This window comes from Marinifilum breve, assembly GCF_003202155.1.
GTDB classification, from domain to species: Bacteria; Bacteroidota; Bacteroidia; order Bacteroidales; family Marinifilaceae; genus Marinifilum; species Marinifilum breve.
In genome coordinates, this window is record NZ_QFLI01000009.1 from 173014 (window position 1) to 230684 (window position 57671).

The 57671-nt window shown below is 34.7% G+C and carries 46 protein-coding genes and 2 tRNA genes (1 of these 48 running past the window's edge); 23 read left to right on the top strand and 25 right to left on the bottom strand.

The annotated features are described in order from the left end of the window. The 4 genes from DF185_RS17940 to DF185_RS17955 form a co-directional block, all read left to right on the top strand. Positions 1 to 958: the 3' portion of a polyamine aminopropyltransferase gene (locus DF185_RS17940; protein WP_110362195.1), read on the top strand. The gene continues 581 nt to the left of window position 1, outside the view; only the last 958 of its 1539 coding nucleotides appear in the window; its start codon lies beyond the left edge, outside the window; the stop codon is at positions 956 to 958. A 51-nt stretch (positions 959 to 1009) separates the two neighbouring features. After that, the gene (locus DF185_RS17945; protein WP_110362197.1) at positions 1010 to 1360 is read left to right on the top strand and encodes an S-adenosylmethionine decarboxylase; all 351 of its coding nucleotides are present in this window, start codon (positions 1010 to 1012) and stop codon (positions 1358 to 1360) included. A 93-nt stretch (positions 1361 to 1453) separates the two neighbouring features. Next, positions 1454 to 2215 carry a S1 family peptidase gene (locus DF185_RS17950; RefSeq protein WP_110362199.1) on the top strand — a complete coding sequence of 254 codons (762 nt, stop codon included), beginning with the start codon at positions 1454 to 1456 and terminating at the stop codon, positions 2213 to 2215. 29 nt (positions 2216 to 2244) lie between these two features. Continuing rightward, positions 2245 to 3270 (top strand): potassium channel family protein, encoded by a 1026-nt coding sequence (locus DF185_RS17955; RefSeq protein WP_110362201.1) that lies wholly within the window; start codon positions 2245 to 2247, stop codon positions 3268 to 3270. A 471-nt stretch (positions 3271 to 3741) separates the two neighbouring features. Here the strand turns inward: DF185_RS17955 and rnhA are convergent, their stop codons facing one another. The 7 genes from rnhA to DF185_RS17990 all read right to left on the bottom strand — a co-directional run bounded on the left by rnhA (position 3742) and on the right by DF185_RS17990 (position 11238). Beyond that, on the bottom strand, positions 3742 to 4200 hold the full coding sequence (rnhA, locus tag DF185_RS17960) for a ribonuclease HI (protein ID WP_110362203.1): 459 nt from the start codon (positions 4198 to 4200) through the stop codon (positions 3742 to 3744). A gap of 319 nt (positions 4201 to 4519) precedes the next feature. Beyond that, entirely contained in the window at positions 4520 to 4996 is a 477-nt protein-coding gene (gene tnpA / locus DF185_RS17965) for an IS200/IS605 family transposase (protein ID WP_110362205.1), read from the bottom strand. A 190-nt stretch (positions 4997 to 5186) separates the two neighbouring features. Further along, positions 5187 to 7364 (bottom strand): S46 family peptidase, encoded by a 2178-nt coding sequence (locus DF185_RS17970; protein WP_110362207.1) that lies wholly within the window; start codon positions 7362 to 7364, stop codon positions 5187 to 5189. Between the two features lie 267 nt (positions 7365 to 7631). Then, positions 7632 to 8231, bottom strand: a complete 600-nt coding sequence (gene rnhB, locus DF185_RS17975; RefSeq protein ID WP_110362209.1) for a ribonuclease HII — start codon at positions 8229 to 8231, stop codon at positions 7632 to 7634. Positions 8232 to 8283: 52 nt separating this feature from the next. Then, positions 8284 to 9366, bottom strand: a complete 1083-nt coding sequence (locus DF185_RS17980) for a hypothetical protein (RefSeq protein WP_110362211.1) — start codon at positions 9364 to 9366, stop codon at positions 8284 to 8286. Between the two features lie 33 nt (positions 9367 to 9399). Next, entirely contained in the window at positions 9400 to 10080 is a 681-nt protein-coding gene (locus tag DF185_RS17985; protein ID WP_110362213.1) for a DUF4956 domain-containing protein, read from the bottom strand. A gap of 12 nt (positions 10081 to 10092) precedes the next feature. Continuing rightward, positions 10093 to 11238, bottom strand: a complete 1146-nt coding sequence (locus DF185_RS17990) for a metallophosphoesterase (RefSeq protein WP_110362215.1) — start codon at positions 11236 to 11238, stop codon at positions 10093 to 10095. Between the two features lie 132 nt (positions 11239 to 11370). Between DF185_RS17990 and DF185_RS17995 the strand changes: the two genes are divergently transcribed. The 15 genes from DF185_RS17995 (at position 11371) to gcvH (ending at position 30827) form a co-directional block, all read left to right on the top strand. Then, positions 11371 to 11820: a DUF4268 domain-containing protein gene (locus tag DF185_RS17995; RefSeq protein ID WP_110362217.1), complete on the top strand. Its 450-nt coding sequence runs from the start codon at positions 11371 to 11373 to the stop codon at positions 11818 to 11820. A gap of 160 nt (positions 11821 to 11980) precedes the next feature. Next, positions 11981 to 12053: transfer RNA gene (locus DF185_RS18000), tRNA-Met, on the top strand. An 84-nt stretch (positions 12054 to 12137) separates the two neighbouring features. After that, positions 12138 to 12210: transfer RNA gene (locus DF185_RS18005), tRNA-Met, on the top strand. 116 nt (positions 12211 to 12326) lie between these two features. Then, positions 12327 to 13199, top strand: a complete 873-nt coding sequence (locus DF185_RS18010; RefSeq protein WP_110362219.1) for a M23 family metallopeptidase — start codon at positions 12327 to 12329, stop codon at positions 13197 to 13199. Positions 13200 to 13219: 20 nt separating this feature from the next. Beyond that, positions 13220 to 14368 carry a 1-deoxy-D-xylulose-5-phosphate reductoisomerase gene (locus DF185_RS18015; protein ID WP_110362221.1) on the top strand — a complete coding sequence of 383 codons (1149 nt, stop codon included), beginning with the start codon at positions 13220 to 13222 and terminating at the stop codon, positions 14366 to 14368. Positions 14369 to 14498: 130 nt separating this feature from the next. After that, positions 14499 to 15851 (top strand): RIP metalloprotease RseP, encoded by a 1353-nt coding sequence (rseP, locus tag DF185_RS18020; RefSeq protein ID WP_110362223.1) that lies wholly within the window; start codon positions 14499 to 14501, stop codon positions 15849 to 15851. Positions 15852 to 15904: 53 nt separating this feature from the next. Further along, positions 15905 to 16102, top strand: a complete 198-nt coding sequence (locus tag DF185_RS18025) for a Sec-independent protein translocase subunit TatA/TatB (RefSeq protein ID WP_110362225.1) — start codon at positions 15905 to 15907, stop codon at positions 16100 to 16102. A gap of 164 nt (positions 16103 to 16266) precedes the next feature. Next, positions 16267 to 17715, top strand: a complete 1449-nt coding sequence (locus DF185_RS18030) for a lytic transglycosylase domain-containing protein (protein ID WP_110362227.1) — start codon at positions 16267 to 16269, stop codon at positions 17713 to 17715. A 28-nt stretch (positions 17716 to 17743) separates the two neighbouring features. Continuing rightward, positions 17744 to 18739, top strand: coding sequence for a DUF4837 family protein (locus DF185_RS18035; RefSeq protein WP_110362229.1), 996 nt, complete (start codon positions 17744 to 17746; stop codon positions 18737 to 18739). 3 nt (positions 18740 to 18742) lie between these two features. After that, complete coding sequence (locus tag DF185_RS18040; protein WP_110362231.1) at positions 18743 to 19123, top strand: hypothetical protein; 381 nt, start codon at positions 18743 to 18745, stop codon at positions 19121 to 19123. Positions 19124 to 19255: 132 nt separating this feature from the next. After that, positions 19256 to 20695 (top strand): leucyl aminopeptidase family protein, encoded by a 1440-nt coding sequence (locus DF185_RS18045; protein WP_110362233.1) that lies wholly within the window; start codon positions 19256 to 19258, stop codon positions 20693 to 20695. A 180-nt stretch (positions 20696 to 20875) separates the two neighbouring features. Next, positions 20876 to 21934, top strand: a complete 1059-nt coding sequence (gene pdxA, locus DF185_RS18050; RefSeq protein WP_110362235.1) for a 4-hydroxythreonine-4-phosphate dehydrogenase PdxA — start codon at positions 20876 to 20878, stop codon at positions 21932 to 21934. 145 nt (positions 21935 to 22079) lie between these two features. After that, positions 22080 to 22661 (top strand): Holliday junction branch migration protein RuvA, encoded by a 582-nt coding sequence (gene ruvA, locus DF185_RS18055; protein WP_110362237.1) that lies wholly within the window; start codon positions 22080 to 22082, stop codon positions 22659 to 22661. A 45-nt stretch (positions 22662 to 22706) separates the two neighbouring features. After that, positions 22707 to 30248: a T9SS outer membrane translocon Sov/SprA gene (sov, locus tag DF185_RS18060; RefSeq protein WP_110362239.1), complete on the top strand. Its 7542-nt coding sequence runs from the start codon at positions 22707 to 22709 to the stop codon at positions 30246 to 30248. Between the two features lie 204 nt (positions 30249 to 30452). Then, the gene (gene gcvH / locus DF185_RS18065; protein WP_110362241.1) at positions 30453 to 30827 is read left to right on the top strand and encodes a glycine cleavage system protein GcvH; all 375 of its coding nucleotides are present in this window, start codon (positions 30453 to 30455) and stop codon (positions 30825 to 30827) included. A 58-nt stretch (positions 30828 to 30885) separates the two neighbouring features. Here gcvH and DF185_RS18070 read toward each other — a convergent pair whose 3' ends face one another. The 6 genes from DF185_RS18070 to rimP form a co-directional block, all read right to left on the bottom strand. Continuing rightward, entirely contained in the window at positions 30886 to 32091 is a 1206-nt protein-coding gene (locus DF185_RS18070; protein WP_110362243.1) for a hypothetical protein, read from the bottom strand. Positions 32092 to 32095: 4 nt separating this feature from the next. Further along, positions 32096 to 32698 (bottom strand): hypothetical protein, encoded by a 603-nt coding sequence (locus tag DF185_RS18075; protein ID WP_110362245.1) that lies wholly within the window; start codon positions 32696 to 32698, stop codon positions 32096 to 32098. Continuing rightward, positions 32676 to 33215, bottom strand: a complete 540-nt coding sequence (locus DF185_RS18080) for an RNA polymerase sigma factor (protein WP_110362247.1) — start codon at positions 33213 to 33215, stop codon at positions 32676 to 32678. The genes DF185_RS18075 and DF185_RS18080 overlap by 23 nt, the downstream gene beginning before the upstream one ends. Positions 33216 to 33660: 445 nt before the next feature. Continuing rightward, complete coding sequence (infB, locus tag DF185_RS18085) at positions 33661 to 36660, bottom strand: translation initiation factor IF-2 (RefSeq protein ID WP_110362249.1); 3000 nt, start codon at positions 36658 to 36660, stop codon at positions 33661 to 33663. A 68-nt stretch (positions 36661 to 36728) separates the two neighbouring features. After that, positions 36729 to 37961 (bottom strand): transcription termination factor NusA, encoded by a 1233-nt coding sequence (nusA, locus tag DF185_RS18090; protein ID WP_207784690.1) that lies wholly within the window; start codon positions 37959 to 37961, stop codon positions 36729 to 36731. A gap of 20 nt (positions 37962 to 37981) precedes the next feature. Beyond that, a complete protein-coding gene (gene rimP / locus DF185_RS18095; protein ID WP_110362253.1) occupies positions 37982 to 38446 on the bottom strand; it encodes a ribosome assembly cofactor RimP in 465 nt (154 codons plus the stop codon). Positions 38447 to 38791: 345 nt separating this feature from the next. On the opposite strand from rimP, the gene DF185_RS18100 reads away from it, so the two are divergent. From DF185_RS18100 to lpxA, 4 genes are all read left to right on the top strand, one after another. After that, positions 38792 to 40051, top strand: a complete 1260-nt coding sequence (locus tag DF185_RS18100) for an HD domain-containing protein (RefSeq protein WP_110362255.1) — start codon at positions 38792 to 38794, stop codon at positions 40049 to 40051. Positions 40052 to 40267: 216 nt separating this feature from the next. Continuing rightward, positions 40268 to 41308, top strand: coding sequence for a UDP-3-O-(3-hydroxymyristoyl)glucosamine N-acyltransferase (gene lpxD / locus DF185_RS18105; RefSeq protein WP_110362257.1), 1041 nt, complete (start codon positions 40268 to 40270; stop codon positions 41306 to 41308). 41 nt (positions 41309 to 41349) lie between these two features. Continuing rightward, positions 41350 to 42741 carry a bifunctional UDP-3-O-[3-hydroxymyristoyl] N-acetylglucosamine deacetylase/3-hydroxyacyl-ACP dehydratase gene (locus DF185_RS18110; protein WP_110362259.1) on the top strand — a complete coding sequence of 464 codons (1392 nt, stop codon included), beginning with the start codon at positions 41350 to 41352 and terminating at the stop codon, positions 42739 to 42741. Between the two features lie 67 nt (positions 42742 to 42808). Then, a complete protein-coding gene (gene lpxA, locus DF185_RS18115; RefSeq protein WP_110362261.1) occupies positions 42809 to 43591 on the top strand; it encodes an acyl-ACP--UDP-N-acetylglucosamine O-acyltransferase in 783 nt (260 codons plus the stop codon). A gap of 185 nt (positions 43592 to 43776) precedes the next feature. Here the strand turns inward: lpxA and thiL are convergent, their stop codons facing one another. The 12 genes from thiL to DF185_RS18175 all read right to left on the bottom strand — a co-directional run bounded on the left by thiL (position 43777) and on the right by DF185_RS18175 (position 57222). Then, positions 43777 to 44820 carry a thiamine-phosphate kinase gene (gene thiL, locus DF185_RS18120; RefSeq protein WP_110362263.1) on the bottom strand — a complete coding sequence of 348 codons (1044 nt, stop codon included), beginning with the start codon at positions 44818 to 44820 and terminating at the stop codon, positions 43777 to 43779. Positions 44821 to 44935: 115 nt separating this feature from the next. Further along, the gene (locus tag DF185_RS18125; protein WP_110362265.1) at positions 44936 to 45475 is read right to left on the bottom strand and encodes a TlpA family protein disulfide reductase; all 540 of its coding nucleotides are present in this window, start codon (positions 45473 to 45475) and stop codon (positions 44936 to 44938) included. A 12-nt stretch (positions 45476 to 45487) separates the two neighbouring features. Continuing rightward, positions 45488 to 46267 carry a hypothetical protein gene (locus DF185_RS18130; protein WP_110362267.1) on the bottom strand — a complete coding sequence of 260 codons (780 nt, stop codon included), beginning with the start codon at positions 46265 to 46267 and terminating at the stop codon, positions 45488 to 45490. Between the two features lie 4 nt (positions 46268 to 46271). Continuing rightward, positions 46272 to 47696, bottom strand: a complete 1425-nt coding sequence (locus DF185_RS18135) for a carboxypeptidase-like regulatory domain-containing protein (RefSeq protein WP_110362269.1) — start codon at positions 47694 to 47696, stop codon at positions 46272 to 46274. Between the two features lie 10 nt (positions 47697 to 47706). Continuing rightward, positions 47707 to 49095, bottom strand: a complete 1389-nt coding sequence (locus DF185_RS18140; RefSeq protein ID WP_110362271.1) for a carboxypeptidase-like regulatory domain-containing protein — start codon at positions 49093 to 49095, stop codon at positions 47707 to 47709. Positions 49096 to 49141: 46 nt separating this feature from the next. Further along, positions 49142 to 50533, bottom strand: coding sequence for a carboxypeptidase-like regulatory domain-containing protein (locus tag DF185_RS18145; protein WP_110362273.1), 1392 nt, complete (start codon positions 50531 to 50533; stop codon positions 49142 to 49144). Positions 50534 to 51486: 953 nt separating this feature from the next. Next, entirely contained in the window at positions 51487 to 51966 is a 480-nt protein-coding gene (locus DF185_RS18150) for a hypothetical protein (protein WP_110362275.1), read from the bottom strand. A gap of 115 nt (positions 51967 to 52081) precedes the next feature. Beyond that, positions 52082 to 52291: an HTH domain-containing protein gene (locus DF185_RS18155; protein ID WP_110362277.1), complete on the bottom strand. Its 210-nt coding sequence runs from the start codon at positions 52289 to 52291 to the stop codon at positions 52082 to 52084. Positions 52292 to 52539: 248 nt separating this feature from the next. Next, positions 52540 to 54351, bottom strand: coding sequence for a hypothetical protein (locus tag DF185_RS18160; protein WP_110362279.1), 1812 nt, complete (start codon positions 54349 to 54351; stop codon positions 52540 to 52542). A 155-nt stretch (positions 54352 to 54506) separates the two neighbouring features. Continuing rightward, complete coding sequence (locus DF185_RS18165; RefSeq protein ID WP_165836067.1) at positions 54507 to 54704, bottom strand: HTH domain-containing protein; 198 nt, start codon at positions 54702 to 54704, stop codon at positions 54507 to 54509. A gap of 264 nt (positions 54705 to 54968) precedes the next feature. Beyond that, positions 54969 to 56876 carry a T9SS type A sorting domain-containing protein gene (locus DF185_RS18170; protein WP_110362283.1) on the bottom strand — a complete coding sequence of 636 codons (1908 nt, stop codon included), beginning with the start codon at positions 56874 to 56876 and terminating at the stop codon, positions 54969 to 54971. Positions 56877 to 57018: 142 nt separating this feature from the next. Next, positions 57019 to 57222, bottom strand: coding sequence for an HTH domain-containing protein (locus tag DF185_RS18175; RefSeq protein ID WP_165836068.1), 204 nt, complete (start codon positions 57220 to 57222; stop codon positions 57019 to 57021). Positions 57223 to 57671: the final 449 nt, after the last annotated feature.

Genomic DNA, 57671 nt, shown 5'->3' on the forward strand with positions numbered 1-57671 from the left:
AAGAAATTTAACAGGAATAGGTGTTGTAGTTTTGGTATTTCTTACATCAGGAACAGCCATTGCTGATCGGGTGATTAGTTATGGAGAACAGCTAAAGTATGATGATAAGGTGGTGTATGCTGAGCAAACCAAATATCAACGTATCGTAATTACCCAATGGAAAAACGATTACTGGTTGTACCTAAATGGGAACCAGCAATTGTGTACTCGCGATGAGGTAATGTATCATGAACCTTTAGTGCATCCTGCAATGAGTTTACACCCAAATCCGGTAAATGTTTTGGTCCTTGGCGGTGGCGATGGCTGTGCAGTTCGCGAAATCTTAAAGTACCAGAAGGTTGAGAAGATCACTTTGGTCGATTTGGATCCAGCCATGACTGAACTGGGAAAAACGCATCCGATATTAACCAAACTGAATGAGAATTCGCTTCATCATGAGAAGGTGGATGTGAATAATGCTGATGGGTTTACTTTTTTGCAAGAGAATGAAGATTACTATGATGTGGTAATTATCGATCTTCCGGACCCTCGTTCCGTAGAGTTGGGACGATTGTATTCCTATGAATTTTACAAGCAATGTTACCGACACATGCGACCAGGAGGTGTAATCGTTACTCAGGCAGGAAGTCCATATTTTGCTACGCGTGCTTTTTCGTGTATTGTAGAAACCATGAAAAGTGCAGGGTTCGAAACGGTTCCTATGCACAACCAGGTGATTACACTTGGTGAATGGGGCTGGAGTTTGGGTGTAAAACAAGCCAATGGTGATGTAAAGAAGAATTTAAGAAAGCTCGAATTTGAAGTGCCAACTCGTTGGATCAACAATGAGGCCATGACTTTGATCACATCTTTTGGAAAGGATTATTATCCATGGGAAAAGGATACGGTTCTGGTCAATAGAATTCACGAGCCAGTACTTTATAAGTATTATTTGAAAGGTAATTGGGATCTGTATTAGCAATTGGTAATTAATAATTAACAATGAATAATTCAGTAAACGAAATAATCAATGGAAACTAAATTATTAGCAGCAAAAATACACAACCTTAGGTTTTGGGTTACCGAATGTGATCCAATGCAATTAAAGGTGAGGTTTCAGAACTATCTGGAAAAGGTTGATTTTGTGATCTTGAATTGTTCTGATCATCATTTTCCCGTACAGGGTTATACCGCTTTATGGATGTTGGCTGAATCGCATTTGGCCATTCATACATTCCCAGATAAGGGATATACCTATGTAGAGTTGAGTTCTTGTAATCAGGGCAAATCGGAGCATTTTAAGAAGCTGGTTGAAGAGAGCGATTTGCAAGTGAATTGGAATGGTGAGGGAGTAGAAATTTGTAAACCAGAGAACAATTAGCAATTAATACTTAGCTGCAATTTTCCACAACATGCATTTAGTGGTAAGAGATATCTAAACTGTAATTGATTTTTAAAAAATAAATCCAAAATTATGAAGAATTTAGCCTTACTATCGATCAGCATAGTGTTAATGTTTGGATGTCGGAATGCACCACAGGTGATAAAGGAGTCCTGGACTGATAAACCTGTTTCTTCTTGGCCTAATTTTGCTTTAACAAATGAAATCAGTTTTTCCGATACCACTTATTATGATATTGCTAACTCATTTTTGGTAAGTACAGGGTCGGATACGATTGGCATTTCTTGCAAGCATATGTTTTTTCTTTTTGAAGAATTGGGTTTAAGTAGTGTTGATTTGGGTGATAGTTTTGAATCATGGCAGATGTATCCAAAAAATCAAAAAGAAAGAAGAGTTGCCATAAAAAGATTAATAAATACAAACCCACAAGAGCAGATAGGACAGTATAATACCATGAAGGTTCGTGATTGGATTCTTTTTGAGTTAGAGAAGCAGAACAATCAACTATATCCTTTAAAAATAAGATATACTGCTGTACAGAGAAATGAGACTGTTTATGCTGTTGGATGGGGATGGGAGCAGAAAGACATTAGCAAACCTTCAATCAGAAAATTGCAATGCTATAAAAATTTAGATGACTATTTCTATGCTCAAACAATTAAGGCAGATATCCATCCGAAAGGGACAAGTGGATCTCCTGTAATTGATAAAAATGGGTATTTAGTTGGAATAGTTTCAGGACAAGAAGGAAATATGACTGTAATTGGTGGTATCAAATACTTAACTATGATGTTTGATAAATATGGTATAAAGTATAATTTGTCCAATCAATAGCAAGGCAAATCTAATATCTATAAAAACTCATGCGCAAAAAACTAATATATCTGGCGGCATTTCTGGTTTATGTATCGGCAATTTTGTCTATTCAGTGGTTTGAAAGTCAATCGCCCGATTCGAACATCAAAACCATTGGCGATGCATTTTGGTATGCAATTGTTACGCTAACCACAGTTGGATATGGCGATTTTTATCCGATAACACTGCCTGGTAAAATTATCGGTTTGCTCGTAATTATTGGTAGTTTAGGAATATTGGGATTTTTAATTGGTGAAATAACGGTAAGATTTAATCAGTATATGGAAAAGAAAAAAAGTGGTTTTTGGGGAACCGATTTCGAGAATCATTATGTGATTATTGGTTGGAATGAATTTGCACAAAAGGTGGCAAATCAAATTATTCATGCAGGGCAGAAAGTGGCCATTGTTACCAATTCTAAAACTGATTTGGATTTAATTGCTGATCTCTATTCTTCGAAAGATGTGTTTTCTCTTTTTGCTGATTACTCAAATATTGAGGCCTATCAAAAGGTGAATGTAGACAAAACCAAGAGAGTTTTTGTGAATTTTGATAGTGACTCAGAGACATTGGTATTTGTGATCAACCTAAAAAAGCAATATCCAATGGCGAATGTGGTTGTGCGTTGTGCCAATCCTAGTTTGAAAGAAACCTTCTTAAATGCAGGAATCGATCATGTGATTGCGCAAAATGAGGTAGCTTCTAAATTGGTTGCTTCCTATCTGTTCGAGCCGCATGTTGCCACTTATACCGAAGATTTAATTGCTACAAGTGTTTCCGATGAGGATTCGGATATTCAACAATACCTGATTACCGAAGAATGCCAGTTTGCAGGATCGGATTATATGGATGCTTTTCTGAAACTAAAGGTAGACTTTAATGCCATTCTGATTGGTTTGGTGCAAGATGGTAAAATCATTAAAAATCCTGTTAAAGGAACCAATGTACAAATCAATAACTATTTGATTTTAATATCGAGCGGAGATCGTAAAAAGGCATTGGAAAAATTCTTTGGAGTAAAAGAGGGAGAGTAATTCAGTAAGGATCGTTTTTGCCTAGGAGTGCATCGTTTTTAATTCATAAGAGGCATAGTTTGACTCAGTAAGCATGTATTTTAATTCAGCTTATATACAGGGCGATTCAATAGGTTTAAATTTCCATTCATAAGAGATGTGGTGTAATTCACTACGCTTGCAACTTGATTCATTAAAGAGGCATTTTGATTCAGTTTACATGTAATTTGAATAGGTAGGAATGCATTGCGATTTAATAGGCTCGCATCTTAATTCAGTAGAATAGAATTTTAATTCAATAGGCTTGAGTTGTGGCTCATTAGCTTTGTTTATTGATTCAATAAGGTTGTACTTCTATTCGGTAGACTTGCATCTTAATTCAGTAGACATGCAGTGCGATTCAGTGGACTTGAATTTCAATTCAACAGACTTGGATCATGGTTCAGTAGACTTGAAATTTAAATCATAAAAGTGTTAGCCTAGAACATTAATTTATTCAGGTTGATAGCCAGTGTCATCAAGTAAGTTGGGAGCTTGTGAGGCCATAACAGCTAGTTCATCGGCGCGTTCGTTGCCAGGAATGTTGGCATGCCCTTTTACCCAAACAAATTTCACATTGTGCTTTGGATATATTTGAAGAAAACGCATCCATAAATCAGCATTTTTCTTGCCTTTGAAACGTTTCTTTACCCAACCGAATACCCATTTTTTCTCTACCGAGTCAATCACATATTTTGAGTCGGAATAAATGGTAACGTCACAACCTGGATTTTTTAAAGTTTCCAGTCCAACAATTACAGCCAGCAATTCCATTCGGTTGTTGGTGGTAAGTTTGTATCCCTGGTTTAAATCCTTACGATGCTTTCCCGATATTAAAACAACTCCGTATCCTCCCGGACCTGGATTTCCACTAGCTGCACCATCGGTAAACATTGTAATTTTTGCTGACATCTTGTATTGTTTAGGTTTTCTAGATCAAAAGTAGGATTTTTCTCGCAAAGGGCGCGAAGATTTTTTCTCACAAAGAACGCCGAGTGATTTAAGTACGAGGAAATGAATTGGAATAGAGAAAAATTTGGAGGGGGATTGGTTTTATAAGGCTGCGGTGCGCTGCACCTTATTTTATATTATAACTTGGTGCCTACAAATACTACGGTGCGCTGCACCTCAATCTGTAATATATTTGGAGTTGTTAATAAAGCGGCAGCGCCGCGTAGTCTTTGTAGTTATATTGTACGGTTTGTAATTTAAGGTGCAGCGCACCGCAGCTTTAATCACAGAAAACATCCTCCCAAAAATCAAATAAATATTTTTCATCATATTTGATATCATTTTGGTTCAATATCTTTAAATATTCCTCTTTGAATGTATTCTTTTTATGATGTTGTTCTTGACTCAGAATGTACTTTACAACAGAATCGATTTGAGAATTGGAATGAGTGAAACACCCATATACTTTTTGCCAACTGAATTGAAATTTACTTAGGCGACTATCCTTGATCCACTTATTGGATGAGGTTTTGATTTGTTCTACAAGATTGGGGATAAGTTGATTTAAATTATAACCTATGAAAATATGAATGTGATCTGGCATTGCATTTATGGCAAGTAATTTATGCCCTTCATCCTGGATGATTCCTGTAATGTATTTTTCAAGTTGTCCTTTCCATTTCTTTTGAATCAAGGCATCACGATTAGTAACTGCAAAAACTAAATGGAAGTAGCATTGGGTGTAGGTATTGGCCATAGTGGATTGTTTTTCATTGAAATTAAAGGAATTGAATGGATTAAGCAAGCCGAATACCACGCTGTAATACACCTTAATTTCTCTTGGTGCTACTTTTGTACTCTTTAACTTCTCGACCGTACTAGACTTTCATAAAAAAAAGGATGCCCAAAAATTCGAGCATCCTTTGATATTATTTGTGAGTGGTTAATTACTTCACAATAGTCAATTCGTCGATGATGTTTTTCGCACCAGCAAATTTATCGATGATAAATAGTGTGTAACGAACATCAAGGTTGATACATCTTTGAAGGTTTTCTTCGAAGTCGATATCACCAGACATAGCTTCTGAGTTACCATCGAAAGCAGTACCAATTAACTCACCATTACCGTTAATTACCGGAGAACCTGAGTTACCACCTGTAATATCGTTGTTTGTCAAGAAACAAGCAGGTAGGTTACCATTCTTATCAGCATACTGTCCGTAATCTTTAGCTTCATAAAGTTCTTTCAGTTTTGCAGGAACCTGGAATTCGTGACTTGTTGGATCTTCTTTCTCCATTACACCTTTTAAAGTAGTGTAGTGGTAGTAATAAGCACCATCTCTTGGCTCGTAACCACCAACATTACCGTAAGTTAAACGAAGTGTTGAGTTAGCATCTGGAGCCATTAATTTTTTCTTGTTGATTTGTAATAAACCATCAACGAACAAACGTCTTCCTTTATTCAAATTTTCTGAACCATTGTAGGCAGCTCTGTAAGCTTTGTAATATGTATCTTGAATAGATGAACCAGTTCTGTAAAGAAGGTCATTTTCCAATACTTCAGCTTCAGGAGCTTCAATGAATTTGTTGAATTTATCTTCATTTGCGAAAACTGAATTTGCATATACGTTTTCAGCAAATTTGTTGAAGTCGTTGTTGTATTCTTTTTCGATGATTTCGAAAATAGATGGACGGTTTTCCATAGCGATGTGCTCTGCATAGAATGCAAATAAACCAGCCATTAATTTTTGATCGGTAGGAGCATTATAATCTTTGTAGAATCTCTTACCTGAAGCTTTCAAAGCAGTGATTGCTTTTTCAATTGCCTCAGCATCTTGAGTTTCTGCTTTCAACAATTTTAATAATTTACCTGCTCTAGCTGCAAACCCAGGAGCTTCAGCACCTCTAGATAATGCTTCTCCAATGTATGAAGCTTGGTAAGCTGCATCTTTTCTGTCAGCATAAACTTTTTCAATCATATTTAAAGCTTCGCCATACTTCGCTGCACGTTTTGGTTTAGCGTTAGCCCACTCTAAGAAATCTTTTTCGATTTCTTTTTTGTGACCCATTGTGTTCAGCTTTTTCAATGCTTTGTTTTGCTCGTTAGAGTATTTCCAATAGTTTGCACTGCTAGCATGTTTCGAAGCGTATTGAATTCTTACCTTAGGATCTTTCAACATATCATTCATCATGATATCCAATTTTACTGTACGGATATCGTAACGGTTTTTGTTGGTAATCTTCATGGTTTCTTCCAAACCGTAAGAAGTTAGGTAACGATTTGTTGTTCCAGGGAATCCCATAATCATAGCGAAATCACCTTCTTCAACTCCTTTAATAGAGATTGGTAGGTGGTGCTTAGGTTTCAATGGTACATTGTTTTCTGAGTAAGCAGCAGGCTTACCATCAGCACCAGTATAAATACGGAACAATGAGAAGTCAGCTGTATGGCGTGGCCACATCCAGTTATCAGTATCACCACCAAATTTACCCATTGATTGTGGAGGAGCACCTACCAAACGAACATCTTTGTAAATTTCATAAATGAAAACAAAGTATTGGTTGCCATTGAACATGCTTCTAACATTAGCTCTCAAGTGAGTGTCTTCTTCAGCTTTTTTCTCGATTGCTGATGCAGCTTCTTCAATCGCTTTGTAACGATCTTCTTCCGACATATCGTCTTTTACTCCTTTTAAAACAGCTTTGGTTACATCTTCCATTTTTACCAAAATAGAAGCAGTAATACCAGGGTTACTTAGCTCTTCTTTTTTGCTGTAAGCCCAGAATCCGTCTGATAAATAATCATGTTCAGGAGTTGAGTGTGATTGGATTACACCAAAACCACAGTGGTGATTGGTTAAAAATAAACCTTGGTCAGAAATAATCTCACCAGTACAGAAGTGACGGAATGGTCTTCCTTCGCTTCCTAAACCAACAATTGCATCTTTTAAACAAGATTCGTTTACTTTGTAAATGTCTTCAGCTGTAAGCTTAAAGCCTTTCTCCTGCATTTCTGCAGCATTCTTTTTCAATAGAGATAAAAGCCACATTCCTTCGTCTGCTCTTACAGTAGAGAAGCAAAGCAAAAGACTTAATCCCAATACTAATGATTTTAAGTTTCTCATTTTAGTTGAATAATTTTAAATATGCCCCAAGTTGCTGACTAATAAGTAAGCACTTGGAGTGTTTGTTGAGTCAATTTATTTTGTTGACAAGCAAAGTTAGTATTATTCTATGTATTTTATAGATTCTATAGATAATCCCAATTAAAGCTTGTTGCGTATTTGTCAGAAAATCAGAGCTATATTCTAGCTTTGTTTTGAGAAAATTAGATGAACGTATAGATTTTCTCGTTATAATTGAGTTATAATAGCTTGCTAGTCATGTGTTTGTTAGAATTTTAATTCCATTTGATCTGGAAGTAAACCAAAACTTTTACGATGAAATGGGCTAATTCCATGCTCACGAATTGCAATTCGGTGTTTTTTTGTAGGATATCCTTTGTTGCTGTTCCAATCGTAATTTGGAAACTCCTCGTGTATCTTCAACATGAAATCATCACGATAGGTTTTGGCCAAAATAGATGCAGCTGCGATTGAAGCATATTTACCATCTCCCTTTATCACACAAGTATGCTTGATATCCTTGTATGGATTAAATCGATTGCCATCAATTAGAAGGTGTTCCGGAGTAGTTTTTAATTGATCAACAGCTCGGTGCATGGCAAGAAAAGAAGCATTAAGAATGTTGATTTGATCAATTTCTTCATGATCTACAATCCCAACTGCCCAGGCAATGGCTTCTTTTTCTATGGTTTCTCTTAATAGATATCGTTTCTTTTCGGATAGCTTTTTAGAATCATTTAGCAATTCGTTTTCGAAATCAGAAGGAAGAATTACTGCTGCTGCAAATACCGGACCTGCAAGGCAACCACGGCCAGCTTCGTCGCAACCAGCTTCAATTGTATTATCATGTAAAAATGAGGCAAGCATACTTGTTGAAAATTAAAATTTCGACAAATATAATTCAAATTAATATAGGGTATTATTTCTTATACTTAATGGTACGGGCATCATCGATAAACTCCCTTTTAACAGCTTTTGGATTATCTATTGTTTCATAAAATTCATCGAAATAATTTAATACACGCTCTTTCTCTTTGTCATCAAGGTAAGGACAGCTTGTATATATTTCATAAAGAGCTTCTTTTTTCATCCTGAACTCCCTAAAAATATATTCTAAATCTTTGGCTGTTCTTTTGTATCCACGATATAATCTCTCATGTATGGACTTGATATCTAATTTTGGGTTTGGCACAGCATAAGGAGCATTTACCAAACTTGCCCAATCAAAATCATAAGGAACAGGTACAGGTCTTGAGGTTGGTGTTTTGGCAATAAGTTTGATGTTGTGAAGGGTTGGAACTCCCCAGTCGGTATTGCCAACTAAGTATTGAAATATGGCCAACTTGGTTACTTTACTTATAAGAGTGTGATCTTGATGAATTTTTTTCTCATACCTGGGAATTTTACCATTTCTACCAGCCATATCTTCAAAGTCTTCGATGAAAAAGGCATATTTTTTCAATGGGCCCATTTGATTTTTGCTGTCTTTGTATGTTATTTCGGCAAGACGAACATTGAAACTTTCAGGAGAAAACAGATTATATGCTTTGTATATCAGGTATTCCTGAATGAGCATTTGCTGATACCTTTCGTTTTTGTTGTGACAATGGGTCACCATTTTTAGTTTTCCTTGTCCGTGGAAAAGTGAATAACTCGATTCGGCTTTGTTAAATTTTATACGGATTGGAGGAAAAGGGCAAATGCTTCTGTCTTTTCTGAAATTGCCTCTGGTTTTTAATTGTACACTCATGGAAACAATTGAGTCTCCATGATGATAAGAAAGTCTGCCTCGATGATATTTGTTTTTTTCTCCAATGTCTCTTACCAATGTTCTTAAATCTGTGGTAATGGATAATTTTATTAAGGTGTCAGACTCAAAAAGATTAGGAGCTTTGAAAATGCTAATAGTATCCTGGTTATTTTGAGACAGGCCAAGTGAATTTATGCTACTAATGAGTATTAGCAGAAATGAAAACACGATATATCGGATTTTCGAATTCATATATATAGTGGGTTTGTTGGTTTGTGTTTTAGTTTATTCCATGCCTTTATCGCTTAATTCTGCATCGGTCAAGATGTTGTTACCTACTACATCTTTATAAAAAATAGTTAATCTGATGCTGTTTTTAGCTAAGTCGATCTGGCCAATTTTAAATCTGTTGATTACCAGTCCGGTTCTTTCTTTAATATCTTGCCTTAACAAATCATGTTTGTCGGGATGGATCAAATCCATTCGATCGTAAATTATGGTCCTTCTTGCCATGTGTCTACGCATCCAAACCCTTTCCATGATATAGGTAGTAAGCATGAATGCTACATTGGTAATAATAATTTCCCCCAAGCTAACATCTCTTCTTGCTAATGCATTGATAATGGAGATTGTAATTACCAAAAATAGGTAGGTCATTTCCCGAATTGGAATGGTATCTGTACGGTAACGAATAATACCGAAAATTGCAAAAAGACCGAGAGCAAAACCAAGTTGTAGGTCAATGTTTCCTAATAAGAAACAAAGGAAAAATACGGTTGTACTTATCATGATATAAGTAAAAACGTAAGTTCTTTTTCCCGTTGCCCTAAAATATACATAGTTGACAACAAAAATGGTTACAACCATGTTTAACACAAACCTAAGCAAAAGTTCTACCATGTTATTGGAAAGGATAACAGTGCTTGGTACATCTACAGTATTAATTAGACTAGTGAGTAGTTCCATTGTTTGTCTGCTTTAACGTAATCTTTCTTTCTCTTTGTGTGCAAATATCCGATAATATTTTTGATTCTCAATCAGTAAGGCTTGGTCAATGAAGTTTGGATCTCCAATTGGAACATCCATAGCAATAAGTTTAAAAGAGTAAAATGGATAAACTCGTGCCACAGGCGTATGACCAAAAATTATTACCATTGAGTCATAAAAATCTAATGTCTTAATTACTTCGGCAAGAGAAATTCTATCGTAACTTGGCGTTCTTGACAGATATCCTCTATACCACAAAGGACTATATGAATATAAGAATAAATCGACTAATGTAGTATCTTCAAGTTGTGTATAATTGTTTAAATGATATCGCATTTTTGTATTCACATCGTCAATTTTCATCTTTTTCTCAAGAAATTGAGGAGAGATTCCTCCGTGAACAAAAAGTTGATCACCTATTCGCATGAGCGTATTTTTGGAGCGTAGCCATTTTCCAAGTACGGTTTGTTTACCAAAGAAATGTGAATAATGATATTTTAAATATCGTGCTGCATGTTTGTATTTATTATCTACGTATCTGTCATCAAACAATAAAGCCATCATTTCGTGATTGCCAATAATATAGTGTACTCGACCACCAGCTTTTTTGGCTTGTATTTCAAGTTGGAATATTAGCCATAGACACTCAGTTACCTTATGCCCTCTATCAAAAACATCGCCTGTGAATACAATATGTCCATCACCAAATGCCCAATGATTCTTTTCGTCAATCACATTGTTATTGCGAAGTATATTAAGCAGTGCCTCCAATTCTCCATGAATATCACCCAGAACAATTATTTTATCGGCTTTCTCAAATATTCCTGATCGAGGTCTGATTTTCTTAGGTATGATATACGTTAATGTATCTGAGCCTGCAAAACCTTTAAATGTTAAGGTGTCATTTTTATATCGAAGAGATCTTGATATTTTCTTGGTTTTGTTTTTTATACTATCGTGTTGAATGTAAAAAACATCAACTCTATTGCTTGAGATTTGTCTGATATGAGGTCCTTCAACATAGGAAGAAACTAACAGACTATCAAGCATAGTTTCCTGTTGGGAATATCCATCCAAACTACAAGAAATCAATATAAATAGAATAATAAAAGGAATATATATATCGTATAATCTCATTAAAGTCAAACTAATTTAGAGTAGTTAAAGATAAGATTATTTTTTATTCTTAAAATTTGCTACAAATTAATTGTTAGTTTCTTATAGTGTAGGAAAGAACTATTAGTTTTGCAGTATTAAATAGATTTTTGAATGTATACAAAAGAAGAAAAGAGAGAGTTTAGGATTCAGTTTTGGGATGGTTTTAAACGTTATTCGAAGAAACAAGGTAGAAAAATGACTTCTTGGGTTTTGAAAGGAACACAAATAAAAGAAGCACAATTAAAATTTGATTTAAATGAAGATGGCGCATTTGTAATGTTACAGATTGATAGTAAGTCGGATGATAAGCGTTATTCAGTGTTTGATAAATTCATGAAATACCGCCCAGTTGTTGAAGAAACTTGTGGTGACGAATTGATTTGGAATAAGAATTATTTTATTGAAGGTTTTAAAGAGGTAAGTGTTGTTTACTTCCACTTAAGAGAAGCTTCGGTTTATAATAAGGAGAATTGGGAGGAGTATTATCAATTTTTATTTCAGAAAATGAGTTTATTGGAGGAAGCTTTCCTTGATATAAAGGAAGTGGTTCAGAATGATTAATTTTTTTAAAACTCTATAGGGTTGATTAGTAAGCAGAAAAGCTTCTGTAAGTCTTGTTTTTATTGGAATTATTAAAAAAATAGCACTAAAATTTTGTTTTGGAATAAAAGGCTCTTATCTTTGCAACCGCAAAACGAAAGAGATAAGTCTTAAGATATATTGCGGGGTGGAGCAGTTGGTAGCTCGTTGGGCTCATAACCCAAAGGTCGTCAGTTCGAGTCTGGCCCCCGCTACTAAGTTTGAGCTTTGATTGAGTCAAAGCTTATTTTTTCGCCGAAAGGCAAATGGTTAAGACAGATAATTTCTAAAAAATATATTGCGGGGTGGAGCAGTTGGTAGCTCGTTGGGCTCATAACCCAAAGGTCGTCAGTTCGAGTCTGGCCCCCGCTACTAGGTTTAAGGCTTTGGATTTTTCCAAAGCCTTTTTTTATTCCTTCTGATTTAAAAAACATACAATTTCGTTGATTTCTGTTACCTTTGCGTAAATCTTTTCAGATACTATCAGTATGAGTAGTTTAAATGAGAAAAAGCCTTTAATTGAAAAATTAAAGAATAAATACAGACTAACAATATCCAACGAAGCCACGTTTGACGAGGTGTTGTCCATTCGACTTTCACGATTAAATGTATTTACTGTAACAGGATTGTTTTCGGTTCTATTAATAGTTCTGGTGACATTATTAATTGCATTTACGCCTTTACGAGAGTATATTCCTGGTTATCCAGATGGTGAAATGAGAAGGAATATAGAGAATAACGATATCCTAGTAGATTCCTTAATTCTTGAATTGGAGAAACGAGATCGTTTTTTTCAAGGCGTTCGTAACATAGTGGAAGGAAATGATTTTGATAATGTAGTTCAAAGTGCTTCCGATTCCATTGTTGATCCAAAGTATAAAAATTTGAGTTTTACCAGAACAGAATCCGATTCTTTGTTCCGTTTGGATCATGAAGAAGATGAAAAATACAATTTAACTCTTGAAGATGCTCCAAAATCAAGGGGATTGTCAAATACACATTTCTTTTCACCTATCAAGGGAATGATCACAAATCATTTTGATAGTAAGTCTCAACATTATGGAACTGACATTGTAGGAGGTGTAAATGAGCGTATATCTTCTGTTTTAGATGGAACAGTTATTTTTTCGGAGTGGACTTTGAATACAGGATACGTGATTCAAATTCAACATTCAAATAATTTACTATCGGTGTATAAGCACAATTCCGAACTTTTGAAAAAAGCAGGAGAGCATGTAAAAGCAGGAGAAGCAATAGCACTGTTGGGAAATTCTGGAGAGTTGACTTCTGGTCCGCATTTGCATTTTGAACTGTGGCATAACGGACAGCCTTTAAACCCCGAAGACTATATAAAATTTTAAAAACAAAACTCTAATTATTAATGAGTAAGCATATTGCTATTCTGGGATCGACGGGTTCCATTGGAACCCAAACATTGGAAGTGGTAGAAGCAAATCCCGAAGAATTTGTTGTAGATGTATTAACAGCGAACAATCAGGTAGAATTGTTAATAGAACAGGCAAAGAAATTTAAGCCTGATGTTGTTGTCATAGCTAAAGAAGAGAAATACCCTCAGCTGGTTGAAGCTTTAAAAGATGAACCAATTAAGGTTTATGCTGGTCACGAAGCAATTGCCCAAGTAGTTCAAATGGGAGCTATTGATGTTGTAGTTACAGCAATGGTTGGATATTCGGGATTGTTACCTACGATAAACGCCATTAAAGCCAGAAAGAATATTGCCTTGGCAAACAAGGAAACATTAGTAGTTGCTGGTGATATCATTCAGAAATTAGCATTGGAATATGGCGTAAGTATTTATCCTGTAGATTCTGAACACTCGGCAATTTTTCAGTGTTTACTTGGAGAATTTGATAATCCGATTGAGAAGATTTACCTGACAGCTTCCGGAGGTCCTTTTAGAGGAAAGGATAAAAAATTCCTTGAGAATGTTACAGCCAAGCAAGCTTTGAAACATCCGAATTGGGATATGGGAGCTAAAATTACCATCGATTCGGCAAGTATGATGAACAAAGGTTTTGAAGCAATTGAAGCAAAATGGTTGTTTGATCTTCGTCCTGATCAGGTTGATGTGATTGTACATCATCAGTCTATCGTTCATTCCATTGTTCAGTTTCAGGATGGGTCGATGAAAGCACAAATGGGATTGCCTGATATGAAATTGCCAATTCAGTTTGCCCTTACTTATCCGAAAAGGTTAAAAACGGATTTTCCTCGATTTAATTTTTTAGATTATCCTGAATTGAATTTTGCACCAGCCGATTCTGAGAATTTTAGAAACTTGGCTCTTGCCTACGAAGCCATGAATAAAGGTGGGAACTTACCATGTGTAATTAATGCTGCAAACGAAATTGTAGTAGACGCTTTTCTAAAAGATCAAGTGGGATTTTTGCAAATGAGTGATATCATTGAAGAAGTAATGAATAAAGCAAGCTTTATTCAGAAACCAAGCTACGAAGACTATGTATTATCTGATTCAGAAGCGAGAAGATTGGCAGCAGCCATGTTGTAAAAAATAATTATCTTAGGCAGCCTTTTACAATTAACAATTAGTAATTAATAATTAGCAAGTAGAATTAATCGTATGGTATAGTGAGTGTTATTTACTCTTGATTTATTACTTGTTACAAATAAATATTTGAATGGATGTATTGGTTAAAATAGGACAGTTTTTATTGAGTTTGTCTATTCTTGTGGTTTTACATGAGTTAGGACACTTTGTATTTGCAAAATTGTTCAAAACAAGGGTTGAGAAATTTTATATGTTCTTTAATCCTGGATTTTCACTTTTTAAATTTAAAAAAGGAGAAACAGAATATGGTATTGGCTGGATTCCTCTAGGGGGATACGTGAAAATATCTGGGATGATCGATGAATCGATGGATAAGGAACAGATGGCATTGCCTCCAAAATCATACGAATTTAGATCAAAGCCAGCATGGCAACGTTTGCTGATCATGGTTGGTGGTGTATTGGTAAATTTCATCTTGGCATTTGTAATATACACAGCTGTTTTATTTGCATGGGGAGAACAATATTTACCAGCTGAAAATGCAAAATATGGTATTGTTTGTGATTCTTTGTCGGAAAGTATTGGCTTGAAGGATGGAGATATTATTGTGGCTTTGGATAATCAAAAAGTAGAGAGATTTTCTCAAATCATGCCGGAGATTATTCTAAATCGCCCTTCATCAATTCAGGTAATTCGCGATGGAGCAAATGTGGATGTTGCAATTCCAAATTCATATATTCCAGCATTAATTGAACGAAGCAGTAAAAAGTTTGGTGTTGATCCAACGATTAGTCTTCGTTATCCTTTTCACCCAATGAAAGTTGGGAAAGTAGTTAAGGATTCACCAGCTAAATTGGCAGGTTTGCAAAAAGATGATGAGATTGTAAGTGTAAATGGTGTGAACTTCACCTACTTCGATGAATACAAAGAATATTTAGCTACTCAGGCAGGCAAGGAAATTAATGTTTTAGTTTCAAGAGACAATCAGGAAATTAATTTAAAATTAACTACAACAGAGGAAGGTTTAATAGGTTTTCAACCTTTATTAGATCTTAGTGGATTTAAATACGAAGCTGTTGAGTATACATTTGCACAGGCTATTCCTGCTGGTATAGGAAAAGGATTCAAAAAACTAAATGATTACCTAAAACAGTTTGGTTTAATCTTCGACAAAGATATTAAGGGATATAAGTCAATTGGAGGGTTTGGTACCATTGGAAGTATTTTTCCATCCGTTTGGGATTGGCATGCTTTCTGGGAACTAACAGCATTCCTTTCTATTATTCTGGCTATTATGAATATTCTTCCAATTCCAGCATTGGATGGTGGTCATGTGTTATTCCTAATGTATGAGATTATAACAGGAAGAAAACCTGGCGATAAGTTTATGGAGTATGCTCAGGTTACAGGAATGGTTTTACTTTTTGGCTTGCTTATTTTTGCAAATGCCAATGATGTGGTGAAATGGGTATCCAATTGGTAATTATTGCATTAAAAATACTATATTAGCACTGTAAATACTAAAACTCAACTGATATGAATCTTTTTGTAATAGCGGGAATGATTGGTCCCTGGCAAATCGTAATAATTGTATTTGTAATCTTACTTCTTTTTGGAGGAAAAAAAATTCCTGAATTAATGAAAGGATTAGGTCAAGGAATGAAGGAATTTAAAAAGGCTACAGATCAAGACCAGGATCAAAACAATAAGGATAAAGAGTCGTTAGAAAAATAAATTAGAGGCAGGTAATTAACCTGCCTTTTTTAATGTCTCTATTTTTTGAAATCACATTAACTAAAAAATTAGTTTAAAACTTGTGAAATCATTTGGATGCTAGTTGTAAATTAATTATTTTCAATTCGAATTTAGAAATCCCTAAACCTAAACCACTCGTTTGCATGAAGAATTTCATACTTCTTTTGTTAATCTCTATTTTAGGCAGTTCTGCTGGCTCTGCTCAATCTTTATTTAGCATTCTGCAAAAAGAAAAACCAGAAAATGCAGAAGAAATCAACCAAAGGTTGATGTACTTTACGGATGAGATCTTAAAAGAAGAACTTCCAGCGAATGAAATTTTAGATGCGAATTATATTCCTGTTTTTTCGGATGAGGTGTATAAAGATAGAATGAAAAGATTAAATGATCTAACACCAATACAGTTGGATTATAAACCTGTGGTTCGTCGATTTATTGAAGCATACGCGGTACGACATCGAGAGAAAACAGGAAAAATAATTGAACGTTCGGAATTATATTTTCCAATATTTGAAGAGTGTTTGGACAAATATGATTTGCCATTGGAACTAAAGTACCTTTCGGTAATTGAATCTGCTTTGGATCCTAAAGCAAGATCTCGATCGGGAGCAATGGGATTGTGGCAGTTTATGTATAATTCTTGTAAAATGTTTGATTTAAAGGTTACTTCCTATGTTGATGAGAGAATGGATCCAGAGAAATCAACCGAAGCAGCTTGTAAATATTTACAGTATTTGCATAGAATTTTTGGAGATTGGCAATTGGCAATTGCTGCCTATAATGGAGGCCCTGGAGTTGTGCGTGAAGCAATTCAACGTTCAGGAGGGAAAACTGATTTTTGGGAAATATCACCATATTTGCCACAGCAAACTAGAAACTATGTGCCAATTTTTATCGCAGCAAATTATATTTTGAATTATAGCAGAGAGCACAATATTGTGACTACACCAAATCAATATCCTTATTTTAGGGTATCACCAGTGAATGTGAAGAATAGTGTTTTGTTTAAACATGTTGCAGCAGTAATTGATGTTCCAATAGAAGAAATTAGAAAGTTAAACCCTATTTATAAAAGAGATATAATTCCTGCTGGTGAATTGCCAGCTAAATTGGTTCTTCCTATCGAAAAGATTGGTTTGTTTATCGACAATGAGGAAGAAATTTATGCAATGAAAGATCAACCTAAAAAGTATCTCGAATTGCAAAAGGAACTTTCTTCAACCAAAGGGAAGTATATGATTTATCATGTAGTTAAAGCCGGAGAGTACTTTCATAAAATAGCTATGAATTATTCTTGCACTACACACAATATTATGAAGTGGAATAACATGAAGAATCATGATATCTACATTGGCCAACGATTAAAAATATGGGTAAAACCATCGGAACAGATTTCTCAAAAACCTCAAAGAGACCCATTATTGAAAAAGAGTAAGTTTTTGCTTTATCAGGTTCAAGAAGGGGATAGTTTGCAATCAATTGCTAACAGATTTGAGGTAGAGTCTCTTAGTGATTTGGTTGAGGTAAATAACATGAGACAGTCTAATGTTGTTGAGCCAGGCATGGTATTAAAAATAGTTCAATACGAATAATAAGTGAATTCCAAATAAACATCTAATTATGAGAAAAATAATAAATATAACACTTCTTTGTGGGCTTGTTATAGTAAGCGCAGTGTCTTGTAAAAAGACAACCAAAGGTTTAAGACCAGTTGTGACTGGAGGATCTGGCGAGGTCTTGGTTTTAATAAATGATGCATTGTGGGAAAGTGCAGTGGGTGATACACTAAAATCAATTCTTAATGACACCCAGTTGGGATTGCCACAAGATGAGCCGGTTCTAGATGTTATTCATATCAATCACAATGCTTTTAGTAGTATGTTTAAAACTCATCGTAGTATCTTAGACCTTAGAGTTTCTTCTAAAGTTGAGAAAAGCAATCTTGCTGTTAAGGATGAACTGTATGCTAAAACTCAGTCATTCATGAAGGTTGAAGCAAAAAACAATAAAGCAATGATTGAATTATTGCTAGAGAATAGAAATAAAATTGTGGCATATTTCCTATTGGGAGAAAGAAATAGAAAGATCAAAACCTTTAGAAGAAATGTAGTTCAGGAAATATTTGAGAAGGTGAAATCAAAATATCAGTTTACACTTTCCTTTCCATCAGGATATAAAATCAATAAAGATGAATCTGATTTTCTTTGGATAAGCAATGAAACACCAACAACCAGCCAGGGGATGTTTATCTATTCATACGATTATCTTTCAGAAGATATGTTTTCAAAAGATCAGATTATTAAAAGAAGAAACAATTTATTAAAAAAATATGTTCCTGGACCTTCAGAAGGAAGTTATATGGCAACTGAAATGTCATACCCAATTCTTTCCAGACAATTTGATTTTGAAGGAAACTATGCCTACGAAACTCGCGGGCTTTGGCAAGTAGAGAATGATTTCATGGGTGGTCCTTTTGTAAGTGTAACCTTTCTTGATGAGAAGAACAATAGAGTAATCTGTATGGATTCTTACGTTTATTATCCTAACAATAATAAGCGTGAGATGTTACGAGAACTGGAAGCAATTATGTATTCATACGATAAAACCAATAAATAAGAAATGAATTTGCCCGATTATAAAAATCTAAGTATCGAACCATATCGCAATCGCGAAGAAATAATTCGACAAGTTGCTGCGCAAATTGAGAAAGATTTTGCTCAGTTTGGTTTAGAAGTACAATTTTCGGGCGAAGTGGATTATGCATATGAAGAATTGTTTTCTCAATTAAGAGAACATTTGATTTGGCTTTTGGATAGAGATTATCATCGATTGGTTTTATTACTTTATCAGATTGATTTGAGTGAAAAGCAAATTATGCAGGCTGAGGCTCAATACCCTGATGTGCCAAAATCAGATTTACTCGCCGAATTGGTGATTCTTCGAGAGTTGAAAAAAGTTCTGATAAGAAATTACTTTAAAGAGAATCCAGATAAATTATAAAGAAAAACCGCAGCTTCAGAGTTGCGGTTTTTCTTTTGGTTAGATTTGAAGCAAAGAAAAGATTTTTAGTATTTTTACTTAACTTCAAAAGTGGTTTTGACACAAAAACCTCTTCATCTTAAATATTAACACATGAATATAGATTTACTTACACCGAATATTTCAGTAGATGCAAAGAATGTATTCTACTTGGCAAGAATTGAGAATTATAAAAGTCTTCCTCTAACCGAAAATGAAATTCAATATCTTACTCAGCAAGTTGAGAATGAAGTTTCGTTGATAGAACTCAATCAATATACAAGAAAGATTTTTGTACATGTTAGTTCGATAGAAAATCCGAAGTACAAAGATAATGAGAAGATGAGGAAACTTGGCAATGCTCTTCATTCAAAGGTTCAAGAGAGTAAAATATCAGAGCTTGTAGTGGTTGATTTTACTTTGAAAAAGGAAGTAGTTTTACCAATTTTAGAAGGATTGTCTTTGAGTAACTATCAGTTTATAAAATATTTAAAGGATACTAAAAAAGTTAAGCATTGTCTTGGTGAAGTTCATGTTCAGAGCGATGTGCTTGATGAAAAGGATATGGACGAATTGAAGGCAGTTTGTGAAGCAGTAAAGCATGCCCGTAATTTGGTAAATGAACCATTAAGTTTTCTAACTGCTCAAAAATTAAGCGAAGAGATCAAGAGAATGGCTGATGAATCAGGCTTTTGTGTGGAAGTTTTTGAAAAGAATAAGATTCAAAGCTTAAAAATGGGAGGTCTTCTGGCGGTAAATAAAGGAAGTATTGATGAACCCACTTTTTCGATTTTGGAATGGAAGCCCGGAAATGCAAAGAATACCAATCCAATTGTTTTTGTTGGTAAAGGGATTGTATACGATACAGGAGGTTTAAGTTTGAAGCCTACCAAGGACAGCATGGATTTAATGAAATCGGATATGGGAGGAGCAGCTTCTGTAGCTGGAGCTTTGTATGCAATTGCAAAAGCAAAACTTCCCGTTCATGTAATTGGTTTAATTCCTGCTACAGATAACCGTCCTGGAGGAAATGCTTATGCTCCAGGTGATATTATTAAAATGCATAATGGGCTAAATGTTGAGGTTTTAAATACCGATGCCGAAGGAAGATTAATACTGGCTGATGCTTTAAGTTATGCGAAAAAATATGATCCTGAATTTGTGGTTGATTTGGCAACTTTAACCGGAGCTGCTGCAGTAGCAATTGGTAAATATGGAGTTGTAGCCATGGGGAATGAAGAAAGTGCCGATAAGATGGTACAACTTAAAAACTCAGGAAACAATACTTATGAAAGAGTAGTGGAGTTTCCATTTTGGGAAGAATACGGTGAGCTAATAAAATCAGATATAGCAGATTTAAAAAATATTGGTGGTCGTGATGGTGGAGCTATAACAGCCGGGAAATTTTTGGAACATTTTACAGACTATCCTTGGGTTCATATCGATATTGCAGGTCCTGCTTTCCTTGGTGCAACAGATAATTATCGAGGAAAAGGAGGCACTGGTGTTGGTGTTCGTTTGTTGTACGATTTTATAAAAAATTATCAATCATAAGGAATCATTAAAAAGATAGTTAGGATTAAGGGATTCTTGCTATTTTTGTAGTCGCAAGCTAAGTTTTCTTTTGGGATACAATATCTTGCACATATGAACTGATTAAGTTCTAATACTGTTTGAGATGTGATAAACTTGATTTTTACAAGTCGCACATGCCAGACTAAATATCTTAAACTCATGAAGAATACCAAAATAAAGGTCGGAATAACTCACGGTGATATTAACGGAATTGGTTACGAAGTAATCATTAAAACCTTAATGGATAATAGATTGTTTGAACTTTGTACTCCTATTATTTATGGTTCGCCAAAAGTTGCTGCGTATCATCGTAAAGCATTAAATATCGATAATTTTAGCTTGAATAATATTAAAGAAGCACATGAAGCACATCCGAAGCGTGCAAATATCATTAATTGTGTAGATGAGAATATTAAAGTAGAGCTTGGGAAATCTACAAATACTGCTGGAGCTTCTGCTTTTCAAGCATTAGAATCAGCTGTTGCGGATTTGAAAAAAGGAGCAATTGATGTTTTAATTACTGCACCAATAAACAAAAAGAACATTCAGTCGAAAGACTTTGAATTTCCTGGTCATACAGAATACTTGGAAGCCAAGTTAGAGTCTGGAAAATCATTGATGTTATTACTTAGTGATAAATTGAGAGTAGGTGTGGTTGCTGGTCATGTGCCAATTTCGAAAGTTACAGAGAAAATTACCAAAGAAGCAATTCTTGAAAAGCTTGAGATCTTGAATGAATCACTGCTAAAAGATTTTGGAATTCAAAAACCAAAGATTGCAGTTTTAAGTCTAAATCCACACGCTGGCGATAATGGCTTAATTGGTACTGAAGAACAAGAGATTATTATTCCTGCTCTGGATACAGCAAGAGAGAAAGGAATCATGGCCTTGGGACCATTTCCTGCTGATGGCTTTTTTGGTTCGGATGATTATACCAAGTTCGATGCAATTTTAGCGATGTATCATGATCAGGGATTAGCTCCATTTAAAGCATTAGCTTTCGATTCAGGTGTTAACTTTACGGCGGGACTTTCAGTAGTAAGAACTTCGCCAGCTCACGGAACAGCTTATTCAATTGCTGGAACTAATGTTGCTTCTGAAGTTTCTTTCCGCGAAGCTCTGTATTTGGCGTTGGATGTTTATAAAAACAGACGCATGTATAAGCAGATAAGTAAGGACCCGCTTAAGCCTGCTGAGAATGTGAAAAACGTGCAATAAAAGAATTAACAAAATTATAATAAGAGCGGTTAAATGTTAATCGCTCTTTCTTTTTTTGTTAAAAGCCTATCTTTCATTATTAAAATTGCATAATTTTGCATATTTTAAAATCCTTAAATTCCCAGAATAATCTAATTCTTAATTTATGTTTGAGTACATTAAAGGTGAACTCGCCGATTTAACACCAACATCAGCTATTATAGAAAATAATGGCATTGGATATTTTATTCATATTTCATTAAACACATACAGTCAGTTATCAGGGCATAAAACTGTACAATTGTATCTTCACCAGGTGGTTCGTGAAGATGCTCATATGTTATACGGTTTTATAGATACTAGAGAAAGAGAAATTTTTCGTCATCTAATTTCTGTATCAGGAGTTGGTGTAAATACTGCCAGAGTGATGCTTTCTTCTTTAAGTCCGTCGGAAATTCAAACAGCAATTTTGTCGAATAATGCCAAAACTTTGCAAGGTGTAAAAGGTATTGGTGCGAAATCTGCGCAACGAATTATAATTGAATTAAAAGATAAACTAGGAAAAGAATCGGAGATATTAGAAATTTCCCTTCCTCAGGACAATACCAACAAAGAAGAAGCGTTATCTGCTTTAGTGATGTTAGGTTTTGCAAAGAATGCTGCATATAAAGTGGTTGATAAAATCTATACTGCTAATCCAACATCAAGTGTTGAGGATTTAATAAAATTGGCTCTGAAACAATTATAAACTAACATCGTATTTGCTTTACTAACCTAAGGAAATCTAACTTAATTGAAAAAACTATTAAAATATACTCTAAGTCTCTGTTTAGTAATATTTTGTTTTGTAATAAAGAGTAATCAATCGGTTAATGCTTATGCTTATCAGGTTGATTCGAAATTTGGTGCATTTCAACAGCAAGACACAATCCTTCGTTCAGGAAGTGAAAATAAAAGGTTTATAAATCCAAAATCACCTTTTAATAAAGATAATCCAAACGCAAAGAATGATTCTCTTCGTTATCCATTTGATGATGAAAATGATAATCTTGAATATGGTTCACAGCTGAATTCTCCGCTCTATTTGAAGGATCCAAGTAATATTAAAACTTCCATTAAGTACGATCCTGCAACTGGCAATTATATTTTGGTAAAAACCATTGGAGATATGAATTATCGCCGTGCAATTACCATGACTGCGGAAGAGTATGAGCAATATGTTGCGGAAAATTCCATTCGAGATTACTGGATGCAAAGAAGTAGAAACGATGGAGCAGGAGGGAATAATGAATTGGTTCCTGATATGAATTTTGGTGGCCAGTTTATTGATAAAATATTTGGAAGCAATACGATAAAAATAAAACCACAAGGGTCGGCAGAATTAACATTTGGAATTAGTACTACCAATGTAGAAAATCCAACTTTACCAGAAAATTTGAGGAAAACAACCAGTTTTGACTTTGATGAAAAAATCCAGATGAACGTTACCGGTACAGTTGGAGAAAAGTTGAAGATGGATGTGAATTACAATACTGAGGCTACTTTTGATTTCGAAAACCAGATGCGTATAGAATATACTGGTGATGAAGATGAAATCATAAAAAAGGTAGAGGCGGGTAATGTTTCTATGCCAATTTCTAATACTTTGATTACTGGTGGTCAGAATCTGTTTGGTGTAAAAACTCAAATGCAATTTGGGAAATTAGGTGTTACGTCTGTTTTTTCTCAGCAAAAAGGAGAAACCGCAGTTGTTAATTTGGAGAATGGTGCGCAAAAAAATGAGTATGAGATTTCTGTTGATCAATATGAGGCAAACCGTCACTTTTTCTTGTCGAAGTATTTTTACGATACCTATGATAAAGCATTGGAGAATTTACCTGTTATCAACTCGGCAGTATCTATTAATAAAGTTGAAGTTTGGGTAACTAATAAGACTTCAAACTTTCAAGACTCACGAAATGTTGTCGCTTTTGTAGATATTGGTGAAAGTGCTGCTAATATTAGTAATGCAATTTTTTCGCAGACAGGGACTGGAGTTTTGCCAGATAATGAATTGAATGATGTTTATCAACAAATGACAGAGATCTATTCAGACATTAGAGATGTTAATAAAGTAACAGAAACTCTTGGACCTTTAGCGCCTGGTTTTACGAGTGGTAAAGACTATGAAAAAGTAGAAAATGCACGTAAACTTTCACCATCGGAATATACTATTAATGAGAAGCTAGGATATATATCGCTAAACCAAGCTTTGAATGCCGATGAAGTTTTGGCGGTTGCTTATGAATATACCAATCGTGGTCAAGTCTATCGTGTTGGTGAATTTACTTCAGATGGTGTTAGTGCACCACAGTCATTGGTAATGAAGCTCTTGAAAGCGACTAACCTGAGTCCTAAAATGCCAACCTGGAAGTTGATGATGAAGAATATCTATAACATTGGAGCTTATCAGGTAAATCAGGAAGATTTCGTTTTGAACATCATGTATCAGAACGATCAGGCAGGATCAAAAGTGAATTATATACAGGTAAAAGAGAGCGGTCCTGATCAGGAAAAAACGGAGATTTTATTAAAACTATTAAATTTAGATAGGCTGAATTCTCAACTGGATCCAGGTTCTGATGGAATGTTTGATTTTATAAATGGTATTACCATTTATAGCAATAATGGTAGAGTAATATTTCCAGTAATTGAACCTTTTGGATCATATTTAAGAGGGAAAATTGAAAGTAGTGCGCTGGCAGACAGGTATGTTTTTGAAGAGCTGTATGAGAAAACGCAAAATGAAGCTCAACAAATAGCAGAGAAGAATAAATACTCCTTAAAAGGGAGTTACAAATCATCTTCAAGTTCAGAAATTTCTTTAAATGCTTTAAATGTTCAACCAGGATCGGTTAGGGTAAAGGCAGGAGGAAGAGAATTGGTTGAAAATATTCATTATACGGTGGATTATACACTGGGTCGTGTTAAAATTATTGATCAAGCTTTATTAGAATCAAATACACCAATTAGCATTGAATCGGAAAACAATTCGCTGTTTAATATTCAAACCAAAACCCTTCTTGGTGTTCAAATGGATTATCAAGTTAATGATAATTTTAACCTTGGGGCAACGGTAATGCATTTGTCTGAACAACCATTAACTCAAAAGGTGAATATTGGTGATGAACCAATATCGAATACCATTTGGGGATTAAATGGAAGTTACGAGACAGAATCGATGTTCTTAACCAGAATGGTGGATAAATTACCATTTATTGAGACGAAAGAGCCATCAAGAATATCGGTTGAAGGTGAATTTGCACAGCTAAGACCGGGACACAATAAATCAATTGGAGGTTCAGGTACTGCTTATATAGATGATTTTGAAGGGACCCAGACTTCTATAGATATGAAAAGTTTGAGTTCTTGGGTATTGGCTAGTACTCCGCAAAATAATGATGCGCTCTTTCCTGAGGGAAATCTAAGCAGTGATTTAGCATATGGTTTTAATCGTGCAAAATTAGCATGGTATGTAATTGATCCATTATTCTTGCGTAATAATTCGGCAACTCCAAGGCATATAAAAGCAGATAAAGAACAACAGTCGAATCATTTTGTACGTGAGATTTTTGAAGAGGAAATTTGGCCTAACAAAGAAAGAGCATCAGGTGTTCCAACGAATATTTCAGTATTAAATCTTGCATATTACCCTGATGAAAAGGGGCCTTATAATTATGATGTTGATGGCCAGGCAGGTGTTTCACAAGGTATGAATCCTGATGGAACGTTAGAAGCGCCGGAAACACGTTGGGGAGGGATAATGAGGAGAATAGAAACCAACGATTTTGAAGCTGCAAATATTGCATACATTGAATTCTGGATGATGGATCCTTTTGTATACGATAAGACTCATAAAGGAGGAGATTTATATTTCAATTTGGGTAATGTTTCAGAGGATATTCTTAGAGACTCAAGAAAATCATTTGAGAATGGTTTACCTACTAGTGAAGATCTTACTTTGGTGGATAATACAGTCTGGGGACGTGTTCCAAAGATTCAATCACAAGTGATTGCATTTGATAACAATACGAATGCCAGGAAGTATCAGGATGTTGGTCTGGATGGGCTTAACTCTGAAGAGGAAGTTAGTTTCTTTGATGAGTACATTCAGCAAATTGAATTATCTGCCAACCTAGGTGTTGGTTCAGGTGCTTATGTAAATGCTATAAGTGACCCTTCGGGAGATGATTACCATTATTTTAGGGGTAGTGACTATGATGCCGATGAAGTAGGTATCTTGGAAAGATACAAGAGATATAATGGGCCAGAAGGAAATTCACCAACTTCTGAATTATCAACAGAACCTTATCCAACTTCAGCAACAACATTACCAAATGTTGAAGACATTAATAATGATCAAACTTTAAGTGAAACAGAAGCTTATTATCAATATCGTGTACATCTTGAACCTACAGGAATGGAAGTTGGTAATAATTTTATTACCGATAAAATTACCAGTACTGTTGATTTGGCTAATGGAACGCAAGGAACTGTTGATTGGTATCAATTTAAAATCCCGGTTAATGAATTTGAAGATCAATTCGGAAGTATTTCGGATTTTACTTCCATTCGATTTATGAGAATGTTTCTAAAAGGATTCGAAGAGGATGTAATTATGCGTTTTGCAACTCTGGATTTAGTTCGTGATGATTGGAGAAAGTATGAGCAAGCTTTAAATGAGGATAAAGATGATGCTGTGATTTCGGATGCAAACTTTGATATAACTGCAATTAATATTGAAGAGAATGCCTCAAAAGAGCCAGTAAACTATGTGCTTCCTCCAGGAATAGATAGAGTTGTAGATCCTAGTAATCCTCAATTAATACAATTGAATGAACAAGCTATTTTGCTAAAAGTGACTGATCTTGAGAATGGAAAAGGTAAAGGTGCATATAAGACACTTAGCATGGACGTTCGTAAGTATGGAAAACTTAAAATGGATGTTCATGCAGAAGAAATTAGTGGTTTACCACTAAGGGATAATGAACTTACAGCCTTCATTCGATTGGGATCAGATTATCAGGACAACTACTATGAATATGAAATTCCTCTGAAATTAACCGCTCCTGGCGTGTATAATGGGGACAACGAAAATGACAGGTTAGCAGTTTGGCCAGATGAAAATAGGTTTGACTTTAAATTGAGGTTATTCCAAACTATTAAGCAATTACGAAATAATGCGATGAGAGCTGCAGGTTCAAGTGTCGATTACCTTACTGTTTATGATGCTGCTGTCAATGAATTATCTAACGATAATGATCCTATTAAAGATGGACACAGAGTTCGAATAAAAGGTAATCCTAACCTTGCCAATGTTAGAACTATAATGATAGGGATTAAAAACCCACTTGAAGATATCACAGGAAGTGATGATGATCAGCCAAAATCAGTAGAAGTTTGGATGAATGAATTACGTTTGTCTGATTTTGATGAAGATGGAGGTTGGGCTGCGAATTTAAGAGTAACCACCAAGTTGGCAGATTTGGGTACTGTAACTTGGTCTGGAAGTCAAATTACCTCAGGATTTGGAGGTATAGAAGATGGCGTAAATGAGCGCTATAAAGATGATATTTTCCAATATGATTTTTCTGCAAGTTTGGAGTTAGGTAAATTTTTCCCTGAAAAGTCAGGAGTAAGAATTCCGATGTACTATGCAATTTCAGAAGAAACTGTTACCCCAGAGTATGACCCACTGGATCCGGATATTCCTTTGGATATAGCTTTGGAAAATGCAGAAAGTAAAGAAGAAAGAGAAGATATTAAGCATCGATCACAAGAATACACAAAACGAAAAAGTTTCAACCTTACAAATGTTAGAATCGAGAAGCAGGAAGGTAAAGCAAAATTGCTAGATGTTTCGAATTTATCGATGACTTACTCATATAATGAGACTTATTCGAGAGATGTAAATACCACTCTGGATTTGGAGAAAAATTATCGTGGTGTTCTTAGCTATAATTATACTGAGCGTCCGAAAATTGTTCAGCCGTTTAAAAAGGTAAAAGCCTTTCAAAAACCTATGTTTAGGTTGCTAAAGGATTTTAACTTTTATTATATGCCAACACAATTGTCTTTCCGTTCGGATATTCAACGTTACTACCACGAAATAGAAAAAAGAAATATCGAAGAACCAGGATTGAAAATTGATCCATCATATGATAAAGATTTTATTTGGTACAGATATTACGATTTAAAATACAACCTGACTAAAGGTTTAAAGTTTGATTTTTCGGCAACAAATACTTCACGTATAGATGAACCAGATGGTATTGTTGACAAGCATAGAGATCGTGATGCTTATGAAATTTGGAAAGATTCGATTTGGAATAATTTAATGGATGGTGGACGAAATATTAAATACCACCATAAGTTCAATGTGACTTATACAGTTCCGATTAATAAGATTCCTCTGTTTAACTGGACTTCGCTTAATGCACGTTATTCGGGAGCTTATGACTGGAATGCGGGTGCAATAACAGCTGATACAATTGAATTGGGTAATACCATTCGAAATTCGAATAATATTCAGCTGAATGGTCAATTAAAAATGACAAGTTTGTATAATAAAGTTGGCATTTTAAAGAAAATCAATCGCAAATACAATTCGAACCGTAAGTATAAAAAGAAAACCAAATCCTACAAGAAGGTTAATTATGATGGTAAAGTTGATGAATTGAAAGCAGGAGTACCTGTTTCCATCTATCACAAATTAATGACAGAGGATGTTACCATTAGAGCCTACGATAAGTTAGGAAAAGAGGTGAAAATTAAGGTTAAACCTGTTACTGGAAATCGAGCTAAAATAACAGCATCTCGCACTGTTAAAGATGTAAGGGTACGTGTTACCGGAAAAGTTACCGAGAAAGATAACGTATTTGCTGTTATTGGAGAAAACTTCCTTAGAACATTAATGAGTGTGAGGAATATTAGTGTTAATTATTCTGAAATTAACTCTACAACTTTGCCTGGATATTTGCCACAAACCAACTATTTTGGGGGGGAATCATTCAATGGAACAAAAGCTCCTGGATTTGGTTTCTTAACTGGTCAGCAAGATAAAAACTTTGCGCGTAGAGCTGCTGATAAAGGTTGGATTACAACAGATCCTACAATGAATGACCCATATGTGATGAGTCATACTCAGAACTTTTCAATTCGTAGTACAATTGAACCTTTTAAAGGATTGAAAATTGATCTTACTGCAAATAGAAATTATTCGAGAAATAGAAGTGAGTATTACATCTATGATAAAACTAATGACAGGTTTAATAATGAGAACCTTGTAAAATCAGGAAATTTTAGCATGAGTTTCTTAAGTTTAAAATCGGCATTTTTTACCATTGGTAATACTGGAGATTATTCGTCGGAATATTTTAATAAATTCCTTGAAAATCGAAAAACTGAATCATTGAGGTTGGCTCAACAACGTTATGGTGCATCCTATGAGAATGAAGAAATTTTGGATGATAATAACGAAGGTACAGGATATTATAAGGGGTATACTTCAACATCACAGGAAGTATTAATTCCAGCTTTCCTTAAAGCATATGGTAATGTTGGAAGTGGCTTCAACAAATTGTTCCCTGGAATTGCTAAAATGAAACCAAATTGGAGAGTATCTTTCGAAGGCTTGTCAAAAATTCCATTTATCAGACGTTATTTTAAATCCATAAACTTGAGCCATGCATATACTTCAACTTATGATGTTGGTTCCTATACAACAAATTTATCTGCCGAAGTAGATGAAGATGGATTTTTAGCAATAAATAAAATTACTGGTAATTTTTACAACTTGTACGATGTTAATTCCATATCGATTAATGAGCAGTTTAACCCATTGATTAATGTTGATATGATATGGAAAAATAACTTCTCAACGAGTTTTGAAATCAAGCGTACGCGAAATTTGATCTTAAGCCTTTCGAATACACAGTTAACTGAAGTAGCTTCGAACGAAATGATTTTTGGTATGGGATATCGATTTGATAATTTCGGAATGATAATTGGATCTGGTTCTCGTCAGAAGAAATACAATTCAGACTTGAACTTAAGAGCAGATTTATCAGTTAGAAAGAATAGCACCATTATTAGAAAGATTGTTGATGAAGTGGATCAGTTGACTTCTGGACAAAAGGTAGTGACCTTAAAATTTAGTGCAGACTATGTTTTAAGTAACAGATTTAATTTGCGATTGTATTACGATAGGATTGTAAATACACCATATATATCTCTTTCTTATCCTACTACAACCACAGAGTTTGGGGCAAGTATAAGATTTACATTAGCAAATTAATAAAGTGTTTAAGAGCAGGTTGAAAACAAGAATATTTTTCATGAACTATTAATATTCAATAGGTTTATTGTATGATATTGATCTAGAATGTGATAAAGATCATACAATCATTAGTTGATTTACTCAATTACTAATATTTAATTATTGAAAAAAAACTGTAAATTTGGAGCAGTTTATAAACCTCTTTTAAAACAACATACTATCATGAATGTACCAGAAAATTTGAAGTACACTAAAGATCACGAGTGGGTACGTGTAGAAGGCGAAGAAGCTTTTATTGGTGTTACTGATTTCGCTCAGGGAGAACTAGGAGACATCGTTTTTGTTGAAGTAGAAACTGAAGGCGAAGAATTAGATCAAGAAGAAGTATTCGGAACTATCGAAGCTGTAAAAACTGTATCTGACATGTTTATGCCAGTTGGTGGTGAAGTATTGGAATTCAACGAAAAGTTGGAAGATGCTCCAGATTTGATTAACTCTGATCCTTATGGTGAAGGTTGGATCATCAAAATCAAATTGGCTGATACTGCTGAGTTAGAAGAACTACTTTCTGCTGAAGCTTACAAAGAATTACTATAATAGTATTCTGAAAATATAAAGAAACCCTCGCACAGCTTGTGTGAGGGTTTTTTCTGCATTAAAAGTTAAAGGAAACACCAATTCCAAGAAGAAACTTTTCGTCGTGAAAGGAATAGTTAAACTCTGGCTGAATAGCAATTCCGTTAGAGAATCCATACTTAAAGAACATCCTTCCTGTATCTTTTCCATAGATATCTCCTTCTCGTTTTACCAGATAACCAAAACCAGCACCTATCCAATTCTTTTTTTCTAATAAATCATCAATGTTTAGGTCCAAAAAGGCATCAAGGAAAACATTGTTTCTGATTTTATTATCTTGACCAAATGATTTTAATTGAGTCCTTAATCCAAGTTTTGAGGAATATTTCATTTGCTCGTTAAATTGAAGATAGAAAGATGCACTAGCATCTGCAGATAAACTTCCTTTTACAATGGAAGCTCCAACACCAGCATCCATTCCCAATTTTAGAAATCTGGGCCTCTCAATTACTTTTTCACCAAGGTTTCGTTCATATATAAATTCACCATTTTCTTTTTTATAATGTAACCTAGAAAAATATTGGTAGTAACGTCCTTTTAAAAATCTTTCTTTCTCACTTGTTAAAAACTCTTTGATTTCATCAAAATCAAACTCGTCTATTTCTTGCAAATTTGTTACATATAATTTTACGCTCCACAGTTGTTCTTTAATTTCTATAATATGCTGCCATTGTACTTTATTGTAGAGTTTATTTTTTACAATTAAATACTCTCTGTCTTCGTCAGAAGTTTTCCTTTCATTAACTGTAAGTTTATGTTTTTTCTTGATTTTACCTTTGTAGTAGTTTTGGAAAATAGTTTGTAGTAAGCTATCTCGTTTTTCTTTAGATAGACCGGACTCCTTTCCTTCTTGATTTTTTAGCTTTATGGTTTCAAAAAATTCATCGGAGTATAGATTTGGTCTTTGAGAAAGAAGAGTTATGTGATATTTTTTATCCTGTTTTAAAGGAATTTCTTTAATTTTTTCCTTAAGAATTTTAAAATCCATATTTATTGGATTCCAAAAGCGTTTATGAGAAAATTCATTATTTACTGACCCAAAAATATTATACCAAGAATAGCTTATTTCCATTTTCTTTCCATTTCCGTAATCCAAGAAAAGTGTGTCTCGTTTATTTGATAAACCCCATTGGTAGTTTTTAGGAGCATTAAACATTTTTCCTTGTGCTTTAATATTAGGAATGATTAATACGATTAGAATAAGTAGAATTAATATTTTTTTCATGACTTTAATTTTTAAAGAGTTTGCCAATCTTTCTTGCAAATGATTTGCTGTTAGATTGTTTATTTGTGTTGCTAGCCAAACGATCACTTTCATAGTAAACAGGCAGGTCGAGTTCCGGAATCTCGCTCTCTGTTTCCTCTATTTTTATTCGTTCGACAATTTGTATGTATAGTTTATCGTCAACATTATTTTTAAAAATTATCGGCTGATTAATAACTATTGTTGGAAGTTGCGGTAAAGCAACCTGTTTGGGCTTTTCCATTTGGGCAATACTCGATTTTGAAATGGAATCGATCAGTGAATAATTTTTACTTTTAATATTCTCATTTTCGATGTGTAGCGTGGAAATTAACTGCTCTTGATTACCTATATTTTGATTTTGTATTTTTATGGTGTTGTATTGCTGATAATGTAAGTAGATAGAGGATCCAAGTAATAGGATCAATATAGCCGCTGCAAATTTCCATTTTCGCTCTTTCGATTGCTGATTGATTCTTCCATCGATTGAAGAACGTAGCCTATCCTTGTCGAAATGTACATTTGAAGGCAATTTCGATTGGTTTTCCAAATTATTTTTAATGATACTATCCAACGAGTTCGGTTGCATAATTCAATGATTTTAGTTGTGACTTTAAAATATTTCGTGCCCGAGTAAGCTGCGACCTTGAGGCACTTTCGCTAATATGAAGAATCTCCGCAATTTCTTTGTGCGCATATCCTTCGATAACATAAAGGTTGAATACCGTACGGTATCCGTCAGGCAAGTTTCTTACAAGACTTAAACAATCGTCCATGCCAAGTTTATTTTCCACTTCAGGCGATTGATTGGACGAAGTCTCAATAAAAGAAATGTTTTCAGATAATGTTAAACGTTTTTGTTCTCTTAAAAAGAGTAAACTTTCGTTTACCATGATCCGTTTTAACCATCCTAAGCTAGCTTTATCATTTTCATAGGTGAAATCATCTAAAGCTTCATAAACCTTGATAAATCCTCTTTGTAAAACTTCTTCAGCATCGAATTGAGATACAACATAGCGAAGAATCAATAAAAACAATTGCTGAGAATGATTCTCATAGATCTTATTGAAAATGGTCTTCTTATTTTTTAGAAAAAATTTCTTCATTCGTGCTTGTTTAGCATTTTACCAATATTGAGGATATGATAAGTTTTTGCAATTTACATATAGAATACATAAGTAATTAAAAACGCTGCATGGATATTTATTTTTTTGAAAGATTTACCTCTTTTACCAATTGAGGAGTTACTTTTTTGGGAAAATGATCTGCTCAGTCAATTGAGGAGCTACTTTTTTTGGAAAATGATTTGCTCAGCCAGTTGAGGAGCTTCTTTTTTGAGAAAATGATGTGCTCAGCCAACTGAGGAGCTTCTTTTTTGGGAAAATGATCTGCTCAACCAATTGAAGAGCTTCTTTTTTGGGAAAACGATCTGCTCTGCCAATTGAGGAGCTTCTTTTTTGAGAAAACGATTTGCTCAGCCAATTGACGACAATGCCTAAACAAAAAAAGCAGCCCATTTGGACTGCTTTTTAAATATAATTGAATTGTATATTACAATTTCTTCTTTACTTCTACTTCTTCGAATGCTTCTACCATATCGCCAACTTTTATATCGTTGTACTTGTCGATATTCAAACCACATTCGTAACCTTTCACAACTTCTTTCGCATCGTCTTTGAAACGCTTCAACGAACCAAGTTCTCCGGTGTAGATAACAATACCGTCGCGAATCAGGCGGATCTTAGAACTACGCTTGATCTTACCATCACGAACGATACATCCGGCAATGGTACCAACCTTAGAGATTTTGAATGTTTCAAGAACCTCAACAGTAGCAACGATTTCTTCCTTGATTTCAGGAGAAAGCATACCTTCCATTGCTGATTTCAACTCTTCGATCGCATCGTAGATGATTGAGTACAGACGGATATCGATTTCTTCTTTCTCAGCCAATCTACGTGCTCCAACTGAAGGACGTACCTGGAAACCTACGATAATTGCGTTAGATGCAGTTGCTAACATTACATCCGATTCAGAAATCTGACCAACAGCTTTGTGAATAACATTCACCTGAATTTCTTCAGTAGAAAGCTTGATCAATGAGTCAGAAAGTGCCTCGATAGATCCATCCACATCACCTTTCACAATCACGTTCAACTCCTGGAAGTTTCCGATTGCAATACGACGACCAATCTCGTCAAGGGTAATGTGTTTCTGAGTACGAAGTCCTTGCTCACGTTGTAACTGCTCACGCTTGTTAGCAATGTTACGAGCTTCCTTCTCACTCTCCATTACGTTGAAGTTGTCACCAGCTTGTGGAGCACCATTCAAACCAAGAATCAATGCTGGTTCAGATGGACCAACTGCGTCGATCTTGTTTCCACGTTCGTTAAACATCGCTTTTACGTGACCTGTATAACTACCTGCCAATAATACATCACCTACTTTCAAAGTACCTGCTTGTACCAATAGAGTAGTTACGTAACCACGACCTTTATCTAATGATGATTCGATTACCGAACCAACAGCACGTTTATTTGGATTTGCTTTGGCTTCTAGCATTTCAGCTTCAAGCAATACTTTTTCCAATAAGTCTTCGATATTGATACCGTTCTTTGCTGAAATCTCCTGACATTGATACTTACCACCCCAGTCTTCAACCAAGTAGTTCATATTAGCCAATTCTCCTTTGATTCTTTCAGGATCAGCTCCCGGCTTATCAATTTTGTTGATTGCAAATACAATTGGTACACCTGCTGCACTTGCGTGGTTGATTGCCTCAATGGTCTGTGGCATCACGTTGTCATCAGCAGCTACAATAATAATTGCAATATCGGTTACTTGAGCACCACGAGCACGCATCGCTGTAAAGGCTTCGTGACCTGGTGTATCAAGGAAAGTAATCTTTCTTCCATCGTCCAATGATACATTGTATGCACCAATGTGCTGAGTAATACCTCCGGCCTCACCGGCAATTACGTTAGCATGACGAATGTAGTCCAAAAGGGAAGTTTTACCGTGGTCAACGTGACCCATTACCGTTACAATTGGTGGACGTTCAACCAAATCTTCCTCTTTGTCTTCCTCTTCTTCAATAGATTCTTGAAGTTCAACACTTACGAATTCTGCTTTGTAACCAAACTCATCAGCTACAATTGCAATGGTTTCAGCATCCAATCTCTGGTTGATCGATACAAATAAACCAAGTCCCATACATGTTGCAATAATATTGGTAACAGGTACCTCCATCATAGTTGCCAATTCGTTTACAGTAACGAACTCGGTCAACTTCAACACGTTCTTTTCTGCTGCAGCCTGTTCAGCTAATTCAGCTTGTTTAGCACTTGCTTGTTCTCTCTTCTCACGACGGTGCTTAGAACCTTTCGACTTACCACCTTTAGAAGTTAATCTTGCAAGTGTATCTTTAATTTGCTTTTGTACATCTTCATCGCTAACCTCTTTCTTAACTACTTTTTTCTTCTTTAGTTTTTTGAACTTGTTAGCTTGAGCTCCTTGCTGTTTTCCTTGAGGTCTGCCTTGCTGACCACCTTGTTGTTTTCCTTGCTGACCACCTTGTTGTCTTCCTTGTTGACCACCTTGCTGATTACCAACGTTAACTTTTTCGCTATCCTTTTTAATTCTTTTGCGTTTTTTACGTTGTTGGTTACCTTGCTTGTCTTTGTTGGTAGACTTTTTCTCTACAGGCAATTCAATTTTACCAATTACAGTAGGACCAGAAAGTTTCTGAGTAGAAGATTTAAAAATTTCTTCTTTTTCTACTGGCTTTCCTTGAGCTTGTGGCTCTGCAGATTGTTCCTTAGCAGGTTGCTTTTGTTGAGGAGCTGACTTTTGCTTTTCTCTTCTCTCCACTTCTTTCTCCGCTTTTGTCTTTTTAGCAGGTCTTGTTTTTTGATTTAAAGAATCTAAATCAATTTTCCCTACTACTTTAAGCTCTTCCTTATTTTCTTGTTTTTCAGTTTGAGCTGCTTCCTCTTTTTTAGGGCTTTCCATTTTAACAGTTTGAGCATCTTTTGCAGGCGTAGCCGGCTCTGATGGTTTTTCAGTTACTTCTTTTTTAACGGTCTGAGGTTTTTCCTCAACCTTAGGAGCTTCTGCTTTGGCAGGTTTCTCTTCAGGTTTCGAAGGAGCTTTTTCTTCTGTTTTTTCTGGCTTTTCCTGTTTTGCTTTAGGTTTCAATGCATCTAAATCGATTTTACCTACAACTTTAACAGGATTTTTTGCCGGAGCTTCTTCTTCAGTTTTTTCAACAGTTGCTTCTTTAGTACCTTCTTCCGATTTCGGATCGATAGAAACAGTTTCTTTCTTTTCTCGGGTACTTTTCAAATTTACTTTCTCCGATTCTTTCTTAAGGTTCAAATCAGAGCTATACTCTTTTGCCAGAATATCATAAGCGTCATCTGAAACCTTGGTATTCGGATTAGAATCAATCTCAATACCTTTTTTATTCAGAAAATCGACAATAGTAGATATCCCAACATTGAATTCTCTTGCTAGTTTACTAAGTCTTTTATTTTTATTGACTTTTGCCATATTTTGAAGTTAACTGTTAAAATGTGCCGTTTTCAATAATTTGTGAGGAACTGTCCTTAAAAATCTGACTATTCAAATTCGGATCTAAAAATATCTAAAATTTCGTTAATAGTCTCTATCTCAAGATCAGTTCTTTTCTCTAGTTCTTCAGCTGATAGTTCCAATACGCTTCTTGCAGTATCGCAACCAATTTTCTTTAACTCATCGATAACCCAAGCTTCGATTTCGTCAGTAAATTCTGAAAGATTTACATCTTCCTCAGCTTCTTCCTCTGTTTTCTCACGATATACATCAATTTCGTATCCTGTTAATTGGCTTGCAAGTTTAATATTTAAACCGCCTTTACCAATTGCCAATGATACTTCTTCTGGATTCAGATAAACATCTGCGCGAGCATCTTCTTCGTTAATTTGAATAGAAGATATCTTTGCAGGGTTAAGAGCTCTTGTGATATATAATTGCTTATTGGCAGTGAAGTTGATCACGTCAATATTTTCGTTTTTCAACTCACGAACAATACCGTGAATTCTCGAACCTTTCATACCAACACATGCTCCAACCGGATCAATTCTTTCGTCATACGATTCAACAGCAACTTTTGCTCTTTCACCAGGTATGCGAACAATTTTCTTGATGGTAATCAATCCATCAAAAATTTCAGGAACCTCAAGCTCAAATAACCTTTCAAGGAATACTGGAGAAGTTCTTGAGATAATAATAAGAGGACTGTTGTTTTTCACTTCTACACGAATTACAACAGCTCTGATCGATTCTCCTTTACGGAAGTAATCAGAAGGAATTTGTTCTGTTTTTGGAAGGATCAATTCATTTCCTTCATCATCCAAAATCAAGATTTCCTTTTTCCAGATTTGGTAAACCTCACCAGTTACAATTTCACCAATTCTGTCTTTATAATTATTAAAGATGTTATCTTTCTCTAATTCTAAAATTCTAGCCGAAAGGTTCTGACGCAATGTTAAAATAGAACGTCTTCCAAAGTCAAGGAATTTTACCTCGTCGGTTACCTCTTCGCCAAGTTCATAATCTTCATCAATCTTCTTAGCTTCCGAAAGAGAAATCTGAAGATTTGAATCTTCTACTTCTCCATCCGCAACTACTTCACGGTTTCTCCAGATTTCAAGGTCACCTTTGTCTGGGTTGATAATAATATCGAAATTTTCATCGGTACCATAGTTCTTTAAAAGAAGATTTCTAAATACATCTTCCAAAACACTCATCATGGTAGCACGATCGATGTTTTTCAATTCTTTAAATTCTGAAAAAGTCTCAATAAGATTCATGTTATTCAGCTGTTTACTTGTTAAAAAGTAATGATATCTTTTGTTGATTTAATTTGATCAAAAGCAAAACTGTAGGTATTAACAACAATTTGTTTCTTCTTTTTACCTTCAACTTTTACTTTCTCCTCAACTTCAATTTCTATCTCGTTTTCACCTACGGTGATTAAATTTCCTTTGTGTTTTACACCTTCGGTGGTAAGTACTTCAACTTCTTTCCCAATGTTTTTGTGGTATTGTTGAATTACTTGAAAGGGTTGACCAATTCCTGCTGAAGCTACCTGAAGTTCAAAGTCTTCAACATCGCGGTCAAAGTTCTTTTCGATTGCACGACTTAACTCAATACAGGTGCTAATTGGTACACCTTCCATACTATCAATCATTATTGAAATTGCATTACTTGTAGAAACAGTAACCTCCACGACGAACAAATCTGTGTCGGCAATTTCTTTTTCAACAATTTCAAGTACAATTTTTTTATCAATCATATATCGGTTAATGTCAATAAAATAGGGGACTTCCTGCCCCCTAAAGTACACGTTATTCTTACTTTTCGATGCAAAATTAGAGATAAATGTTTTAAAAAACAAATGGCATTCCTCTAAATTATTGTATTCTAACTGCTAAAGAAAATTTTTTTGATATTTTATTGCTGATTATTATAAATTCCGACGGATTAAAAATCTATAATGAACAGTCCGATAAATAATTATCAAATTGGAGAGATTCTATGATTGATATATTAAAAAAGAAAACTAATTATTGAATTTTTCATGTATAGGCTTTTATAATGGGTTTTTATACATTTGTTTACAACCAATATTCATCTGTTTATGTCAGAACAATTTACTCCCAAGAAAAAGATTGTAAACGACCCAGTACATGGTTTTATTCACATTCCTATAGGGATTTCGCATGAATTGGTAGAGCACCACTATTTTCAGCGACTGAGAAGAATAAAACAATTGGGTTTGACTTACTTGGTTTTTCCCGGGGCTTTCCAAAATCGCTTTCAACACGCTTTGGGCGCAACCCATTTAATGGGAATGGCCATTGAGGTATTGCGATCAAAGGGTAACGAAATTACAGAAAAAGAAGCAGAAGCAGTTCATGCAGCCATTCTGTTGCACGATATTGGTCACGGTCCGTTTTCACATGCCTTAGAATACAGTATTGTCAATGGTATAACTCATGAAAAACTTTCAGAGCTGTTTATGAGTCGTTTAAATAAGCAGTTTGAAGGAGAATTGGATACAGCAATTCAAATATTCAAAAACGAGTATCCTAAAAGGTTTTTAAATCAATTGGTTTCCAGTCAACTTGATATGGATCGCCTGGATTACCTGAGAAGAGATAGTTTTTTCTCAGGAGTTACTGAGGGAGTTGTTGGATCGGCCAGAATCATTAAAATGCTGGATGTTCGAGATGATAATTTGGTTGTAGAGGAGAAGGGAATTTATTCTATTGAGAAATTTTTAATTGCCCGTAGGTTGATGTATTGGCAGGTTTATTTGCACAAAACAGTAATTGCTGCAGAAGAGATGTTGGTGTATATATTAAAGCGTGCAAAATATTTGGCTGAGCGAGGCGAGGAATTATTTGCTACGCCTGCATTACGATATTTTCTCTACCACAAAATAGGGATTACTGATTTTGAAAGTGAAACTCCTTTGCTCGATGGGAAAAATGCATTGGATATTTTTGCTGAGCTAGATGATGACGATTTAATGGTATCTATAAAGGTGTGGTCGAATCATTCGGATCGAGTTCTTTCCTATTTATGCAAATGCATAAGAGATCGTCAGTTGTTTAAAATTGAAATACAGAAAAAGCCATTTTCGCAAGACTATATCCATAAAGTAAGATCAGGAATTAAAGAATATTTTGGTTGTTCTGAACATGCTCTTGATTTTATTGTCATCAATGGAATGATCAGCAACAATGCATATACTTCTGAAGATCATATCAACATCCTCCATAAAGATGGATCCGTTTGCGATATCGCAGAAGCGTCAGACATGATGAATATTGATGTACTTTCGAAAACGGTTAAAAAGTTCTACCTGTGTTACCCGAAAATTAAGATTTTGTAATGTTTAATTTGGGATTTGTAATTACCAGATAATCAAATAGAAATAAATCTGCAGTGGGGTCTGAAAAGCAAAAAAATTTTATGTGCATGAAATAATTGTTAGATTTGCAGAAATTTTTTTCGTATTAATCAGATATATTGGACGATGTGTGCTCAATAAAAAACGAGTATTCTTATTAATGAAAAGAGCTTGTTATCTGATATAAAACCAGAACAAATGAATTTTACAGCGCAAGATATTGCAGAGTTTCTACAAGGTGAAGTTGATGGTGACGGATCAGTTGCCGTAAACAATGTATCTCGTATTGAGGAAGGCAAACCGGGAACTCTTTCTTTTTTGGCAAATCCAAAGTACGAACATCATATTTATACAACAAACTCTTCTATTGTTTTAGTAAACAAAGATTTTAAAGCAGCTAAAGAAGTGAAAGCTACTTTAATTCGCGTAGAAGATGCTTACCAGGCTTTGGCCCAGTTGTTGGAAATGTATGAGCAGAGCAAACCGCAAAAAGTGGGCATCGAAGAACCTTCTTTTGTAAGTAAATCTGCTACCATTGGAGATAAAATTTATGTTGGTGCATTTGCATACATTGGTAGCAATGTAAAAATTGGTGATAACGTAAAAATATATCCGCACACATATATAGGCGATAATGTGATTATTGGCGACAATACTATTCTTAACTCAGGAGTTAAGGTGTATGAAAACTGCAAAATTGGTAAAGATTGTATCGTTCATTCAGGTTCGGTTATTGGAGCCGATGGTTTCGGTTTTGCGCCATCGTCAGCGAATGATTACAAAAAAGTTCCACAAGTAGGAAATGTGATTTTAGAAGACCATGTTGAGATTGGTGCTAACACCTGTGTTGACCGTGCAACTATGGGATCAACCATTATCCGTAAAGGAGTGAAGTTGGATAACCTGATTCAGGTTGCTCATAATGTTGAGATTGGTGAAAATACTGTAATTGCATCGCAAACAGGTATTGCCGGAAGTTCTAAGGTTGGCGAACATTGTATGTTTGGAGGTCAGGTTGGAATTGCTGGTCACTTGTCGATTGCAGACGAAGTGAAGATTGCTGCACAATCGGGTATTGGACGAAATATCAAGAAAAAAGGAGAGGTTCTTCAGGGATCGCCTGCTTTTGAATTTGGACCATATCAAAAATCATATGTGCTGTTTAAAAATCTGCCTAAGATGAGAGAGCAGATTATGGATCTAGAGAAGCAAGTAAAGAAGCTGGAAGAGGAAAAATAGGAGATTCCATTTTCCGGAAACAGAAAAAATATTGAAAGTTTATGGCTGATAAGCAGAGAACATTAGCGAAAGAATTTACTTTAACAGGAAAAGGACTTCATACTGGATTGGAAGTATCAATCAAGTTTGTACCTGCTCCTGAAAATCATGGATACAAATTTAAGAGAGTTGACCTTGAAGGTGAACCTGTAATTGATGCTAGCGCTGAATACGTAGGGGATACATCAAGAGGAACTGTTCTTGAAAAAGGAGAATGTAAAGTGCAAACCATCGAGCATGCTTTATCGGCATTGTACGGTATGGGTGTTGACAACTGTATGATTGAAATGAATTCTCCTGAGCCTCCAATTTTAGATGGAAGTGCAAAATTCTATGTAGAAGGAATTGAAAGTGTAGGAATTGTAGAGCAGGATGCGAAGCGTGAATACTATGTGGTAAAAGAACCAATTGTATACAAAGATGAAGCTCGTGGTTCAGAACTAACAATTCTTCCTGATAGTGAATACAGTGTAGATACTATGATTTCATTCGACTCGAAAGTGTTGAGTAATCAGTATGCAAGATTGACATCACTGAATGATTATAAAGATGAAATTTCGATGTGTCGTACCTTTGTTTTTGTACGCGAATTGGAATTTCTATTAAATAACAATTTGGTCAAAGGGGGAGATCTTGATAACGCGATTGTTATTATGGACCAAATGATGGAGCAAAAAGAGTTGGATCGTATTGCCGACTTATTTGATCATCAGCATGTAGAGGTAAAAGAAGGAATTTTAAGTAATCTTGAACTTTACTTCCAAAATGAGTGTGCACGACACAAATTATTAGACGTGATTGGTGATCTTGCCTTATGTGGTAAGTTCATTAAAGGAAAAGTAATTGCTTCTTGCCCTGGTCACGGTCCAAATACCCAAATGGCAAAATTATTAATCAAACGAATAAAAAAAGAAATGGGAAAAGATTCAGTTCCGGCTTATGACCCAAACAAACAGCCTGTATTAGACATTAATGGAATTATGGGTTTACTACCTCACCGTCCTCCATTCTTGTTAGTTGATAAAATTATCGACATCCAGGAAGACACAATTGTAGGTGTGAAAAATGTTACAATGAACGAGCCTTTCTTTGTTGGCCACTTTCCAGGAGAGCCTGTAATGCCAGGTGTACTTATGGTTGAGGCTATGGCTCAGTGTGGTGGTATTTTGGTATTAAATCAGGTTGATGATCCTGAAAACTATTCTACTTACTTCCTAACTCAGAACAACATTAAATTCAGAAAGAAAGTTGTTCCTGGAGATACTCTGATTTTTAAATTGCAATTTTTGTCACCAATTCGTAGGGGAGTTGCTAACATGCGCGGTTTAGCTTTTGTTGGCGATACTGTTGTTGCTGAAGGTGAGTTTATGGCTCAAATCGCAAAGAATAAATAAAATTTAACTACTACAAGGCAAACTTCAGGTGTGGTTGAAGTTTGTTTAACACGTAATAAATAAAAAAATGAAGCAACCGTTAGCATATGTACATCCTGAGGCAAAAATCGCTGATAATGTAGTGATTGAGCCATTCGTAACTATCGATAAGGATGTAGTAATTGAAGAGGGTACAAGAATTGGTTCTAACGCAACTATTTTGGAAGGAACCAGAATTGGTAAGAACTGTAATGTTTTTCCAGGAGCAGTAATTGGTGCTGTACCACAGGATTTAAAATTCCGTGGTGAGAAAACTACTGTTGAAATTGGAGATAACACAACAATTCGTGAGTGTGTGACCATTAACCGTGGTACTGCAGCTAAAGGCAAAACCATGGTTGGTAACAACTGTCTTTTGATGGCTTACGTACACATTGCACACGATAGTATTGTTGGTAACAACTGTATCATTGGTAATGCAACTCAGATTGCAGGTGAGGTTGTAATCGACGATTTTGCAATTTTAAGTGGTTTGGTAGCTGTTCACCAGTTTGTACACATTGGTTCTCACGTTATGGTGTCAGGTGGATCTTTGGTTCGTAAGGATATTCCTCCATACGTGAAAGCTGGTCGCGAGCCGGTTTCATACATCGGTGTAAACTCAATTGGTTTGCGTCGTCGTGAGTTTGGTAACGAAAAGATCCGCGAAATTCAGGATGTTTACCGTTACTTGTACCAAAAAGGTATGAACAACTTTACAGCGTTGGAAGCTATCGAAGCTGAAATGCCTGCTTCACCAGAGCGTGATGAAATTATTCTGTTTGTGAAGAACTCTAAGCGTGGTATCATGAGAGGATACTTCCCTGAGTAAACACAAATAGCTAGGATATATAAAAAGTGAGATCTTCATATGAGGATCTCACTTTTTTTTGTTTCGTATTACCTCAACCCCCGGCCCCTTCTCCTCAAGGAGAAGGGGAGGAGTGCAATGATTTTTTTTAATGCTATATTTTGGAGCTGTGTTGCCTTCTCCTTGAGGAGAAGGATAGGATGAGGTTATTCCTGTAACGGATTCCATCCCTGAGCCTGCAATGCAATCTCAGTATTATCACGAGTTACCAAATAAATTCCTTTCGAGGCTTCAGTAATGTGACCAATCACTTTTACATCTTCCATTTTTTCTACATCATCGAATTTTTCCAATGGAACCGTAAATAGTAGCTCGTAATCTTCACCACCATTTAGCGAGAAAGTACTGTAGTTCATATTTAGCTCTTCGGCCATTTTATGAGTTTCGTAATCTACAGGAATTTTTTCCTCATAAACCTGGCAACCTACTTTCGATTCCTCACAAATGTGCATCAATTCCGATGATAAACCATCCGATACATCAATCATAGAAGTAGGAACAATTTGAGCCTCTTTCAATCTTTCGTAGATGTCTTTTCTGGCCTCAGGTTTTAGCTGACGTTCCAAAATGTAATCGTGTCCCGATAAATCAGGCTGCATGTTTGGATTGTTTTCGAAAATGGCTTTTTCGCGCTCCAACAATTGCAAGCCAGCATAGGCAGCACCTAAATTTCCACTTACGCAGATTAGGTCGTTTACTTTGGCACCACTTCGGTAGGCCAATTCATTTTCTTCAGCCTCGCCAAGAGCAGTTACTGAAATGCACAATCCAGTTAAAGAAGATGTAGTGTCACCACCAACTAGGTCGACATTGTAATTTTCGCAGGCCATACGAATGCCATCGTAAATTTCTTCAATGGCTTCAACGGTAAAGCGCTTCGAAATGGCAATGGAAACAGTTACTTGCTTTGGGCAAGCATTCATGGCATACACATCAGAAACATTTACGGCAATACTTTTGTATCCCAAATGTTTTAAAGGAGTGTACATTAAATCGAAATGGATTCCCTCTACCAACAAATCGGTAGTCACAACTGTTTTTTTGTTCTGATAATCCAGTACTGCAGCATCGTCGCCAACACCTACTTTTGTACTGCTATTTTTTATCTCGATGCCCTTTGTCAATTGCTTGATTAAACCAAACTCTCCCAATGTTGAGATATCGGTTCCTTGTGCTTTGTTTTCCTGCATGATATGCTGATTTCTAAATTTAGAATTTGCTTGCAAAGGTAGAAAAAATATTAGACCTGACAGGTTTGTAAATTCAGTCAGGTCTATATGAATTGAAGAGTATTATGGATTTTAATTATTTGAGATTAGCAGCACGCGTATACTTAATTAAAGTACGAGCGGTAACTGCTCCATCGAAATGTTGTACGAATTTTTGATGCTTGTCAAAAATGAAAATACAAGGAAGTGATCTGGAGCCAAAGGCTTCTTCGAATTCATTGTTCTCATATCTCAAAATAGTAAGGTTCAATTTATCCCTTAGCTTGTGTTTGTTCATGAAGATGTTAATGTTATCCATTTCATCTTTGGTTACATACAAGAGTTGGAAATCTTTGTACTCTTCAGAATAATGACTCATGATTTTGGCTTCCTCATGACAATAAGGACAAAAATTACCAAAGTGAACCACCACAATGGGTTTATCTTTTTCTAAATTGAAAGAAGTAAATGAGTTTCCTAAAATGTCCTGAAAATTAAATTTAGGCAAAGAGCTAAGTTCTGTTTTGGCCTCTTGCTTTAATCGTTTTTCTTCTTGATCATTTCGTTTTTTAATAACAATTACGCTTGTAATGCTTAGGATTACAATGATAAAAACTGCTGATAATTTTCTATTCATGGCTTTGATGTTTTAAAAAGAAAGGTCAATTACAGGAAGATATAGATTGATTGCGAAGATAATATTAGCAACAAAAGGCCATATAATTATAGTGAAAAGTATAGGCGCAAGTGTCATTTTTGATATTGCCTTAAAAGTAAACTTTTCTGAGCTCTTAATCATAAATGGAATTAAACCAAGTATTAGTAGTAATTGAATATCAATATTGCTAAAAATGGTGTTATACCAATTGTACTTTTCAGGAGTTGCCAAAAAGGTTTGAATAGATGGATTGATATAATTGTAAAACTGATAGACATTATCTAATTCATATTCGGTTTGTATCAATCCAAACCATATGGATGCCATTATATTTTTTAGGGGAATAATAAAATAGGCGATTAGTGTTGCTTTTAGAATTAGGCCATATTTGATTTGAGAATAGGCAGTTGTTACACGAAAAGTAAGGTAAATAAAGAACGCCATGAGTAGGCAATAGACTATAATGCGAGTAATGCTATCGGTAAAAAAGTATAATGCATCGCTTAAATATTCCGATTTTGCATCTTCATCTTTTACTTCTTCTAATGCAATTTCAGCTAAATCATCTTTAAAATCAGCCATTAAGTCATCATGTTCATTGTAAACTTCAGCTTCTTGTTGTACTTGATTTTTTGTGTTGTATCTCTCATTCATTTGCTTTGTGTCAATGTAGTCATACATGATAAAATCAGAGAAAATGCCAGATAGTAGTAACGCGATAAATAGATATAGATTCTTTATTTTTAGTAGCGAGGATAGTATTTTTTGCATGGCTTTATTTTTTTAAAAGTTCTTGTTCCAGGTTTTTCTTTAGATTTTCTTGCTCCAGGCTAGGAAGCATGGTCGTGTAGTTGTCCCAAAATTCTTTGTGGTAAGGAAGCTTTTCGTAATGATCTCCTTTCCATCTTAGCTGCTTTAGTTGTTGGTTGACGATTTCCGGAGCATTTATGATTTCAGTATTTACCATTTCCTGAATCATATCTGTATCATTACTATTGTAGTCATTTACCTTGTAATAAAGGTGTTGGAGATAGAGTTTGCTATAGTATTCTTTAAATCTCATTTTGATTCTATAGTGGTAAAAGAATTTGCCATTGAACTGACCATAGCGTTTCCCGTGAAGTTTAAACCCGTTGTATTTAGGATTGTTGATGTATCCGTAATCCAAACTTAAAAATGCGTAATCTTTTAATCTGATGTATGCAATCCCAATAGGAATAAATGATTTCTTCTGATATTCTAAACCCGAATAGTTTTTATTAGGCAGAATCTTTACTTTGTAGGTAGCCTCTCCATTGTAAGGGATAATTGTATCCAATTTAAACCTGTGTTTTTTCATGAAGGTTTTGCAAATAAAAGGGCCACCATTTACGAACCATGGGTTTACCTTTTTAGATCCTCTTCTTGCATTTTTTTGAGCAGCCCGAATCATATTAGTTGCAGTAAAGAATTTAGAGAAAGAGGCTTTGCTGTTGTCTAAGTTGTTAATAAGGAGTTCCTTTACACGAGGATCGTTGTGATTGGTGGTGTTTAAGAGCAGGCTATCCTTAGGAACGTCTTTTTTCTTCGCCATGTATTTGTAAACGCCTAGTAATGATTTGAAGTCAATATCTCTATTGTCTAAACTCGATTGTAATTCATCAATATTGAATTTGCAATCTTCAATTTTGTGTGATATTCCCGGATCGTAAATACTAACAGCTGCTTCAATTAATCGATTTATGCTGGTTTTGTTGCCATGAGATTGACGAAAATAATATTTGCCAATATGGGGCTGATCATCTAGCAGCTTCGGCAATTCATTAATGGCATTGGCAAAAATTTGCTTGGCATCTTTTAATATCTCTTGCTTGCCAACAGTGATTTCCATTAGTTGGTAGGAATGCTTGTTCAAACAAAGTTTAGGAATGCCTCCATTCTTCTGAATTTGCAAAAGCGAATCAACAGGAAATGCCTGACTTTTATAACCAATGCATGAAATAACAATTTGTTGTTTTGTATCGCCTGAAGGCAAGGCCAATTCAAAATCACCATTGGTATTGCTAATGGTTCCCAAACTTGTGCCTCTTAAAGCTACACTGGCATAGGCAATGGTTTTTTGTTCTCCGTTGGATATATTTGCTTTTAGTTTGTTTTGACTGAATACTGAAAATGGCGCAAGCAGTAATGCGCAGAATATTTTAATAGCAATTGGTTTCATAGGTTAGCATTTAATTGATTTGATTAATTCGAATACTATCGGTAGCATGCTGATATTGCTCTTTCAGGCTTACCTCACTTTCTAAATCTTTGCGAAGTTTGGCTTCATCTTTGGTCTCCAAAAGTATGGTGTAATTCTCCCAAAATTCAGGATGATACTCGCTATCTTCGTATAGCTTGTCGTTCCATTGTGTAGGCAACATTTGACTTATTTGATCTTTTTGAGTTATGATTTCTGTGAAAAGAAGTTCTCGTTTTATGCGAGGTTGTTTGTCCAAACTTTTCAAGGAGTATGTTCCATCAAGATCATAATATTTATAATAAGAAGGATACAGTTTATTTTTTATGCGATTATATCTTATAGTAAAGTTGTTAGCAAAAGAGGGGATTATTCGTTTGGCAATAGAATCTTTTTCATTCGGGTTAGGAAGCATTGCACATTCTATCTCATATAAAGCATAATCTTTTGTAGAAATATATAGATAACCTAAGTGAATAAAATAATCCCTTTTTAAAGCTTTTGCAGTAGGAAGAATTTTAATTTTATATACAAATTCGTCATTCTGTTCTAAAATTGTATCCAATTTTAATTGGATAGGCTTGTATTTTGATATACTGTTTAAATCAAAACAATAAGAGTAGGATATTTTTGGTAATTTTGCTTGATAGGCCATATTGATCTGAATTAATTTATCCAATGAGTTGGTTTCTTCATCTTGTTCTCTGATTAAATTGGCTATTTCTTCTTCGTTTAGATTGGTGTTTTTTGCTTTTTGTTTGGCTTTCTTGTAGCGCATATGATCCCAATATTTAAAAAGCTGAAGCTCTTTTACGTGATAGCTTCTTTTGTCGTAGGTATTTCTCTTTTCTTTAATGTGTATTTTGAAATTTTGATCTTCAGGATTTGAATGGGTAATCAATGCTGCCTCTATCAATTTCACATATTGATTGTTTAACATGTGGGTTTGTCGCAAAAAACCTTTGTTGATATAAGGCTGATCGGGTTTAAAACCAGGCGCAGCTTTCATACACTCCTTTAAAATTTTCTTAGGATCATTCAATAATTTGCTAGCAGTGACCTTAATCTCTGTTAAGTCATATGTAATAGGAGTGAGCTGAATGTTTTTTCCAACTTTTTTAGGATGTATACTTACGCTTTGATATCCCAAGCTACTAACCAGGACTCTTGTGTTAAGTCCTGTCATGGGAATGTAGAGTTGGAAATCTCCCTCTTGATTGCTTATGGTACCTTTTGTGGTGTTGGCAATGGAGATATTTGCAAACGGAATGGCTTTTCCGCTTTCTTTATCAATTACTTTAGAGTTGATTTGAATTTGTGCTTGCAAACTTGTTGCCATGGCAAGCACAATCATTACTATATTAAGAAATGATCTTACCATATGATGGGTGTTTTTTTGGTTAGGTGAAACTTAGAATGTAGACTGTTTAGTTAACCTGATTAATCCGAATACTATCGGTAGCATGCTGATATTGCTCTTTCAGGCTTACCTCACTTTCTAAATCTTTGCGAAGCTTTGCTTCATCTTTGGTTTCAAGCAGTATGGTGTAATTCTCCCAAAAATCAGGATGATACTCGCTATCTTCATATAGCTTGTCTTTCCATTTTTGTGGTATGTTTTGCTTTACTTCTTTTGCATCATCAATAATTTCGGTGAATAAAAACTCTCTTGAAATGCGTGGGAATTTGGTTTGTTCTATGTGAGTTTTAATGTTGGTCATTCCTGTCATATCGAAACTCTTCGAATTATAGTAGGAAGGATAAAGTTTGTTTTTATAACGTTTATACTTTAAAGTAAAATCGGATTTAATAAGGTTTACAGCGGCCATTTGTCGGGCATTGGCAACTTTTGGGTTTTGAGTCATCGCATATTTAAGCTCATACAAAGCGAAATCTTGGGCTGAAATAAGAAGGTATCCGATTCGAATAAAAGGACTGTTTTTTAATTCCTTAGAAGTAGGAAGTATTTTTATTTTGTAGATCGCTTCACCATCTTTTTCCATAATGGTGTCAAGCTTTAATTGAGTGTCCTTATCGCTGTATATATCATTTAAATTATGCCATAAACCCTTTATTTTAGCTTGATAGGCTGTCTCCAATCGTATTATTTTTCGTACCGAGTTTCTTTTCTCATCAGTATCGCGAATTAGTTTCAACAACTCTTCCTTTTCAGGATTGTAATTCTCAGCTTCTCGTTTGGCTTTATTGTACCTCGTACTTTCCCATTTCTTAAAGAAACCTAACTCTTTGGCATCAATTTCTCTGTTGTCGTAGGTGTTTCTTTTCTCGAGTATGTGCACTTTGCTGGTCTTTTCGTTGGGGGTTGAGTAGGTAAACAGTGCAGCTTCTATCAGCTTCACATACTTTTTGTTGAGCAAGTGGGTTTGTCGCATGAAACCTTTGTTGATGTAGGGCTGATTGGGTCTAAAACCAGGTGCAGCTTTCATGCATTCTTTTAAGATTTTTTTCGGATCATTCAGCAGTTTGCTGGCAGATATTTTCACCTCCGATAGGCCGTAAGAAACTGGTGTTAGTTCAATAATTTTCCCAGCTTTTTTAGGATGAATAGAGGTGGTTTTGTATCCCAAGCTACTGATCAGAATCTTGGTGTTTGTCCCTACTAATGGAATGTAGAGTTGAAAATCTCCCTCCTGATTGCTAATGGTTCCTTTTGTGGTGTTGGCAATGGATATGCCTGCAAAAGGAATAGCTTTCCCACTTTCTTTATCAACAACTTTAGAGTTGACCTGAAATTGAGATTTGGCGGTACTACTTAGTAGTAGCAATAGCATAAATGCAATGTAAATTGGCTTGTTCATTTGGTGAATGCTTTTGTGATTTGATTAACCATATAATAATAATGGTATGAATATATGAAATTTATAATGAACAATGCATGTGAAAAGTGTTAAATAATGAAAAAATAACTATTTTTTTAGTTTATTCTGGTTTGTTGAACTATAATTTTTTAACCTCAATCCCAAAATTTTTGACCTCTATCGTGGTTCGAACCACCACCGTAGTCAAAATTTTTAATCGCAAGTGTGGTTCGAGACACGCTTAGGGTCAAAATTTTTAACAATGGGGCGGGTAGAGACACACTTCGTGTTAAAATTTTTAATCGAAAGGGTGTCTTTTTTAAGCCCAGGTGTGTTTCGAACCACGATATGTCGTGTCTTTTTTAACAAGAATCGTGCTTCTACGCACTATGATAGACCTTTATGGTTTCTTTTAAGCTTAAGTAGGTAGGCATAGTTTCATTGAAATTACCACAGAGACTCCAACGAACAAGGAGAAGCTTCTAATTCAACATCATTCAATAAATACTTTGTGATTCACTGTGTCCCTCTGTGGTTTTTATAAATGAAAATTTTGTGTTAGCTGTCAATAGAGATGAGGTTTGTTGATATTAATAAGAAATAGATTGAATCCTAATGATTATCAACCAATCTTTGTCTTTTCTAGGCTTTAGAAACTTTCATGATTAATATAGGTAAACATCAATAGTAATAAAAGTTGCGGTGCTCTGCACCTCGACAAACATTTTAATACTCAAACTACAAAGATTACGCAGCTCTGCTGCTATTCAGGTGAATATGGATTGATCATTAGCTCGGTGCAGAGCACCATAATATTTGTAGAACATTTAATAAATTATCAAATCTAAAGGTACAGAGTACCGCTATATAGTTTATTAATAATTTGAAGACTTTCAGAAAAAAAAGCAGAACCAAAATTTTGATTCTGCTTATTGTGTTGTATGCAGTGGCTATTATTTTACTTCCTCTTCTTTTTGAGTGCTATGGTTTGGAAAGAATTGTTTCAATTCATCGTACAGTGGCATGGCTTCCTGATCGTGTTCTTTAGCAAAATAGCGAACCGAACGATAAAATGCCATGGCATCATTATAGTTGTCATTATCAAGCAAGATTTTGGTATCATTCAACTTTAATCTGATTTGATCTAGTTTGCGAATCATCCCTTCGATATCTTCCCTTGCATTAAAATCATTTCCAAACTCATCCATGTTTACAAATGCTGGAATGTACTTAGGATTTTCTTCCATGATTACTTTGGCTTTGTTTACCAAAAGCTTATTGGTTTCGTTAATTGCTCCATAAGCCGAACGTTGTTCAGGAGTTAAACCAGGTGCATTTTTATTGGCTAAAGCAAGCAATGTATCCAAATTTGTATTGGTCGCTGTTAATTCTTCTTCAGTAAAAACTACTTGTATAAGGTCGTTGTTTTTCATTTTGGATTATTTTAAAATGGTTTGTCAATTGTATTTTATCAGGTAGGAAATTAAACAAGCCCACTCTCAACTATTGAGAGTGGGCTTGTTTGTATTAATTCTTAATAAGTTATCCTTAATCTTTTTTCTTTTTCAAATAGTAGGAGCCTTTTGCTCTTGAGTAATCTACAGGAATGCCTACGTTTTTTAATAAATTGATAGATCTATATACCGAACTTTTCGAAATGTGTAATTTGTTGGCAAGTTCCTCAGGAGTGCCAGTTCTTTCTTTTTCGATCAACTCCTTCAGATAAATCATTCGTTTTAGAAATTCTTCGTAGTTCATGGCTGTAATGATGTGTTTTGATCTTCTGGTTAACTGTATTAATTAGCTACTCATAAGTTGAACTTCTGTTTTTTTCTAATATGTAGTGAGTGAGGTGTCTATGTGAGTGTCGGTTTAGCTTAATTTTTAATCTTTGAAAACCATTTGTAGTAGGAATATTATTTTTATTTTCAGCTTGTAATTGCTTAAAAATAGTAATCCTATTTGCACTATTCGTGAAATAGGATTACTTAATTCATTTCTTGTTTTTAATAACCAGGATCATCTGGCCCTTCTCCTAAACCACTGTTGATTTGATCCCAGTTTCTAGGGAATGGATTACTAGTATTATATTCTATTACGTTAGCCTTATATGTTTTTTGCAAACGGAAAGTTTCTGATCCATTTTTTGGAATAATTTCGTAATTCACCTTAATGTAAACATTATTTAAAGGTTTTGATACGATAAAATCTTTTTTCCAAGATTGATAATATTTATTGGCTGATTTATCAAAAATTTTAAATGGAAGAGCTATAAGATTAGTGTTCCATATTTCTGTGTTTTTATCTAATCCTACTATCTGTGCATTTCTATATGGGAGTTTTTGTTCGCCCCAGGTAAAAGCAACAGACGTATCATTAAGACCGAAATTAGGATCAGAAGCTAATAGGTCAATGGTAGAGCTCTTTTCAATGTATAGTAATTTGGAAGTGGTACGTACATCAACTTCATTAGCTATGTCTTGATTAACTACTACATTACAATTTATAGTATTGAAAGAATGAGTTACCATATATGAGTTCGGATTATCAGGATCATGATTTAACCTTCCTTTATTTAGTTCAATTGATTCTCTACATCTGACTGATGGAGCAGAACTTAAATGCACAAGACCAATTCTTTTATTAGGCATTTCCAAATCAAAGGCAATTGTGTTTTTTGATGTTATTGTGCCAGAGCCTTTTAAATCTAGTTGTGTGTGTAGTTTAACTTGTTGAATATTTGGTTTTGAACTGCCAAATAAAGAAGAACTTAAGGAAGAGAAAAGTCCAGAAATACCTGAGCTCATAAAACTAGCAACTCCTTTTTTTAATGCACTAACACCATCTTTAACTACTCCTTTGAATAGGTTTTTCACATCAATTCCAGCAGATGAGGAGTCAGCATTATCTTCTAGTGTAGTTCCTACAGCATCTGCATTAGTACCATTTACTTCGAGGTTAACATTTGTTGTTGATGAAGTCTCATCATTCTTGGCAAATAAGTTGCCAATGCTCAATAAACTTCCTGAAGAAGATGAGCTGCCAACAATGCTACCAGTGATATCTCCAGAGATGTTACCGCTAAACTCAAGATTATCGCGCTGGATTGAAGTTATGGCAAATATTAAACCACCAGATTGAATTTTTGGATCATAACAGGATACATCGAAATCGAAACAATACCAATGGTTAGGAGTTAATCCATTATCAATATTATTCACATTGTATGAAAGAGCAGTTCCTAGTGTGCTTATATATTTTTGTTGTTGATTATTGGGATAAGATTCTCCAATAGGAGGTTGATTTAGAACTTTTGAATTGTTACCATTTGCTAATGCTAATATTCCAACCACATCGTTACCTTGTGTATTTAATGAATGATAATAGAAGAATCTGAAAATACCTCTGTATCGATTATATAATCCTACAAATGGAAAGCTTGTTGTTCCTTGATGTGTTGAAGGATTATATTCCTGGATTGTATTGTAAATCACCTCCCAACCATCATTGTATGAAATGTCTTTTTTTATGTTGTATGGTATCTTACTTGCAACATTAGTATCGAACCAATAGTTAAAGTTTGAACTATATACTCCATTAATCATGACTTTCCTCGGAGGGTTTGATAGATCGATATCGTAATTGCCAATAGAAACCGAATTTTTTGTATTGTTAATATTACTCATCTTTATGGATGGTAATATTGTTAGTTCGGTTTTGGCATTTGTATTCTCAGTACTGATGTCATCTGTAATGTTATCATGGCAACTAGTTGTTAGAGCTAGAATAGCCAGAATATAAAAGAAATTTAGTTTCATTTTCTAAAGTTTAGTTAAAAAATAAGAAGTAGAATTTTACCTATATCATTCTAAATGATATGAGGTTGGAGTCGATTTGTTTGCGCAATTGAATGAACTCGATGGTAAATTTATGAAAGCTCGTCGCCATTAATTGGCGACGAACTTATTTAGAATTATTCTGTTATGTATGATTGTTTTGTGCGCGAATAAATAATGGAGAAATTGGTTTCTTTTAAGTTTCTGACTAAACGGAAAAGGCTCCGCTCTGAAATGTTTAATCTTTTAGCTAACTCTTTTGGTGTTCCAGTATTACCTTTTTTTATAATCTCTTTAAGGTATTCTGTTTTTTCTAATAATTCTAAATGTGTCATTTGGTTTTGATTAATTGGCATTTCTGTAATTTGTACTTATTAATTCCATTTTTGTTAAAAAGGAAACCTTGTTTTATAGAAAATATTATAGTTTATTGTTATGACACTTAGCTTGCTTGGTGTTTTTAGTGTGATGGTTTATGTGTGATATTGCATGAAGAGTTAGCGTTTAGATGATGATTCTAGTAAAAAAAGCGAAACTCGTGAATTGAGTTTCGCTATAGGTGTTAACAATTAAACCAATTATGGTTTATATGAACATTATTATTTAGATACCATTAGTTTTTTAGTAGTACTATAGTTGTCTCCTATGATATGAATTATATATAGTCCATTATTAAGGTTTTCTATATTTATTTTGGAAGATCCTTTTATTTTACGGGATATTAGAACTTGTCCACTTGTATTTAATACTCTTATTGTAGTAAGATCGCTATTTGGCATATTTATATTAATGTATTTATTTGCGGGATTAGGATATATTTCTATGTGTTTTTTGTTATGAGTTGATTTTAAGTTTGTTTGATTGTTTAGAAGATTTGCTTGAACCTCATTTACCTCAATTATAGTGGTATTATTTTCATCCATTGAATTACCTTCAGGTTGTAAATTTATCTGATTATTATCGAAAGATATTCCTTTAGGCTCTTGATCGCCTGTTATTGGGCCTCCACCTCCACCTGACGAATTGCCTTCGAAGAAATAATCAGTTGAATAGTAAGATGACCAACCACAGGTGCCTTTTTGTTTTACGGTAAATTGATGATATCCAGGATTTAGTGCTGTATAATAAATTAATTCACCACTATTTGTTTCGGAACTGATATTACTGCTTGCAGGAGGGGTCATGCGCCAAAAATAATCTGTAACTCCAATTGTTGTGTTCGAGGTGCGACCATGAAATTTATAACGTTTCCCGGTTTGAAGTTCATGTCCTGTTATGTAATTACCTGTTTGAGGATCTAGTATGTCTATTCGTGTTGGAGGTTTGGTGCCAATGTAAAAGTTTTTGATGATTGGAGAAATTCGATCCTTATCAGTTTCGTATTCTAATCTAATAACTCTTCTAACTTTAATATAAGTTGATCCTTTGTAAGAGCTGTTTGAAGTAACGGTTACGTTTGAAGAGCCGTTTGATTGTATCGATAATCCAGGTCCAACTATCCATGTGTAAGTTGTATTAGGGATATAAAGGGTAGAAAATGATCTTGTTGAGTTATTGCAAATATCATTAATGCTTCCTGTGATAACTAATTCGGGTTCATCATACAAAGTTCTGGTTGAAATTTCAGAGGAAAACCCACTTTCATTACCTGCAGCATCAAATGCTTTAATTTTGATATTAAATGCAGTGTAGGATGCAAGATCTTTGAATGTATAAGAGTTGGTCGTAACTGTTTTTTCATATTTTCCATTTAAGTATATTTTATACCCCTTTACACAATAGTTATCGGTTGATTTATCCCAACTCAACTTAAAACTATTGGTCGTTTCGTTTAATGCTCTAATGTTTTTAGGTATAGATGGAGCTACGCTTTCTTTTCCTTTATCTAGAATTAAAATTGAATTAATTGATAATGTTCCAGATCCATTGCCGAATTCAGAAGACCTTTTAGATGAGATGCTAAAATGAGAATAATTTTTGCATGGACTAAATTCTGATGTCAAATCAGATTCAAATTTTCCAAAACTTGTACTTTTAACATCTTTATTATAGTAAACTAATTTATGAGAATCAGGATGAAAACCTATTGAGTATTCTACACACAAGGTATCTTTGTTTTTGTTTGGATTATTTGACATGTAAATGGAGTAACCTACATATCCAACATCTTCTTTTCTTCTAACAACTTGTATTTCATATACATGTCCTTTTTTGAAAATGTAAGGGTGACTGATGCCTTCTGATCTTTCAGATTTGTTAAAGTTTCGGGCTATTAATTGAACTAAAGAATAGGTAGAATGTTTACTACTTCTCCCTATGGTTGGAGAGCCATGTGTAGACCTCCAATCTTGATCATTTAGCATGTCTTTGTTTTCTTCAAGGAATGCATTGCATGGAGGTTTGTTGTCATTGTTGTATGAGCTGTTAAATGTAAACTCCTGGCCCTTAATTGTTAGGCTTGGAGTTAATAGGAGAATAACGAATAGAAGAGTAAAAGTTTTTTTCATATACTGAATTTTAATTTATTAAATAGTGTTATTTTTTATTCTCCTTCAATAAGAAGAACTATTTGAGTTTTGAATGCGCATTGTTTATAACTCGAGGACCAATTTATGAAAGCTCGTCGCCATTATTTGGCGGCGAGATTATTTAAAATTCTTCTGTTATGTATGATTGTTTTGTGCGCGAATAAATAATGGAGAAATGAGTTTCCTTTAAATTCTTTATTAAACGGGAAAGGCTCCGCTCTGAAATGTTTAATCTTTTAGCTAAATCTTTGGGTGTTCCAGTATTACCTTTTTTTATAATTTCTTTAAGGTATTCTGTTTTTTCTAATAATTCTAAATGTGTCATTTGGTTTTGATTAATTGGCATTTCTGTGATTTGTATTTATTAATTCCTTTTTTGTTAAAAAGGTAACCCTGTAAATGAAGAAAAAAACGAAAATTATAGTAATTTAGAATGTAAAGGTTGTTTTAAGATTTTTCTAAACACTATGTTTGGCTAGTGTTTAATAGGGATTGAGGGTAATGGATGTTTTTATTTTAATAAATAGTACTTATTATTCTAAATAAAATAGGTAAAAATGTTTACTAAGCTTTAGTTTGTTTATTTCAAGTATTCTTTTTTGAAAATCGATCATTAATATTTCAAAATATATCATTTTATGATCTTCAAGGAATAAACAAAAAATAGTTTTTAACTGTTTGTATATTACTAATACCCTTCAAGTACTTATGTGATTGAATTATGAAGGATTCAAAACTTTCTTTCGCAAACGTATCCAAACCGAAATTTTTACG

Excerpts from the sequence above, each read along its gene's own strand:
- DF185_RS17970 (WP_110362207.1), bottom strand. The coding sequence starts at position 7,364 with ATGAGAAACTTAAAATCATTAGTATTGGGATTAAGTCTTTTGCTTTGC.
- DF185_RS17955 (WP_110362201.1), top strand. The coding sequence starts at position 2,245 with ATGCGCAAAAAACTAATATATCTGGCGGCATTTCTGGTTTATGTATCG.
- DF185_RS18035 (WP_110362229.1), top strand. The coding sequence starts at position 17,744 with ATGAGAAAAATAATAAATATAACACTTCTTTGTGGGCTTGTTATAGTA.
- nusA (WP_207784690.1), bottom strand. The coding sequence starts at position 37,961 with ATGAATCTTATTGAGACTTTTTCAGAATTTAAAGAATTGAAAAACATC.
- DF185_RS18030 (WP_110362227.1), top strand. The coding sequence starts at position 16,267 with ATGAAGAATTTCATACTTCTTTTGTTAATCTCTATTTTAGGCAGTTCT.
- DF185_RS17990 (WP_110362215.1), bottom strand. The coding sequence starts at position 11,238 with ATGAGATTATACGATATATATATTCCTTTTATTATTCTATTTATATTG.
- DF185_RS18040 (WP_110362231.1), top strand. The coding sequence starts at position 18,743 with ATGAATTTGCCCGATTATAAAAATCTAAGTATCGAACCATATCGCAAT.
- DF185_RS18140 (WP_110362271.1), bottom strand. The coding sequence starts at position 49,095 with ATGGTAAGATCATTTCTTAATATAGTAATGATTGTGCTTGCCATGGCA.
- DF185_RS18155 (WP_110362277.1), bottom strand. The coding sequence starts at position 52,291 with ATGAACTACGAAGAATTTCTAAAACGAATGATTTATCTGAAGGAGTTG.
- DF185_RS18075 (WP_110362245.1), bottom strand. The coding sequence starts at position 32,698 with ATGCAACCGAACTCGTTGGATAGTATCATTAAAAATAATTTGGAAAAC.
- DF185_RS18010 (WP_110362219.1), top strand. The coding sequence starts at position 12,327 with ATGAGTAGTTTAAATGAGAAAAAGCCTTTAATTGAAAAATTAAAGAAT.
- DF185_RS18025 (WP_110362225.1), top strand. The coding sequence starts at position 15,905 with ATGAATCTTTTTGTAATAGCGGGAATGATTGGTCCCTGGCAAATCGTA.
- DF185_RS18135 (WP_110362269.1), bottom strand. The coding sequence starts at position 47,696 with ATGAAACCAATTGCTATTAAAATATTCTGCGCATTACTGCTTGCGCCA.
- DF185_RS18110 (WP_110362259.1), top strand. The coding sequence starts at position 41,350 with ATGGCTGATAAGCAGAGAACATTAGCGAAAGAATTTACTTTAACAGGA.
- lpxD (WP_110362257.1), top strand. The coding sequence starts at position 40,268 with ATGAATTTTACAGCGCAAGATATTGCAGAGTTTCTACAAGGTGAAGTT.
- DF185_RS18175 (WP_165836068.1), bottom strand. The coding sequence starts at position 57,222 with ATGACACATTTAGAATTATTAGAAAAAACAGAATACCTTAAAGAAATT.
- DF185_RS18125 (WP_110362265.1), bottom strand. The coding sequence starts at position 45,475 with ATGAATAGAAAATTATCAGCAGTTTTTATCATTGTAATCCTAAGCATT.
- DF185_RS18080 (WP_110362247.1), bottom strand. The coding sequence starts at position 33,215 with ATGAAGAAATTTTTTCTAAAAAATAAGAAGACCATTTTCAATAAGATC.
- DF185_RS18130 (WP_110362267.1), bottom strand. The coding sequence starts at position 46,267 with ATGCAAAAAATACTATCCTCGCTACTAAAAATAAAGAATCTATATCTA.
- DF185_RS18145 (WP_110362273.1), bottom strand. The coding sequence starts at position 50,533 with ATGAACAAGCCAATTTACATTGCATTTATGCTATTGCTACTACTAAGT.
- DF185_RS17950 (WP_110362199.1), top strand. The coding sequence starts at position 1,454 with ATGAAGAATTTAGCCTTACTATCGATCAGCATAGTGTTAATGTTTGGA.
- DF185_RS17980 (WP_110362211.1), bottom strand. The coding sequence starts at position 9,366 with ATGAATTCGAAAATCCGATATATCGTGTTTTCATTTCTGCTAATACTC.
- DF185_RS18070 (WP_110362243.1), bottom strand. The coding sequence starts at position 32,091 with ATGAAAAAAATATTAATTCTACTTATTCTAATCGTATTAATCATTCCT.
- ruvA (WP_110362237.1), top strand. The coding sequence starts at position 22,080 with ATGTTTGAGTACATTAAAGGTGAACTCGCCGATTTAACACCAACATCA.
- rnhA (WP_110362203.1), bottom strand. The coding sequence starts at position 4,200 with ATGTCAGCAAAAATTACAATGTTTACCGATGGTGCAGCTAGTGGAAAT.
- DF185_RS18150 (WP_110362275.1), bottom strand. The coding sequence starts at position 51,966 with ATGAAAAACAACGACCTTATACAAGTAGTTTTTACTGAAGAAGAATTA.
- rseP (WP_110362223.1), top strand. The coding sequence starts at position 14,499 with ATGGATGTATTGGTTAAAATAGGACAGTTTTTATTGAGTTTGTCTATT.
- DF185_RS18045 (WP_110362233.1), top strand. The coding sequence starts at position 19,256 with ATGAATATAGATTTACTTACACCGAATATTTCAGTAGATGCAAAGAAT.
- DF185_RS18015 (WP_110362221.1), top strand. The coding sequence starts at position 13,220 with ATGAGTAAGCATATTGCTATTCTGGGATCGACGGGTTCCATTGGAACC.
- infB (WP_110362249.1), bottom strand. The coding sequence starts at position 36,660 with ATGGCAAAAGTCAATAAAAATAAAAGACTTAGTAAACTAGCAAGAGAA.
- tnpA (WP_110362205.1), bottom strand. The coding sequence starts at position 4,996 with ATGGCCAATACCTACACCCAATGCTACTTCCATTTAGTTTTTGCAGTT.
- DF185_RS18170 (WP_110362283.1), bottom strand. The coding sequence starts at position 56,876 with ATGAAAAAAACTTTTACTCTTCTATTCGTTATTCTCCTATTAACTCCA.
- lpxA (WP_110362261.1), top strand. The coding sequence starts at position 42,809 with ATGAAGCAACCGTTAGCATATGTACATCCTGAGGCAAAAATCGCTGAT.
- gcvH (WP_110362241.1), top strand. The coding sequence starts at position 30,453 with ATGAATGTACCAGAAAATTTGAAGTACACTAAAGATCACGAGTGGGTA.
- thiL (WP_110362263.1), bottom strand. The coding sequence starts at position 44,820 with ATGCAGGAAAACAAAGCACAAGGAACCGATATCTCAACATTGGGAGAG.
- rnhB (WP_110362209.1), bottom strand. The coding sequence starts at position 8,231 with ATGCTTGCCTCATTTTTACATGATAATACAATTGAAGCTGGTTGCGAC.
- rimP (WP_110362253.1), bottom strand. The coding sequence starts at position 38,446 with ATGATTGATAAAAAAATTGTACTTGAAATTGTTGAAAAAGAAATTGCC.
- pdxA (WP_110362235.1), top strand. The coding sequence starts at position 20,876 with ATGAAGAATACCAAAATAAAGGTCGGAATAACTCACGGTGATATTAAC.
- DF185_RS17995 (WP_110362217.1), top strand. The coding sequence starts at position 11,371 with ATGTATACAAAAGAAGAAAAGAGAGAGTTTAGGATTCAGTTTTGGGAT.
- DF185_RS17985 (WP_110362213.1), bottom strand. The coding sequence starts at position 10,080 with ATGGAACTACTCACTAGTCTAATTAATACTGTAGATGTACCAAGCACT.
- DF185_RS18100 (WP_110362255.1), top strand. The coding sequence starts at position 38,792 with ATGTCAGAACAATTTACTCCCAAGAAAAAGATTGTAAACGACCCAGTA.
- DF185_RS18160 (WP_110362279.1), bottom strand. The coding sequence starts at position 54,351 with ATGAAACTAAATTTCTTTTATATTCTGGCTATTCTAGCTCTAACAACT.
- DF185_RS18165 (WP_165836067.1), bottom strand. The coding sequence starts at position 54,704 with ATGACACATTTAGAATTATTAGAAAAAACAGAATACCTTAAAGAGATT.
- DF185_RS17945 (WP_110362197.1), top strand. The coding sequence starts at position 1,010 with ATGGAAACTAAATTATTAGCAGCAAAAATACACAACCTTAGGTTTTGG.